Genomic DNA, 57671 nt, shown 5'->3' on the forward strand with positions numbered 1-57671 from the left:
GAAGCTCGATCCAACCTTCATAAACTTTACCAGGAGCAACAGTCATGTTATCCGGGAATGTAATGGTCCCACTGGTTGCTTCAATCGTATTCCAGAAACCGACTTCAGAACTCGCTTGAGGTTTAGGAAGTAACGCCTGTACTTGAGCCGTTTCCAAAGCACTCAAATCAAGCGTCGCAATGTATGCGTTCAAAGACACAGGTGCAGGTGAAACGGCGATTTCAGGGTACAGCTTAACCTGTGTTGCAAACGCTGACTGAAGCGACTCTACGGCTGACTGTTGGTTTACAGTTAACTCAGCATCTGCATCAATACCATTATCAGTACGGTACTGAGCTTCAATCGTATCGTCAAAGCTTGAAGCAAATACACCAGCAACCACACCCGGAATTGCATTATCTAGTGCAACATTCGGAATGGTCATACCTAGAAGAACATCATCCACACCACCTGTAGTGAAGGTATAAGACAGGATAATGTCGGATTCTAGTTGAGCCGTTGCTTCATCAGAAAGATTTTTAGTTGCTGAAGCAAACCCAGCCGTAATATCTTCCAAGTTATTTACTAGAGTTTGTAGGCCTCGTAATTCAGGTAGATCGTATGGGTCAGTTGCAGGGTTCTTTTTAAAACCACTATAGCTTGAACTTGCTAAGACAGCCTCACCTGAAGAATCTTTAACACCGTTTTCTCCACCAACCACAGCTACGACATACTTAGTTTTAGGATCTAAAGGCTTAACTGGCGTAATGCGAAGCGTATTGTTACTGGTACCATCTTGAGTAATAACTTCTGCGCGATAATCACCATCATATAGGGTTGCAGCAGTACCAGTGATTGCTACTGAATCGTCAGCTTCAAGATTAAACTCGTCAACAAGAAAATCATAAAGCCCTGCACCATCATCAGTCATACCATTGTTGTCGACGTTATACTGAGCAAAGGCAAAACCTACACCAGATGACAAGATGGTTTCACCATTTAGCGTGCCGTCTGTGGTAATAGAGTCGAATACTGCTTTAAAAGTTGTGTACGATCCATTTAAAGGACCACCAGTATTAATAGCAGCTAAGTTAGTCAAAATAGTTGTTTTAAGATCAACCAAAAAGTCACTATCTGACACAGCAAACGGTGGGATTTGAACAGAAGACGAAGCAGCTGTTGCCTGGGCAGTCGCAATCGCTGTTGCAGCGTCAGCTCCACCTGCTAGGGCTTGAAGATAAGCTGCCGTAGCTGCATAAGCCTTAAAAATAAGCGTCTGACGCTCAGCTTTGGCAGCAATCTGGGTGATATCCAAAGACTGAACAGCAGAGTCAGTTGCTAATTTAATTAGGAAAACATTCTGTGTCGAAGAAGCAGGATCGGTATCCAAAGATTCAGAATCAATTGAACCGTCAAATGCGATATCAATCTGGCTAACCGTTGACCAACCATCAAGATCATTGATTGCTGTTGTCACTGGAGGAGTTGTATCGTCTGTATTTGCCGTGCCATCTGTAGAGGCAGCATCAACGAACAATAAATCGCTCTGCAAAGGTAATAACCCTTGTTCAGGACTATAGATTACCTTGGTATTACCATCGCCACCAACAGGAATAACACCACCGTTTGGACCTGTAGTCCCGGTGCTATCGGTACCAGAACAACCAGCGAGTCCCATGCCTGCGGCAATGGAAAGACTCAGAAGAGATTTCTTCAACATATGCAACCTTGTCTGACTTTTTGTTTATCTTTATTAAGTAGCGGTATTTGTTAGGTGGAGAATTCCTAACCCTATCAATCCACTATGCGAATAACATCACAATATAGCGGAGGAGTTCCCCGCATGAGATCACCCTAAAGGATGATTCACCATGATTTCTTTGTCACTCCGTCCAAATAGCAACAAGAACGCCATAGAAATTTACATTCTGTTACAAGATAGTAGGTAATCCCTATTGTTCAAGCAGGGCAATTAGGATTCCACCCGCTTCTAGCTTATAATCACGCGCACTTTTTATTCTCTATCTGTAAAAGCTCATTACAGAGAAGATTACACTTCACACTCAAGAAGCGTAGCCAGCGACGTTTAGGCAAGCCAAGTACAGATGAAAGAACTGAGCTTACAAATTTGTAAGCGAGCAATTAAGTCTGATGTAAATACAGCGTAAACCAGCATAGCTGCTTCATTACCAGGAGAGAAACATGTCCAAAGACTCTGTTGTAATCGTATCCGGCGCCCGTACCCCTATGGGTGGTCTTTCAGGTGCTCTAAGCGCACTTCCAGCCACTGACCTTGGTGCTGTTGCTATCGAAGAAGCAGTAAAACGTGCAGGCATCGATGCCAATGACGTACAAGAAGTTATCATGGGTAACGTTCTTCCAGCTGGCTTAAAACAAGGCCCAGCTCGTCAAGCAATGCGTAAAGCAGGTCTTACAGACAACACTGGTGCGGTTACCATTAATAAGCTGTGTGGTTCTGGCATGAAAGCAACCATGATGGCGCACGATTCGATTAAAGCAGGTACTAACGAAGTAGTGGTTGCTGGCGGTATGGAAAGCATGTCGAACGCACCTTACATCCTTGAGAAAGCTCGCTCTGGCTATCGCCTTGGCCACGGTGATCAATTAAAAGATCATATGTTCCTGGACGGTCTTGAAGATGCAGAAACCGGTAAGTTGATGGGTCAGTTCGCGCAAGGTACTGCTGACGACAAGGGTTATACTCGTGAAGAAATGGACGAGTATGCAATTAACTCTCTAAAACGTGCTAAAAAAGCCATTGATGAAGGCTTGATCAAAGATGAGATCGTTCCTGTGACAGTAAAAACTCGTCGCGGTGAAACGGTTGTTTCTGACGATGAACAGCCACACAATGCAAACATTGAGAAAATCCCTACACTTCGCCCGGCATTCGCTAAAGACGGTACGATTACAGCTGCAAACGCCTCTTCTATCTCTGACGGTGCTTCTGCACTTGTTCTAATGAGCGAAGCTGAAGCAGAAAAACGCGGCCTTAAGCCAATGGCTCGTATCGTTGCTCACTCAACTCAATCACAGCACCCTTCTGAATTTACCATTGCTCCTGTGGGCGCGATTGAGAAAGTATTGGAAAAAGCTGAGTGGACGAAAGAAGACGTTGATTTGTTTGAAATTAACGAAGCGTTCGCAATGGTTGCTATGATGCCAATCAAAGAACTTGGTCTTGATCCTGAGAAAGTAAACGTTCACGGCGGTGCTTGTGCTCAAGGTCACCCTGTTGGCTCTACTGGTTCTCGTCTACTGGTAACTCTTATGTACGCACTTGAGCGTTACGGTAAGAAGAAAGGTGTTGCAGCACTTTGTATCGGTGGCGGTGAAGCAACTGCAATGGCGATTGAATTGATCTAAGCCAGATTATGTATTGATTTGATCGTTTCGATCACATCGATCTAAAAGCCCTGCTTCAAACGCAGGGCTTTTTTATCGATTGCCATTAAGAAGTCTAAAACACCATCTCAAAATTATGTGCGTCCACTGAGTTATCCAGTGCTTCTAAGATCATTACTTCAGTAAGATCCACTTCCACCGCACCTTGCGCAGCCTCAACAACAATCAACTCTCTATCACCCTTGCGGACAATGTCTTTTGCAATGCCTAACACTGTTTGGTGATCCACCAAGGTTAACTGCACTTTAGAATGCCTCATGCATACAATTTCAAAATAATCGTGTGCCTCACAAGAGATAGGTTTGGTCATGTCATTTCCCCAAAAAAGAAAAAGCCCTGATAACACTATAATTATCAGGGCTTGGTTCTGCCAACTCTCAGCATCTACTTGATGCTTTAAGAAACCTTACATTTCGATTAACTGATCAACGAAGGTAAAGAAGTCATCCTTAGAGGTTAGCGCCTTATTGTTCACTCGTCTCGCCCCTTCAATAATCAACGTCGGCGTACCAGAAATTTCATAATGCTTAGACAGCTCAATGGAATTACGCAACTTGTCTTCTAACTCTTTACTCTCCACACGCGCTTTGACAGCCGCCACATCTACGCTCTTTTCTTCTAGCATGGCGTAAATCTTGTCTAACTGTTCGCCCAGGCTCTTTTCATGGCCAAAGGTTTCGAATAGCTTAAACATTTCATGGTGAACTTCATCGAAGTTGTTAAGCGGCTCGATGGCGTAATATACACGTGCATAAAGACCGGTCGTTTGATTCCAGACAACAGGCACATAGCTGACTTTCTTCGATGGGTTCTGCTTGTTCCAGTCTTTCAACTCTGGCGCAAACTCCTGACAGTGGTGACAGCCATAGCTAAAAAACTCAACCACATCAGCCTGTGCAAGATTTGCATCTTGATTCGCCATGATGTTGTCGTATTTGAAGTAATGCGTACCTTCTTGTAACTGACCTGAAGCCATCGTCATGATAGGCTCATTAGACTCTGAAACCTTGGATACAGGCTCTTGTTCATTACCGCACCCAGTCACTGCCGCAGCTATACCAACCGACATCATGACCGCCATTAAACGCTTACCCATATCCAACACTTCCTCTTTTAAATTTTGACATCAAAGCTAACACAAAAAAGCCGCGATTCGAATGAATCACGGCTTTTAGTTGCTATTTCAAGCACAAAGTTCCCATCTGGAGGTAGCGGTTACGCTTTATGCTCTCTGGCTAAGTAATCATGTGACTGCATTTCCAACAAACGGCTGGTCGTTCGCTGGAATTCAAACTCAAGTTTCCCTGTGGAATAAATATCAGGAATGGCGTTCTCACCTGACATAATCAACTTAACGCCACGATCATAAAACTCATCCACCATATTAATAAAGCGACGAGCTAAATCATCGGTTTTCGCGCCCAATTCCGGCACATCACTGACCAACACCGCGTGATACAGCCGGCCCAACTCAATGTAATCGTTTTGAGAACGCGGGCCATCACACAAGGCTTTGAAATCAAACCAGGCCACATCATCACAAATCGCCTTCGCTTGAATCTCTCGACCCAAGACTTCGACCGGCACATCCTTCTCGATATGCTGAACATCCGGAATCAAACTATCAAAGCTCTTTTGCAAACTTTTCTCTGCACCGTCATCAAGCGGAAAGTGATATAACTCTGCCTGCTCTAACGCACGTAAACGGTAATCAACACCACTGTCGACATTCACCACTTCGGTGTATTGATTAAGTAACTTGATTGCCGGGATGAAACGGTCTCGTTGCAAGCCATCTTTATAGAGACCATCCGGCACAATGTTAGAAGTCGCTACCAGGGTTACCCCACGATCGAACAACATCTGCAGCAATGAGCCCAAAATCATCGCATCGCCAATATCTGATACAAAGAACTCATCAAAACAAATTACCACACCGTCTTTTGCAATGCGATCCGCAACGGTTTCAAGGGGGTCTTTTTGACCTTTAAGATCTGTTAATTCAGTATGAACCCGCTGCATAAAACGGTGAAAGTGAGTACGAATTTTACGCTCGAATGGCAGGGCATCATAAAAGGTATCAACTAAGTAAGTCTTACCACGACCAACACCACCCCAGAAGTACAACCCCTGCAGTGGCTCTTTCTTTTTCTTGCGCTTAATTACTTTAGAGAAGGAAGCCACTTTGCTTCGAGACTTTGCTTTGTCGTATTCAGCAACTAAATCTTCATACAATCTTTGAAGGTGTTTTACTGCCATTTCCTGTGCAGAATCGTATGAAAAGTCGTCACGTTCCAGGTCTTTCTTATAAAGCTCTAAAGGAGTTGTCATAAGCGCTCAACAATACTGTTTATATCGTAGTCAATCAGAGGTAGCGCACTTTACCTCGGACGCCTTGAATGTTCAACTCAACGGCAAGTTTATGACTGATGAAAGACACCAAAAATAGTTGCCAATCTGCACTGCTCAAGGCACTCTAATTAAGTTAGCCTTTAATCCTATTTTATTTATTTGATCAACCTGCGAGACACTTCTATGGAAAGCACTTCTATTGATTGGTTATCTTACGGCCTTACGTTTATCTTAGGATCAGCCATTGGTGCACTACTCACCTTCTGGCTTCAGCCATCCAATCAAAAAAGCCGTCAATTAGAAAAGCAATTATCAGAAACGGAACAACACCAGGCAGAATATCAGGATAAAGTGACAGAGCACTTTGCGGAAACAGCTGAGCTCTTTACCGAACTGACCACCCAATACAAAAAGGTGTATGACCATCTTTCAAAAAGCTCACAAGAACTTTGCAACAACGACGTCATTACAGACCAATTAAAGCTAGGCGAATTGACTGAACAACCAGCGGTCTCCGATCAAACTGAAAAGGATACCGCGGACGAGACCATGAGCTTTGAAATGCCAAAGGATTACGCACACAGTTCCGATAAAAATCAACAAGGCGGGACATTATCGGAAGATTTCGGACTTCAGAAAAAGCGCGATAGCCCAATAGACTCTTAACCGAATTAATTGAGATGAATTAGTTCAGATGTAGTAATTCAGACTATATCTGACAAATACTGACGACAGAGAACACCTACAACGTAGGTTCTGTCGCCCTTATCTGAAACTCTCACGCTCTACACTGGATTATCAACATCCACAAAGTGATGCTGAATACCGAACGTCTCAGCCAAATGCTCACCCAATGCTTTCACTCCATAACGCTCGGTTGCGTGATGGCCGGCGGAATAAAAATGAATCCCCTCTTCCCGAGCCGTATGAACCGTTGGCTCAGAGATTTCCCCAGTCACAAAGGCATCCACTTCTGCAACAATAGCCTTATAAATATAAGACTGTGCAGCTCCAGTACACCATGCAACCCTATGAATCTGTTCCTTTTCTCTATCAGGCGCGATATGCAATGGCTCACGCCCCAATACACTCGCCAAACGCTCAGAGAATGCCTGCGCTGTAATAGGCTCTGACAGCTCGCCAACCGACCCCACACTCAGCGGGTTGCCCTCTTCCAAGCCTTCAGTCACTGTTAAGCCCAACAGTTTTGCTAGCTGCGTATTATTTCCATACTCCGCATGTACGTCCAAAGGCAAGTGGTAGGCGATCAAATTGATATCATTCTTGATCAAGGTACGAATACGACGGCCTTTCATTCCCACCAAGCTTTGAGGCTCACCTTTCCAGAAATAACCATGATGTACAAGAATCGCATCAGCATTTAATTCCACAGCACGATCCAGTAACGCCTGGCACGCCGTGACGCCAGATACGAGTGTGCCAATCTGATCAACCCCCTCAACCTGAAGGCCGTTTTCACAGTAATCTTTAAAGCTTGCCGGAGATAGCAGGCCAGTCAGGTAGTTCATTAACTCATTTCGCGAAACGGTCGACATTTCTTTTCTCTCTCAACAATTATGATCACTTCAATACGCTTCACTAAAGCCACAATGATCGGTCTAAACCCCTAGTTCTATATAGAACCTTTTGTAAATGACATACTTATCAATAAATTAACTAATCTTGATTATCATTTAGCAGTTACCAATAGTAAAATAATCTGTGCCGAGCTCAAGACCACATTTTAAATAGCCAGAGATAGAGATAAGACAGACCGCATGTTCAATCGATTGATAGTGCCCGCCTTACTAGGTGCCTGTATCGGCCTAACCGTTCTTTTGTTCAATCAAGAAAGGAACGTTATTACATCCTTTTTCACACCAGATTCATCCCAACACACTACAACTTCCGCGTCTCACTCATCAGATCAACCAACTCAAGAAGCACACGTAAACAGCACACGGGGAAGCACACCTCAACCATCACACCCCTTGGCTGCGCCCTCTTATGCCGATGCGGTAGAAGCATCCTCCCCTGCGGTGGTAAATATCTACGCTAGTCGCACAGTCACCCAGAGTACGCACCCTCTGCTATCAGACCCTAAGTTCCGACAGTTCTTAGGACGCTTTACACTTCCTCAGCAACAGGAAAAAATGCAGAACAGCTTAGGTTCTGGTGTTTTTATTGGCAAAGACGGCTATATTCTGACCAATCGTCACGTAATCCAAGGAGCCGAACAAATAGCTGTAGCATTAAGCGACGGTCGAAAATCACCAGCACGAGTAATTGGTACCGATCCAGCAACGGATCTTGCTGTTTTGAAGGTCGATCTTGATCAACTGCCCGAAGTGCCTTTGCCACTATCCAATAACGACTTACGTGTGGGCGACATCGTATTAGCCATTGGTAACCCATTTGGCTTTAATCAATCGGTATCAATAGGCATCATCAGTGCGCTTGGCAGAAGCAACCTTGGTATTACCACGTATGAGAACTTCATCCAAACGGACGCGGCGATTAACCCTGGCAATTCGGGCGGCGCCTTAATCAATGCCAACGGTGAGCTTATTGGAATTAATACCGCAGTATTTAATAAGGGCGGTGAAGCTCAGGGGATTGGCTTTGCCATTCCAGTAGAAGTCGCATTATTAGTAATGTCGGATCTTATCGAATATGGGCGTGTAAACCGAGGCTGGTTAGGTGTCGAAACCATAGACTTAACGCCCGCCTTATCAGCAAGATTCGACATCCCTTATCATGCAGGTATTTTGATCACTAAAATATTCAAAGACAGCCCTGCTCATAAAGCAGGCCTACTGCCCGGTGATATCATCACCAAAATCAATGGCGCAACCATCGCCAGCTTCCGCTCGGCCAGTCGACAAGTGGCCATGGTTCGACCGGCCGATAACGTTGAAATTGAGCTTATTCGGATCAATAACGAACTTAAAACGACAGTGACGGCTTCCGAGCATCCAAACCTCACAAAGCAATAAGCACTTCCCACTAAATTACAAACTATACAAACACAAAAAAGGCCTCTTGCGAGGCCTTTTTTTATTAAACTTAAGGATCAATCCTTGATTCGATATTCCGCTGAACGTGCGTGAGCGGTCAGACTCTCACCTCTTGCCAATACCGAAGCAACTTTCCCCATTTCAGACGCACCATCCGCAGAGAAGTGAATAATCGAGGACTTCTTCTGGAAATCATACACACCCAGAGGTGAAGAAAAGCGTGCTGTACCCGAAGTAGGCAGAACATGGTTTGGCCCTGCACAATAGTCACCCAACGCCTCAGCAGTATAACGCCCCATAAAGATCGCACCTGCGTGGCGAATCTTAGGTAATAATGCTTCAGGATCTTCAACTGACAATTCAAGATGCTCAGGAGCAATTTTATTCACTACGTCACAAGCATCATCAAGATCTGTAACTAAAACAAACGCACCTCGCTCTACCAAGGAAGTACGAATAATTTCTTGACGCTCCATAGTAGGCAGCAGTTTTTCAATCGACGCTTGAACCTGTGACAAGTACTCTTCACTGGTCGCAATCAGAATCGACTGAGCATCTTCATCGTGCTCCGCCTGCGAGAACAAATCCATTGCAATCCAATCTGGATCGGTCTGGCCGTCACACACCACAAGAATCTCAGATGGCCCTGCGATCATATCAATACCCACAGTACCAAATACCATACGCTTAGCCGTCGCTACATAGATATTGCCCGGCCCAACGATCTTATCAACTTTAGGTACAGACTCAGTGCCATACGCCAATGCAGCCACCGCCTGAGCGCCGCCCAAACGGAAAACGCGATCAACACCCGCAACTTCTGCAGCTGCAAGCACTAATGGATTTATCTCATCGTCCGGCGTTGGCACAACCATGATCAACTCTTGAACACCAGCCACTTTTGCTGGCATCGCATTCATCAATACAGATGACGGATAAGACGCTTTGCCACCAGGCACATACAAGCCGACTTTATCCATTGGCGTCACTTTCTGACCAAGCACCGTACCGTCTGTTTCGGTGTAATCCCAAGAGGTTTGTAATTGCTTTTCATGGTATGAACGCACCCGATCCGCAGCGGTTTGCAAAGCAACACGCTCTTTCTCAGGTAAACCATCCAAAGCAGCTTTCAGCTCCTCTTTCGACACTTCCAATTGAGACGAATCTGTTAAGTTGAGACGGTCGAATCGATTGGTAAACTCAATCAACGCCTGATCACCGTTGGCTCGTACAGAATGAACAATATCATGAACTCGCTGATTCACTTCAGCATCGGATACACCTTCCCATGCCGTCAGTTTCGCCAGTTGAGTATCAAAATCACTGTCACTGCTTGCCAATCGTTTAATGTTAATCATACGCGTACTTTTACCTTTCTTTTCAACGTCCTGAAGAGACGTACACAACATATCGAACGCTTACAAGCTTCTAAAACTAAAGCGTCCAATCAACTTCAAATTAAGCCATTTCAACGACTTTCGCCGCTTCAATCGCCTTACTCAATTTTTCAATAATCGGTTGAATCATGTGGTGCTTATTTTTATAAGCCGATTTACCCGCCACCAAACGACTGCTGATATATGCAATCTCTTCAAGTGGCTGCAGACCATTTGCTCTCAACGTATTGCCGGTATCAACAATATCAACGATGCGATCCGCCAAACCCATGATAGGCGCCAATTCCATCGCACCGTACAGTTTGATGATATCAACCTGGCGACCTTGTTCTGCATAATAACGCTTAGTTACATTAACGAATTTAGTCGCAACACGAAGGCGACCTTCCGGCTCTTTCGGATCTTTACCAGCCGTCATCAATTTACAACGAGCGATATCCAGATCCAGCAATTCGTACATGCCGTCTCCACCGTGCTCCATAAGAACGTCTTTACCAGAAACGCCCAAATCAGCTGCGCCTAACTCCACATACGCAGGAACATCCGTTGCACGAATAATGACTAAATTCACACCTGGTATATTGGTTTCAAAAATCAGCTTCCGACTCTTAAAAATGTCTTCTGCTGGCTCGATACCCGCTGCTTTCAGCAAAGGTAATGTGTCTTTTAGAATACGCCCTTTAGATAGAGCAATCGTAAGTGTCTGATCCATTACTGATCAATCCAATCCTATTCTGGTAAACGTCTAATGTCTGCACCTAATAATTGCAGCTTCTCTTCGATACACTCATAACCACGATCAATATGATAAATACGGTCAATTACCGTTTCACCTTGAGCAACCAAACCTGCAATCACCAAGCTTGCCGAAGCACGTAAGTCGGTTGCCATCACTGGAGCCGAATGCAGTTCCGATAGACCTTTAATTACCGCCGTGTTGCCTTCAACAGTAATATCTGCCCCCATGCGGGTCATTTCCTGAACGTGCATAAAGCGGTTTTCGAAGATGGTTTCCACTACGGTTCCGGTACCTTCAGCAACCGCATTCATCGCTACAAACTGAGCTTGCATATCCGTTGGAAATGCTGGATACGGCGCAGTTTTCAGTGACACGGCTTTAGGACGACGCCCTTCCATGTCAAGAGAAATCCAATTCTCGCCGGTTTCAATCTTGGCGCCAGCTTCTTCAAGCTTAACCAACACCGCATCAAGGATATCAGGGCGAGTGTCTTTAACTTTCACTTTACCCCCGGTAGCGGCTGCAGCAACCAAGTAGGTTCCCGTTTCGATACGATCAGGAACAACCGAATAATCACACCCATGTAATTTTTCTACACCCGTGACCCTAATGATGTCCGTGCCGTGACCTTCGATTTGTGCACCCATGGCAATCAAGCACTCAGCCAGATCAACCACTTCTGGTTCGCGTGCAGCATTTTCGATGGTGGTAACACCGTCCGCCAACGTTGCCGCCATCAGAATATTTTCAGTACCAGTTACAGTCACTGTGTCAAAGAACACATTCGCGCCCTTTAGACGGCCATCGGTTTTTGCCTTGATGTAACCGTCTTCTACAACCACCTCGGCACCCATGGCTTCTAAACCTCGGATATGAAGATCAACCGGACGGCTTCCGATAGCACAACCACCGGGTAAAGACACTTCAGCATAACCATTTTTTGCAACTAAAGGCCCCAATACCAAGATGGAGGCACGCATGGTTTTTACCAGCTCATACGGTGCGACCACGGATTTAATCTGGTTGCTGTCCAGCTCAATACTAAGGTCTTCATTAACGACAGGCTCAACACCCATAGTTCCAAGCAAGTTCAACATGGTTGTGATGTCTTGCAGATGCGGAAGATTTCGAATGATGACATTCTCGCTGGAAAGCAATGCAGCTGAGATGATAGGTAGTGCAGAGTTTTTAGCACCTGACGCGCGAATCTCACCAGATAAAGGCTTACCACCGCGAATGACTAATTTGTCCATTTAATATTTCACCAATTACTAACGAATATTCAAAAATCAAGCTTAGGCTTCAGAAGGAGTTAATGCTTTGATCTGCACAGCATGGATCGTTCCATCCTGAATCTGAGCATTTAAAGCCTTATATACTGCCTGCTGACGCTTTACAGCATTCAAACCTTCGAATGCGTCAGTAATTACAGTCACCTGATAATGATAGCCATCGGTTGATGCATCGATTTCTGCATTAGGAAATTCAGCTTTCAGTAACGCTTTAACGTCTTCTACGTCCATCTCGACCTCAAATTCAATTCTTCTTTAACAACAAAACCCGATCTCATAAAAATCGGGTATCAATTCTTTAACTGGAAGTTAACTTACGGAAAACTTAAGACTATTCGCCCGGTGTTTTAATTTGTCCGTCTTCCACCTCTACATCCAACTTAGAAGACCACTGATTAACAACCAATCCCAAGTCTCCATTGGCCTCGACAACCTTGCGAGCAAACTGCTGTCTGTACAGCAAACCAACATTAATACCGGCAACGGTTACATTTTGAACCTTCCACTGGCCAGCTTTAGTTTTATACATGCTGTACTTCAACGGTACCTGACTGCCACTGGATGTTGTAATCACTATATCAACCACTGCAGTTCGATCACCGTCAGGAACTGGCTCCCCCGGCAGGATATCAATGGTATAACCTTCGTATTCAATCAAACCACCGGAATAAGTCTCTACCAAACTACGTTCAAAAGATTGAGAAAATTTCTTTCTCTGTTCCTTATTGGCTTTTTTGTAGTACGGCCCCATCACCATCGCAGCAATGCGTTTAAAACCAACAACAGGTTGCAATGCTTCAGCTACTCGTGTGTAAAACTTTTCAGGGTTTTCGGTGAAACTAGTTCGCTCATCTTCGATAATAGAAAGCAAGGTTTGGGTCGTATTCCAAACCGCCTGTTCAGGACCAGATAGCTTATCAATATCAACCACACCATTATCTGGTTCAGTAGGAGTTACTGACGCCTCAGCACTCTCCGCACGCAATTCCATCGACAGCATTACAATCAAGCTTGCCAACAACACTCGAAATACTTTCATCATTCTCATCAATTCCACCCAATTATTCTTCCATGACGGTAATGTCGTTTAATGCTTCTAATCCTTAATAAAACATCAAACCAGTTCGGTTTCTTTCACGCGAGACTGCATTCATTAGTTATCCCTAACCAGTACCTAACTAATAAAAGTGCGCTATTGTAGCACCGATAATGGTTTCTATGAACAACTCTAAGGAGCCTCGCATCAGATCTAAGTCATTAGCGTATCGATCGAGGTAAAAGTTCGCTTAATCCCATCTAAATCTATACAATCAGCGCCACATTCAGTATGTTTCAAACGCTCGATTAAGACAGAAACCTCAGGAACTCCAGCTCTATGCTTCTCTATCATTCGCTAGCTATCATTTTAGGACTCATTACACTGGTCTGGAGTTCAGATCAATTTGTAAATTCAGCAGCTTCTGTTGCAAAACTTCTAGGAATGTCGACCTTAATGATAGGTCTGACTGTCGTCAGCTTCGGAACATCTGCACCAGAAATCATGGTCGCGCTCAACTCAGCCTTTAATAACTCACCAGGAATTGCCGTTGGTAACGCAGTAGGCTCGAACATAGCGAACATAGGCTTAGTACTGGGCGTAACCGCTCTCGTGAGCGCACTTCCAATTCGATCAGGTCTGATTCGACGAGAAATCCCACTGCTTCTACTGGTAACAGGTGTATCCGGCGTCCTAATGTGGGATTTATCACTTGATCTATTGGACGGTTTGATCTTATTAGCGTTATTGCCATTAACCTTATTTATCTTTCATAAATTCTCCCACACTGCTCAAGAAGGCGATAATCACGATGCCGCCGAAGACGAACTACTGGAAGAAGTGGCAGACTTGCCTGAAATGTCTACAGGTAAAGCCTGGGTGCTATTAACAGTAAGCCTTGCCGTATTAATCGGAAGCGCTCACATTTTGGTTTGGGGTGCATCCGGTGTTGCAAGAGAGTTGGGCGTCAGCGAACTGGTAATAGGTTTGACCATTGTTGCAATCGGCACCAGCCTACCTGAGTTAGCGGCATCAGTAGCAAGCGCTCTTAAAGGCCATCATGATCTAGCCATCGGAAATGTGATCGGCTCCAACCTATTTAATCTAATGACCGTGCTTTCCGTGCCAGGCATTATCGTCACTACCAGCATCGAACCACTGGGCTTTTCGAGAGACTACTTTGTCATGCTTGGTTTAACGCTGGCCCTGTCTTTCTTTATTCTAGTAAAATCTCGCACCTCAACGTCGGCCTCATCCGGTACCAATATGCAAGTTGGCGGTAAACTGACTAAGCTGCATGGTTTACTTTTCTTAGGCGTTTATACTGCTTATATGGTTCAACTGTACTTACACAGTACCGCCGGTTAATGGCATAGATTTAACTTGTATTACCAGACTAATTTGTTTTACCAGACGTGTTGATGTTAGGACACCTTATGACAGACTTTGATTACATTGCTACAGCCCAAAGAACCTTAACCATTGAGGCTGAAGCCGTCACTGAACTGAAAAATCGTCTCGGCGAAGAATTCGTTACTGCGTGTGAATTGATTATTCACTGCAAAGGCCGAGTGGTAGTTACTGGGATGGGGAAATCAGGCCACATAGGTAAAAAAATGGCCGCAACCCTTGCTAGTACCGGCACCCCGTCTTTCTTTGTGCACCCAGGGGAAGCCAGTCACGGCGACTTAGGGATGATTACCCCTAACGACGTTGTAATTGCCATCTCCAACTCGGGCAACACCAGTGAAGTCGTTACCATTTTGCCTCTGATCAAACGCATGCAAACACCTATGATCAGCATTACCGGCAATCCACAATCCACTATGGCCAAAGCCGCGGTAGTTAACCTCGACATTTCAGTAAAAGAAGAAGCCTGTCCACTAGGTTTAGCGCCAACAGCCAGTACCACTGCGACATTGGCAATGGGTGATGCACTTGCAGTTGCGCTACTTGAAGCCAAAGGCTTTACTGCGGAAGACTTTGCTTTTTCCCATCCCGGTGGCGCACTAGGCCGTCGTTTGCTACTTAAAGTCGAAGACCTGATGCATAAGGGTGCAGATATCCCTTCTGTAACCCCAACCACCTTGGTTAAAGATGCACTACTGGAAGTGACTCGTAAAAAGCTAGGCATGACTGCCATTGTCGATGAACAAAAAGGTCTAATCGGTGTCTTTACCGATGGTGACTTACGTCGTGTTCTTGATAACGAAACCGATTTCCATGCAACCGCCATCAAAGATGTAATGACGTCTCCTGGCGTTCGTTGTCAGCAAGGTATTCTGGCGGCGGAAGCACTGAATATCATGGAAACCAAGTCTATTAACGGTTTATTCGTTGTTGACGAAAACGATCAAGTGGTCGGTGCGTTAAATATGCACGACCTACTTAAAGCCGGCATCATGTAACAACAGATATGTAAGTAGAGAATTACGATGACAGATGTAATTGAACGCGCCAAAAAGATTAAACTACTTTCTTGTGATGTTGATGGCGTTATGACCGATGGCGCGCTTTTGTTTACTTCCGAAGGTCAGGAAATCAAAGCCTTTAATATTCTTGATGGTCAAGGCATTAAGATGCTTCAGAACAGTGGCGTCAAAGTGTGTATTATCACTGGTCGTACTTCAGCCATGGTTCAAAATCGTGCTAAGAACTTAGGCATCGAAATTCTACATCAAGGCCGTGAAGATAAAATTGATGCCATTCAGGAAATTGCTCAGGACTTAAATATCACACTCGATCAAGTGGCGCATATTGGTGATGACCTACCGGATCTTCCTGTCATTCGAAAAGTTGGCCTAGGTGTTACCGTTCCTAACGGTGCAGATTTAATGAAAGAACACGCTCACCACTGTACAACTCGCTCGGGTGGTAAAGGTGCAGTTCGAGAGCTCTGTGAATTGATCATGAAGGCTCAAGACACTCTAGCCGATGCCCACGCGTTCTACCTCAAATAACTCCCATCAGGTAAGAACGCATGATCACCAAAGCCAAAATCAAGCAAATACTAAAAAGCAGCCCTTTACTACTGGCGGCCGTTGCTTTGCTGTTTTGGCTTAGTTTTCAAGAAGAAGGCAATAATATACAACCCGCCCCACCAACGGACGATTCAGCCCCAGATCTGATTCTCATAAATTCAGTATCAACACATTACGATGAGACGGGCCAACAACAGTATCAACTGACCGCAACTAAAATTGATCATTTCCAAGAAAGCCATATTGCTCTCCTAGAAAAGCCTTACTTGATCAACCAAGCAGAAGATGCTCAATGGCAGGCGAATGCTTTATCAGGTCGCGCTGATTTAAATTCAGACACCCTATTCCTTAAAGACCAAGTCAAAATTGACAAGGTCACTGCAACACAAACTGTTTCACTGCGAACTTCCGAGCTTACAATAGACACCCAAAAGAATACAGCTGAAAATGACGTCTTAACCGTTATTCATTCCGGACCGAGTTTTATCGAAAGTCGTGGATTTTTTACTGACTTCAATACCAGTGAAACCCTATTGAAATCGAATGTAAGAGGAACGCATGACGTTCAAAAGTAAATTACTCACACCACTGTTTCTATTAACTCTATTCAGTGCCAGCACAGCTATAGCACTGCCTGAAGACAGGAACCAACCGATTGAGCTGGAAGCCAATCAAGCCAAACTCAATAATGAAACTGGTATTGCGGAATACACGGGCAATGTCATCATTACCCAGGGCACAGCAAAACTAAAGGCGGATCGAGTCATTCTGTATTCCGTTAACAATGAAGTGACCCGTATGAAAGCCTTTGGTGAGCCTGCCAAGTACCAACAAATTCTTAAGCTCGGTGAACAGCCTACCCATATTGAAGGCAAGACACTGGATCTTAAGGTCGCCGAAGAAATTGCTGAAGTCACCGGAAATGGCGTTGTCTATAAAGACAAAGATCGACTCTCAGCAGAGAAAATTATCTACTCTTTAAAAACGGGCGAGCTTAATGCGAAGAAAAACCAAAATGGATCACAAGATACAACTGATAGACCTATAAAAATGATCTTCTATCCCCCTAAGAAAGAAGAGACTCCGCAACAGGAATCGAACAAGTAAGAGCATAGAGCTTTTCTGTAGCCTACCAATTAATATCGAGATAGATACATGAGTTGTCTAAAAGCCGCGCACCTCGCTAAAAGCTATAATAAACGCAAAATCATTAAAGACGTTTCTCTGTCGGTAAGCAGTGGCGAGGTCGTAGGGTTACTAGGGCCTAATGGCGCAGGTAAAACCACCTGTTTCTATATGATTGTGGGCTTGGTACAAGCGGATCAAGGAAAGGTCACCATAGATGATAAAGACATCACGCATTACCCAATGCATGGTCGAGCACAAGTCGGCTTAGGGTATCTACCTCAAGAAGCGTCCATCTTTAGAAAGCTCACCGTTGCTGAAAACATTTACGGTATTTTAGAGCTTAGAAAAGACCTGACCGAAGAACAGAAAAAAGAGAAGCTTGAGTATCTTCTGCAAGAATTCCACATCACTCACATACGCGATTCATTAGGGATGAGTTTATCCGGTGGTGAACGCAGACGTGCAGAAATCGCACGAGCATTAGCCACGGATCCTAAGTTTATTCTATTAGATGAACCTTTTGCCGGAGTCGACCCAATATCGGTGAACGATATTCAGGGCATTATCAATCATTTGAAAGGGTTGGGCATTGGCGTACTGATTACAGACCACAATGTTCGAGAGACGTTGGGAATCTGTGACAAAGCGTACATTGTTGGTGAAGGTCATATCATTGCCGAAGGACAAAGTGATGACGTCCTGAATAATCAAAAAGTAAAAGACATCTATCTCGGAGAGAACTTCAACATTTAATTCAGGCCATACTGTTTTGAGTTTTCCAGATACACAAATCAACACTTTTGAACTTATTTTGGTTTATACTTGATTGCCAATGGCAAATAATTTGCTTGTGCGGTTTTCACAACATCATTTCTTCAGATTACAACCGCACACGCTGAGTGAAAGCATAAGGATACGTTGTAATTTATGAAGACATCGCTTCAGCTCAAGATGGGGCAGTCATTAACCATGACACCTCAGTTGCAACAGGCCATTCGACTGTTACAACTTTCAACCCTGGATTTACAACAAGAAATTCAGCAAGCCTTGGAAAATAATCCAATGCTAGAAGTGGAAGAGGATTTTGAACAAGCCTCACAACCTTCCATTGAAGATCAAATGGCAGAAAAGCCGCTTGATTCCGATCCAGGCGAAACACCATCAAACTCAGAAGATACCGATTTTCTCGCGGGCGATCATAGCGACAGCGGCGACGATTTCAGTCGTGATGATTTTCAAACATCATCGCAAGAAGCCACTGAAACTGACAGTGAGTGGAACAACGACATCCCTGAAGACCTCACCATAGATACCGGTTGGGATGACATTTATCAACACACTCCAACTCAAGCTTCAGCGCCGTCAGACGATGATGACTATGATTTTGAATCCCGTAATACCGTCACCGAAACACTTCAAGATCACTTAAGCTGGCAATTGAATTTAACGCCAATGAGCGACACGGATCGTATCATTGCAGAAAATATTCTCGACGGCATTGATGATGATGGTTACCTGCAAACATCGGTTGAAGACATTTGTATCAGCGCCAACTCAGAACTCGACCTCTCTGAAGATGACGAGAATCGCGTCGACATTGAGGAAGTTGAAGCGGTTCTGCATTTGATTCAACGTTTTGATCCAGTCGGTTCTGGCGCGCGAAATTTACAGGAGTGTCTTCAGGTTCAGCTTAATCAGATGCCACCTGAAACACCGTTTTTATCAGAAGCAAAAATCGTCGTATTGCGCCATTTAGAGCTGCTTGGCAACAAAGACTTTGCCGGCATTATGCGCAAAGGACGCATCAAAGAAGATGTACTAAAAGAAATCATCAGCCTGATTCAAACACTGCATCCTCGTCCTGGCGAACAGATCAATCAACAGACGCCCGACTATGTGGTGCCTGACGTAGTTGTTCAGAAAACCAATGGCCGTTGGCGTGTCGATTTAAATCCGGAAATCACACCTAAGATTCGCATCAATCCAAGTTATGCCTCGTTGATTCGACGTGCGGATTCCAGTGCTGACAATACCTTCCTGAAGGATCACATGCAGGAAGCAAAATGGTTTCTGAAGAGTCTTCAAAGTCGGAATGAAACGCTGCTAAAAGTCGCCACTAAAATTATGGAGCACCAACGCGGCTTCCTGGATTATGGCGATGAAGCCATGAAACCTCTGGTTCTGCACGACATTGCTGAAGCCGTTGAAATGCACGAATCAACCATTTCCCGTGTCACTACGCAGAAATACATACACACGCCTCGTGGCATCTTCGAGTTGAAATACTTCTTTTCGAGCCACGTCAGCACCTCTTCTGGTGGCGAATGCTCTTCGACCGCAATCCGCGCCATTATCAAGAAACTTGTCGCCGCAGAGAATCCTAAAAAGCCGCTCAGTGATAACAAAATTGCCACTTTACTGGGTGAGCAAGGGATTAAAGTTGCAAGACGAACCATCGCCAAGTATCGGGAGGCGATGAACATCCCACCTTCGAATGAACGTAAGCGCTTGGTTTAAAGGAATTTTTAATCTGAGGTAGCTAATTGATACAGGTCATTGTATTCATTGCATGCTAGGACTATATTAAAGATGAAGGAGGCACAGACCTCCTCCAGCTTCACCTTATAAGCTGGATTCTTTTGGACCACAGCATACTAAATTAAGGAGTCCTATATGCAAGTAAACATCAGTGGCCACCACCTCGATATTACTACCAACATTCGCGATTATGTTACTTCCAAATTGGATCGACTTGAGCGACACTATGACCAAATAACAAATGTTCAAGTTACACTGAGTATTGAAAAACAAAGACAACTGGCAGAAGCCAAGTTACATGTAACCGGTGGTGAAGTGTTTGCTAATGCAGAGCATGATGATCTTTATGCTGCAATTGACGCACTAACAGATAAATTAGATCGTCAATTAATTAAACACAAAGAAAAATCTTTGGCTCGTTAACCCCAGTAAACAAATCAACCCATATAACATGTAGCTGCGACATGAGAAAAATTAACGAGCAGCCTTAATGGATTTATCAAGCATACTATCCAAACAGCGCACCTTATGGTGCGCTTCCTGTCAGAGTAAAAAACGCACCATCGAAGAAATCTCCCAGATCCTCGCTGAACACATTTCAGGGCCTTCCGCACACGAAATTTTTGATGCGCTCATCGAACGCGAACGTCTCGGCAGTACTGGCCTGGGGGATGGTATTGGTATTCCTCACTGTCGCTTACCTTCCTGCGAGAAACCAATCGGTGTATTACTGATGCTGGAAACGCCTATCGACTTTGATTCGTTGGACAAACAAAAAGTCGATATTATTTTCGCACTGGTGGTACCACAAGAAGCCAATGATGATCATTTAGATATTCTGGCAACCATCGCAGGAAAGTTTAGTCATGCTGATTTCAGGGACTCTTTGCGAGCGACCCAATCAGACGATGAACTTTTTTACGTAATAACCAGCTAAACTTAATAGCCATAATTTGAAGGAACCGAGGAGTCACCAATGAAATTAATCTTTGTCAGTGGCCGTTCTGGTTCCGGAAAAAGCTCTGCGTTACACGCCTTAGAAGACTGTGGTTTCTATTGCATCGACAATCTTCCTGAACCCCTTCTGCTTAATTTACTTGATGCTATTTCCAACTCCAGTGCTTATGAAAACACAGCCATCAGTGTCGATATCAGAAACTTCGACGGCAGTCATGAACAGTTAAACAAAACATTTGAAGCGCTAAAGAAAAAGACGATCGAATATCAGGTAATCTTCTTGGACAGCGATGAAGATATTATCGTTAAGCGCTACAACGCATCACGAAGAAAACACCCCTTAAGCTCAGACTCGTGCTCCCTGAGAGAAGCCATTCAATTAGAGCGAAAAATTCTCGGTCCTCTACTGAACAATGCGGACCTGGTCGTCGATACATCGACCATGTCTGTTCATGAACTTCGTAGTTTAATGCGTAATCGTGTCGCCACCCATAAAACCAATGAAGTATCGTTGCTGATTCAATCTTTTGGATTCAAGTACGGCGTGCCCAGCGACAGCGATTTAATGTTCGATGTTCGATGCCTACCAAACCCCTACTGGGAACCAACGCTCAGAAACTTTACCGGCAGAGATCAAGAAGTCGTGGACTTTCTTAGTGCCCAACAAACTACAAAAGACATGTTAGATGACATTACACGTTTCATTGAAACCTGGACACCTCATTATCAAAAATCCGGGCGTGCCTACATAACGGTTTCAATAGGCTGTACCGGTGGTTGCCATAGATCTGTCTATATTGCAGAACAACTTAAACAGCACTTCTCTGCTAAGTATTCTGAAGTTCATCTAAAACACACCCAACTCTAACCCCTTGATCCTTCATATAAAAAGAAACAAAATAATTTCCATCTATTAGCAAAAATGAATTATTATTTTGCTCTATCGTCTTTCACGAATCTCGATAAGGATGTCCCCCCCAATGCAGCAAATAGAAGTCACCCTGATTAATAAACTCGGTCTTCACGCTCGCGCTGCAGCTAAATTGGTTAATACAGCCACCAGTTTTTCATCCAACATCACCATCAATAAAGACAGTCAGTCAGCGAATGGCAAAAGTATTATGGCCGTTATGATGCTAGCGGCATCATGCGGAACCCAACTTACCATTTCCGCCGAAGGCCAAGATGAGGAAAACGCGCTCAAAGCAATTGAGCAACTTATCTCTGATCGCTTCGATGAACCTGAGTAGTAGATTTTTAACAAAATCAACACTCTGAGTGTGTATAATTACCCACTATTATCGGTGCTAATCTCTTATTTAACAGATACAGTACTTAATCACGAATTCTAGGTATAAATATGGCAAGTGCTTTGAGCAGTGCAAATAGCTCATCTCGCATGAGAGCATTAAACCGGGCGTTAGAGTCCGGGGCATTGTCGCAAGTAAGCAGAATGCTTAACCATACCTTATCCAGTGCTGAACTCGGTCATCTTCTTGAGTCCTCACCTCCTCATACCCGAAAAGTTCTTTGGGAATTGCTGGAAAAGAAAAAGCAAAGCACCATTCTTCCGTTCTTAGGTGACGAACTGGTTGCAGATGTACTTCGGGAAATGAGTGCCGAAGAAGTTGCTGATGTCACCACAGACGAAGACATTGACATCGATGACGTTGTCGACATCCTGCAAGTATTACCAGAACGCGTTACACAAGACGTTCTGAATGTGATGGACGATCAAAACCGCCTGCGCGTAGAAGCCATCCTTTCGTATCCAGAGGATACGGCTGGCGGTCTGATGAACACAGACACCATCACCATCCGTCCGGACATTTCATTGGACGTGGTACTTCGTTACCTTCGACGCCATGAAAGCATTCCCGCAACTACCGATACTCTCATCGTGGTGAACCGAAAAGATGAATTAATTGGCCTATTACCCATTTCAAAGCTTTTGGTGACAGATCCGTCGATTACCGTGCGAGAAATCATGGAAACCGATTTTCCGCGAATCACAGCGGATACTCCGGACGATCAGGTCGCTCAACTGTTCGAGCGAGAAGACTTAGTGTCAGCACCTGTTGTCGATAAAAACGGTCACCTGCTAGGACGTATCACCATTGATGACGTAGTTGACGTTATTCGTGAAGACGCGGATCACTCATTAATGAGTATGGCCGGTCTGGATGAAGAGGATGACATCTTTGCGCCTGTAATGAAAACCAGTCGACGCAGAGCAATTTGGCTAGGCATCAATCTTCTAACCGCATTCATCGCTTCAGCCGTGATTGGCATCTTTGAAGATACGCTCGATAAAGTAGTGGCTCTGGCCATTTTGATGCCTATCGTTGCCAGTATGGGCGGCATCGCAGGTAGCCAAACCCTCACCCTTGTGATTCGTGGTATTGCAACCGGGCATATTCGAAAGAACAACTTAAAGTGGTTACTCAGCCGTGAAGTCATGGTAGGACTACTTAATGGGCTCCTTTGGGGAGGCGCTGTTGCTGTAGCCGCAGCCCTCTGGTTCTCCGACCCCAAAATAGGCCTAATCATTGGCACAGCCCTGATTATCAACTTAGTAGTAGCCGTCTTTTCAGGCAGTATGCTGCCATCCTTGTTAAAATCTATAAATATCGACCCTGCATTAGCCGGAAGCGTACTACTTACCACCATCACTGATGTGGTTGGTTATTTCGTATTCTTAGGGTTAGCTACCGCTTTTTATAGCTTCGCCTAATGCACGCCCAAACATATTCTTAAGGTAATCTATTCTATGGCTCGAAAAAGACCTAATGAAACCGAAGAGTTCGAAGACGACATTGAGTTAATCAGCAAGAGCGAACTTAAACGTGAAGCGACACGCCTACAAAACATAGGCAAAGAACTGATTGAGCAAAAACAATCCATTCTGGATCAGCTGGAATTAACACCGGATCTGATGACGGCGATTCAAGAGCATAAACGACTCAAGCAACGAGAAGCCAAACGCCGACACCTTCAATACATCGGTAAACTGATGCGAGAAGTGGATGCTGATACAATCGAACAAGCTCTGGAAAAGCAAAGAGCAGGAAGCGATCAGCAGATCAAACACCTACACAGTGTTGAGCGTTGGAGAGATCGCCTGATCGAGAGCGATGACAACCTTACTCTGTTTATCAATGAGTATGACACGGATATACAGCAGCTCAGACAGCTGGTTCGCAACGCCCGAAAAGATCAAAAAGAACAGAAAAACCGAGGTCACAGCAAAAAGCTATTTCAATGGCTTAAAGATGCAATCCCGTTCTGATTTGATTGAGCCCGAACGATTCCACTAATTGTTCGGGCCAACTTTTGAAGTTGCTTCCATCACAGGCTCTTCCCAAGAACCTGAAATTTGATAATTCACCCCAGTAAACTGATCAACTACACCGCCCCACACGCCTTGCCCCAATAGCATGATACCGCCAATTAAAGGATTGACTCCGGCGACCACAACCGCCCACGGTAATGTTCCACTTACAGGTATAGAAAGACGCATTTGCATATCAAGCGTTTCTTCTTTCATATTGGTAGCACCAATAAGGCTGATGTTTGCACTAGGCCCAGTAATCTCTACGGCTTCATCAATATCCATAACGGGGCCATTAATCGACATCACCCCAGAGATCTCATCAAACGCCAAACCAGAAGAATAGACATCGCTAAAGTCGAGCTTTAATCGTCGGCCCAAAGAACTCAAATTAAATAAGCCTAAAACCTTTAATGGGCTGGCAGTATTGGAAACATTCAGAAACTGCCCATCTTCAATATTGATGTCTATGATGCCTTGCGTCTGTAAATGATCAAATGCCGCAGGACTGCCCTGCCAATAAGCAATGGTATTCAGCTCGACCTTTTTTGCCTCAAACGATGGCTCATAGCCTAGCTTTTTAAAGACGCTACGAATATCTGAAACGGCTAATTTGCTATCAACGTAAGTCGTATGCTTATTATTAATGTAAGTCCAAACAACTTTCCCAGTGGTTGAAATCCCCATCAAGTTGGATTCATCCACACTTAATAACACACCATTTTTTACAGGCTCCAGGCGGGTTCGCCAAAACCCTAATTCTTTATTGCCCTGCTTCAAGCGACTGATTTTAATCGCCGCTTCAGGGAAATCGACTGGATTTAGTTCTTCGAGTGGATCAGCAGCCCGTTTTTCTTCCGTCAGCTTTTCGATGGACTCAGTTTTGGAAGGGGTTGCTTTGTCTGCCGCCGGCAGAATCAGGTAGTCCAAATCAACATCAACAACGCCTTGTGCTCTCGGAAAACGAATCGTCCCGGCAACCTGTCGTGAACGTAAAGCGACACGATGCCCAAGATAAGAAGAACTGCTGCTAATAGAGAGATCATCAAAAAGCATGTCACCTAAGGAGGCCTTTTGAATCATGACATCCGCATAGATGGACGGTGCTTTGCCATCATCCCCGGTTTTAATTCCCTCTAAAGCTTTCGCCCAAGCTTTAAAATCCAACTTAGTCAATCGAGCAAACAAAAATGTCCCTTGGTCAGGTACTCGGGATTCTTTGGGAAGCTTTCCAAAAGACACAACCGTTCGTTCTTTACCCGTGTTAGGCTGAGACTCGTAATCAATATTCAGTGCTCCAACATCAACCGAATGACTTTGTTCACCTTTATTAGATTTAGCTTGATAAACAAAGATCGTTGACTGATCCTCATCATCTTTGGTCAAAGGGTAAGGCAAAGACGACGTAACGCCTTTTAGATTAGAGTGGAGATTAAACGTGTAATTGTCGTCTTCACCAATAACACCATTAAAGTAGTAATCAACGGTACCAGACAAGTAATCATTTAAATGCTTCGGCAATGACTGCCAAGCCAACAATGAAGGAACCTCAGCCGTTCCCCGTCCTTTCAAGTGGTACGTATCAGACTGTGATTCCAGAGTGAAATACACCGGCCCATTCAACGATCTACCTGAGAGATCTTTAACACGAAGTTGCTGATCATCACTGTATGAAATTTCTCCCTGTACCTGATCCACTCTGGGTAAATCAGGTAACTGAACACTTGCTTTCTGCGGGAAGACTTCAAAATTAATTTTCTTCACATCATTACTGGATAAATCGAAACGAAATTCACCCAATACAACCGCTTCCCCTTCGATTGACCAGTCACTCAACGCTTTACCAACCGTAGACTTGAGTGGGCTTTGCTCGACAAAGCGCATATAGCGAGACAATAACGATCGTGAACTCAGTGCAACATCAATATCATAAGCGTCTTTAGTCCACATGTTAGGATACACAACACTTAAGTCTTCAATGGGATTTCCTAATGAGTAACCTGAAACATTCGCAATTAAGTCCTGATTATTAATTTCAAAATGGCCTGAAAAATTATCAACACTCGGCCATTCTTTATCAAAAACTAACCGATCCCCTCTGGCCTGTGTAGCCACTTGCAGGGTATCAGTAACAGGTCCCGCTGGATCAATGGTCATCGTCAATAGAACACGCCCATCAGAGACCTCTGTATCTGTTAACGCACTTCCCATCCACCCCAAAAGTTCTTTATCCAGATCGATAGGAAGAAAGTTAATCAATTCCCCTTTTTCAACCTTCGATGCAGCAATATCCAACGCTAACCGCGCCTCATCAGAGACAAATTCCCATTCAAACGCAAAACCAAGCGAAACATCAACAAGCTCAGAGTTAATCGCCAAGGCAGGGCTGTATACTCGAAGATTATCCTGATCAAGCCACCAATCCACTCGACCTTCGACAGAATTGAACGCATGGTTTTTAGCAAAAATATCTGGGTAAACCATCACTGTATCAGTAGCAGAAAAATCAAAGTAACCCTGACTCTCTTCCACGACTAAACGTCCATTCAACCCATCCATTCCTGGGACACCTTCCCACGGCTGGACTGAAATATCCTTCAACTTGCTTTCAAACCGAATGTCACCATTGGTGTTGAACCACAGCACCGGATAAGACATCAGCCCAGTAGGCGCCAACGTGCTAAGATTTTCTTTCAGTTTTTCAAATGAATTGGGAAGCCAAGTTAACATACTGTTAACTTTTTCAAGATCAACACTCGGGGTGGTCCACCACCAGTTTCCTAAGTAGTCGCATAACAGGCGATGAGGACTGGTTGTATAGTCCTCTCCATTAAATCGAGTTTTCGCGGAAGGAAGATTGATAGAGCAATAGCTGTCTGAGAATTCACCGCTCACATAGAAGCGCTGAGTCTCAATATCCAAAGCGCGTTGATCGTCTTGTTTAAACAAGGACAAATCAGAAACTTCAGACTCGACAACAAAGTTCGCGCCTTGGTAGTTCCAATTCAGCCATACTTGAAACGAGGTCGCTAACCGATCCAATCGATAGGCTTCAGTCAATTGAAAACTCTGAGCCCAATCTAAGGAGTCCAAGTCTTCAACATCGACAAATATGTCGAAATTGAATGAAGGTTCGCCCGGCAGTTGAAACGCCTCACCTCGAAACGAAAGATCTATAGGGTTACGCTCGCCTTGAATCTCCCCTTCCATCTGAGTGTAATCGCCACGCTTTGAGACCAAGACATCGAGTTTCAAGGGGCGATCAAAGGCTTCATCAGCCTGATAAAGGTGAATGACCGCATCTCTCAGATCAATATTGCCCTGATAGAAGAGAATATCGACCCACCGATTAAGGGCCAAAGTATCATCACTGCTGATCTGAGAGTTATCTTTGTAGAGACCGTCTAATGACCATGACAAGTCATCTTGTTGTCGAACCGTCATTTCCAGTGAATCAATGACAAACTCATCAAACACTGGCCGGAAGTAAAATAACGACTTTAAGGTATTAAGTTCAATTAATAGATTTTTGACTTCAGCCAGAGGCTTATCTGATTCCGTATTAATGACCTTTAAATCAGAAAACGACAACAGAGGATTCAACCCGGACATCTGATTATGAGAACTGGAAAACACCAAGTCATAACCGGATTGGGTTTCCAACCAAAACTCGATGTCTTTGCTGTAATGGTTGTATCCCCAGAGCATGACCTGCGCTAGCGACCAGGTCACCATGAAAACAATTGCGCACACAAAAAACAGCCGCCAAAGCCAAAGCTCTATTTTGCGAAGCAGGGTCGATAATGGAAGCGCCATAATGCGTTAACCTAACAGCACCACATCAAACTGTTCTTGTGAGTAACCAGGTTCCACTTGAAACTGTATCGGCGTCCCAATGAACTCCTCAAGGTCAGCAACACTGGCCGACTCCTCATCCAATAGCATATCCACGACAGGCTGTGATGCCAGCACCATATAGCCGGTACTTCCATAAGCTCTAGATTCCCGCATGATCTCTCGAAATATTTCATAGCACACGGTTTCAGCCGTTTTCAAGGTGCCTCGTCCGTCACAAGAAGAACAAGACTCGGTTAACAACTGCCCTAGACTTTCTCGCGTTCGTTTGCGAGTCAACTCCACCAAACCAAGCTCAGAAACACCACTGATCTTAGTTTTCGCATGATCCTTCTCAAGCTGTTTTTCTAACATACGAAGGACTTGGCGTTGGTGTTCAGTGTCTTCCATATCAATAAAATCAAGAATAACGATACCACCAAGATTCCTGAGTCGGAGCTGACGACCAATCGCTGTTGCGGCTTCAAGATTGGTTTTAAAAATGGTTTCTTCGAGATTACGATGTCCTACAAAACCACCGGTATTTACATCAACCGTGGTCATCGCTTCTGTTTGATCAATGATGATATAACCACCGGATTTCAGCGGTACTTTTCGAGTCAAGGCACGCTGCAACTCATCTTCAACACCATAGAGATCGAAAATCGGCCTTTCTCCAGGATAGTACTCCAACTGGCTTACTACCTCAGGAACATACTTTTCTGAAAACTGAATGGACTTTTGGTACGTCTCATTTGAGTCAATACGAATCTTTTCAATGTTCGGTCGCACCAGATCACGTAACGCACGCTTATACAAAGGCAGATCTTCAAAAATCAAAGCCGGTGCCTTCACATTGGTCATGCTTGCACCAATGTACCCCCACAAGCGACGAAGAAAGTTTACGTCGGTCAGAATGTCTTCTTCTGGCACCCCATCCGCCGCCGTTCGAAGAATAAAACCATCCGGGTTTGCCGTTCCGTCCGCCACATCTTCTTCAATGGCGTCACTCACAATTGCTCTTAAGCGATCCCGTTCTTCTTCATCTTCAATTCTCTGGGATATCCCCACATGTTCGTTTTCCGGCATATACACCAAATATCGGGACGGAATAGATATGCGAGTCGTTAGGCGAGCACCTTTGGTGCCAATCGGGTCTTTGGTGACCTGAACAACAATTTCTTCACCTTCATTCAATAAAGCACTGATGTGATCCGGATTTTGCTTAGCAAATTCTGAATTTTTGGGAGGCAAATTAACGTCCGCTGCATGAATAAACGCCGCACGCTCCAAACCTATATCAACAAAAGCGGCCTGCATACCGGGCAACACGCGAACAACCTTCCCTTTGTAGATGTTGCCAACAATGCCTCGAGTATTGCTCCGTTCAATGTAAACTTCCTGGAGCATACCGTTTTCAACCACAGCAACTCGAGTTTCCACAGGTGTTACGTTCACCAAAATTTCGCCGTTCTTTATTCCTGCGGCCATGACCACCATCCTTTTATTCCAATATCCATAAGCAAGTCTGCAGTTTCAGCAAGCGGTAATCCCACCACAGAACTGTAGCTGCCGGTAATTGAGCGTACCAACATTCCGCCCAATCCTTGAATGCCATAGGCTCCCGCCTTATCCGCTGGCTCCTGAGTATGCCAATAGGCCTCTGCCATTTGCTGAGATATTTCACGGAAAGACACTTGCGTTTTAACCAAACAATGACGTGAATGTTGATTTGACTCATCCACAGCCACTAACGCAACCGCGGTTAATACCTCATGCGTTCTATTCGACAACGAAAGAAGCATGTCGGTGCCATGCTCTTTTGATTCAGGTTTACCCAAGATCTGTCCATCCACGATGACACTGGTATCCGAGCCCAACACCCAAGAGCTAGGGTTCACAGCAGCAACCACTTGAGCTTTCTCCATCGCCATACGAATTACATAGGCATCCGGGAATTCATTATTCAGAGGAGTTTCATCAATATCAGCAGGACAGCATTCAAAGGAAACGCCTAACTGCCCGAGTAACTCTCTTCGGCGTGGCGATTGTGAAGCCAGTATTAATTTCATCAAGATGATCCACTAACGCATTACTGGATGTGCCATCTGAGATTCAAACGGCGAATCATATGGTACATGGAAGGCCACAAAAGTGCGCTGACCAACGAAGGCAACAAAAACCATAAGACATCAGAGACTGAACCTACACGCTCTTGCCACCAATAGCTCATTAATTTCGTTAGCCCCAGCATCAAAAACACCATCATCGATTGCTGGAACAGATTGAACATTCGCATGCGCTGATACAACACCAAACATAAGTAGGCAATCACAGCGTATTTAATGGCGTTTAATCCTAAATAATCCCCTTTAAAGATATCCACGACCAAACCTGCAACCCAGCAGCTAACAATGCCGACTTTATAGGGGAGGAATAACACCCAGAAAATTAAGATCAACGCCATCCACTCGGGTCTGGCCACAGCCAACCAGTCAGGTAACGGCCACAACTCCAACAACAAAGCGCAAAAAATGCCTAGATAAAACGGCCAATGCCAATTCTTTGGGACACTGTCATTCATGGTGTCTCCTCAGACGCCTCGCGTGCCATCTGAATATCTTCCAAAGGCTTAATTTTCGGAGTTTTTAGAAGCAACCATTGACGGCTTCTATCTAATTCCGACACAGGCAATGCTTTTACTAACGCATAAGGCCTTCCCGGATCATGATAAACCGAAGACACTCTGGCCACCGGATAGCCTTGCGGAAACTTACCACCCAGCCCGGATGTAATGAGTAGATCACCTTCGACCACATCCGCGGTATCGGCCACATAAATCAGCTTTAATTCCGTAATATCACCGGTACCAACGGCAATTGCTCGCGTGCCGTTTCGAATAACTTCCACAGGGACAGCATGAGTACTGTCGGTAATCAACAACACACGCGAATAGTTATAACCCACTTCAACCACCTGACCGATCAATCCTTTTGCATCAATGACCGGCCAGCCCTCTTGTACGCCTTGATTCAAGCCTACGTCAACGACCGTCCGGTGAACAAAAGGATCAGGATCAACACTCACCACCTCAGTCAGCATATGATCAACGTCTACTCGTTTAGAGCCTCCCAACGTTTCCCTTAGGCGAATATTTTCTGCTGTCAAAGCCGCCATACGCTGCATATTCTTTTTAAGAATAACGTTTTCTGACATCAGCTTGCGATTCATCTCGATGAGATCCGCACGACTGGTCAGCATGTCATCCACCACTTCAGCGGTTTCATAAGGAATGTCTAAAAGATGATAGAAAGGAATGGTGGTCAACCCAATCACTCGCTTTGCCGGGTCTAACCAATTAGTCGTCTTATCGATCAAAATCAGGACAGCAGACAAGAGCGCGACTATGACAAGTCGCATATACACAGACGAACCCGAACTAAAAATCGATTTCATGAAGCCATAAAGTCCCGTGGAAATTCTGCTAAATAATACTAATTAGCATAGCCAGCTACCATACCAATTAATATTTAACGCTGGCTAGCCTGCATGAAAAAGCCAGACAACCGCATTTGCAGATCCATTTCCTATAAGTGATAAAACAGCAAAGCCGTTTACAGTAAACTGCAAACGGCTTTTAATCTTTGTAGCGGTCTAAATCGCCACTACAGAACAATCACCAGCCTGTCGTCTAGTAGCTATTCACCCGCTAAAAGAGAAAACGACTGTTTGTCCATCATTTCCAATGCCATACCGCCACCACGAGCCACACAGGTCAGAGGATCTTCAGCAACGATCACTGGTAGGCCTGTTTCATGCGTAATCAACTTATCCAGATCACGCAACATAGCACCACCACCAGTCAACACAATACCGCGATCAGCGATATCTGAAGCCAATTCAGGCGGACACTGTTCAAGCGCACTCTTCACCGCTTGAACGATTTGAGATAAAGCTTCTTGTAGAGCTTCTAGAATTTCATCACTGTTCAACGTAAAGCTGCGAGGAACACCTTCAGCCAAGTTGCGACCGCGTACATCGATCTCACGTACCACACCGCCAGGGAAAGCAGAACCGATTTCCTGTTTGATGCGTTCAGCCGTTGAATCACCGATCAAAGAACCATAGTTACGACGAACATAAGTCACTATTGCATCATCAAAACGGTCACCACCAACTTTGACGGAATCCGCATACACTATACCGTTCAACGAAATGATCGCGATTTCAGTGGTACCACCACCGATATCAACCACCATCGAACCGTTCGCTTCCTCCACCGGAAGACCTGCACCAATAGCAGCCGCCATTGGCTCATCAATCAAATAAACCTCACGAGCACCAGCGCCCTGAACTGACTCTTTAATCGCCTTACGCTCTACCTGAGTCGCTTTGCATGGCACACAAACCAGCACTCGTGGGCTTGGGCTAATCATGCTGTTTTCATGAACTTTATTAATGAAGAACTGAAGCATACGCTCAGTCACATGAAAGTCCGCAATGACGCCATCTTTCATCGGACGAATTGCAGTGATATTTTCGGGTGTGCGCCCCAGCATGCGTTTTGCGTCGGTACCGACTGCTGCGACTGTTTTCTTACCGTTGTGATTTCGAATCGCCACAACCGACGGTTCATCTAGAATAACACCCTGACCACGTACATAAATCAAAGTGTTTGCTGTTCCTAAATCAATGGAGAGATCGCTGGAAAACATCCCGCGGATTTTCTTAAAAAGACTCATATTCGCCTTAACGCTCTTATGCCATAAAGTGAGATTATCGATAACGTCCGATGCTACCAAATAAGGATGGAATGACGCCCACTATATATCGAAAAAAATTGAAACAAACTGTATCAACCAGCTAACGCCAGAGCAAGCCATAATAAAGCTAAAACAGCATCTTTTGTTGTTGTTTTAATTAATATTCCTTGCAGCTATGTATTTTGTAGTCGAATTTCACCTAGAATACCAAGTTTATTTGCAAAGCACAGACCCCTCGCACTTTCTCTGGATACATCATATAGTTTGCTGACATGAGTATTCAGGCAAAGCTGCAACGCTTGAAGTGCCTAAAACAACCTATATACACAACACTCATCGGCTAAAGGCAAGTTTTCTTAAGACTGACCTTGTTTCCTGTCTATTCTGGCCTTAAATATCAGACACTCAATACGAGTCGGGCCGGTATAACAACCGATGACCGTTGAATACATTCATCCATAGGAGCAAGAGATGAGCATTGACCACGATCAGGTGGCAAAGATTGCAGAGCTGGCACGTTTAAAAATAGAACCAGCTCAGATGGATCAATATGCGGAAAACCTCTCCAGCATTCTTGATTTAGTTGACCAACTGCAAGCCGCAGATACAGACGGTGTTGAGCCACTGGCGAACCCTCTGGATGCAACCCAGCGTCTTAGACCCGATCAGGTAACCGAAACTAACCAACGCGAGCATTTCCAAAAGAACGCCCCAAGTGCGGATCAAGGCTTGTTCCTGGTACCAAAAGTTATCGAATAATGTAAACCAAGAACCAAACAAGACTTCGCATCGATACAACGGATGCGCAATTTTTTTACGTTTGATTGGAAACAATGTATGCATAACAAAACGCTTGCCGAGTTAGCTCAAGGCCTTGAATCTGGGGACTTCTCCAGTGTTGAGCTAACCACTCACTACCTAAACAGAATTAAATCTTTGGATGATAAAACCAACGCATTTATCACCACCACAGAAGAACAGGCTTTAGCTCAAGCCAAACAAGCCGATCAACTTCGTTCGGCAGGCAACGCCAGCCAGCTGACCGGCATTCCGATTGCTCATAAAGACATCTTCTGTACGGAAGGCGTTAAAACCAGCTGCGGTTCTAAAATGCTGGATAACTTCATTGCGCCGTATGAATCTACCGTAACTCAAAAATGTAACGACGCCGGTTTGGTGATGCTGGGCAAAACCAACATGGACGAATTTGCCATGGGTTCAACCAACGAATCCAGCTTTTATGGGGCATGTCATAACCCTTGGGATCTAGAGAAAATTCCGGGTGGCTCATCGGGTGGTTCGGCCGCTGCCGTCGCAGCACGTCTTGCGCCGATTGCAACAGGTACCGACACTGGCGGTTCTATTCGCCAGCCCGCTTCAATGTGTAACATCACAGGCCTTAAACCAACTTACGGTCGAGTTAGCCGTTGGGGCATGATCGCCTTCGCATCAAGCTTGGACCAAGCAGGCCCAATGGCACAAACTGCAGAAGACGCAGCCATGCTGTTGAACACCATGGCCGGACTGGACCTGAAAGATTCCACCTCCATGGATCAACCGGTAGAAGACTACACTGCAGGTCTAAATAACGGTCTTGAAGGCCTAAAAATTGGTCTACCGAAAGAGTACTTCGCTGAAGGTCTTAACGATTCGGTGAAAGCGGCCATCGAAGCTTCCATCAAAGAACTGGAAAAGCAAGGCGCGATTCTGAAAGAAATCAGCCTATCTACAGCAAATCTTTCCGTGCCTGCTTATTACGTGATTGCACCGGCCGAAGCCTCTGCGAACTTATCGCGTTTTGATGGTGTTCGTTACGGCTATCGCTGTGAAGACCCGGAAAATCTGGAAGATCTCTACAAGCGCTCCCGTGGTGAAGGCTTCGGAGATGAAGTTAAGCGCCGCATTATGATTGGTGCTTATGCTTTGTCTGCTGGCTACTATGACGCTTACTACAAGAAAGCACAGCAAGTTCGTCGTCTGATCAAAAACGACTTTGCCAATGCCTTCAACGAAGTCGATGTTATTGCTGGTCCAACGGCACCAACCACCGCATTTAAGTTGGGCGAAATGACCAATGACCCTGTGACCATGTATCTGGAAGACATCTTTACTCTGTCTGTGAACCTTGCGGGCCTACCTGCACTGACCGTTCCGGCTGGCTTCGCCGACGGCATGCCAACAGGCCTGCAGCTGATTGGTAACTACTTCCAGGAAGCAAAACTATTGAACATTGGTCACAAGTATCAGTTAGCCACCGATTGGCACAAGAAAACACCTGAGCAGTTTGCATAACAGCTCGAACCAGAATGTCACGTCACCGCGTGACTTAACTGACATTGCAAATTGCTCAACGTAAGAGGAAGACATTATGGAATGGGAAACGGTTATTGGACTGGAGATCCACGTTCAACTTGCTACCGAGTCCAAAATATTCTCCGGTGCCAGCACAACCTTTGGCGCCGAACCAAACACTCAAGCCTGTGCCGTTGATTTGGGCTTGCCTGGTGTTTTGCCGGTGGTTAACGAAAAGGCCATCGAATTAGGCGTTCGTTTTGGTCTCGCCATTGATGCCGAGATCGGCATGAAGTCGGCTTTCGATCGTAAAAACTACTTCTACCCGGATCTACCTAAGGGCTATCAAACCACTCAGATGGACTACCCGATTGTGGGTATAGGCCACGTAGACATTGAGTTAGAAGACGGCACTACAAAACGCATTGGCGTGACCCGTGCTCACCTTGAAGAAGACGCAGGTAAATCGCTGCACGAAGATTTCGACGGTCAGTCAGGCATCGACCTGAACCGTGCCGGTACACCGCTGCTAGAAATCGTATCTGAGCCAGACATTCGCTCTGCTAAAGAAGCGGTCGCTTACGTTAAAAAGATCCATTCTTTGGTTCAATATTTGGATGTGTCTGACGGCAACATGTCGCAAGGCTCTATGCGTGCTGACTGTAACGTATCGATCCGACCAAAAGGTCAGGAAGAGTTCGGTACCCGTACTGAGATCAAAAACGTAAACTCGTTCAAGTTCATCGAAAAAGCCATTAATGCGGAAATCGAACGTCAGATTGATCTGATTGAAGACGGTGGCAAAGTGGTACAAGAAACCCGCCTTTACGATGCTAATAAGAACGAAACCCGCTCTATGCGCAGTAAGGAAGTAGCCAATGACTATCGCTATTTCCCTTGCCCGGATCTGCTGCCTATCCACATTACCGAAGACTATGTGGAATCAATTCGTGCAAAGCTGCCAGAGCTGCCAGATCAGAAATGTGAGCGCTTCCAGAATGAGCTGGGCTTGAGTCATTACGACGCCTCTGTTATCTCTGCCAGTCGCGCGATGGCCGACTACTTTGAAACAGTACACGTTAAGATCAATGACGCGAAGCTTGCGGCTAACTGGGTAATGGGCGAACTGTCTCGCTTATTGAATCAGGATGACAAAGACATCACGGAAAGCCCAGTCTCTGCAGAACAACTGGCAGACATGCTGTCACGTCTGAAAGACAACACCATCTCCAGTAAAGCAGCAAAGACCGTGATTGAAGCCCTTTGGAATGGCGAAGGCTCTGTTGATGACATCATCGACGCTAAAGGTCTGAAACAAGTGTCTGACACCGGTGCCATTGAAGCCATCGTAGATGAAGTGATCAGCAACTGCCCTCAACAAGTGGAGCAGTACGTCAACGCCGAGCCGGACAAACGCGGTAAAATGGTTGGCTTCTTCGTAGGTCAGGTAATGAAAGCCTCGAAAGGTGCCGCTAACCCAGGGCAGGTAAACCAGGTTCTAAAACAGAAACTGGATGCACTTTGTTAAACACTAAGTGAGCATTGCCTGCACCTGAACTAAGCCGGGATATTTCCCGGCTTTTTTACGCCCCTATTTCTCCAAATACACGCCCCTCTTCTTCCAATAAATCCTCCTTGTCATCAAATGCTCAATTTTTGTTCAACAATTTGAAACACAGTGTTGGCATTCTAGTTGCAATAATCTTGATGTTCTTAAGGAAACTCAAAACTATAAACGGGAAACAAGGGAGACTGCAGGATGGGCGCAGCAGAAGAACTTTATATCGAAGAATACAACACCAAATCAGACGACACTAAAGAGAAAGGGCGCAGGGGCCGCAAGAACACAGCAGCGAAGCGGTTAGCAGCACGAAGAAATATCGAAGCCTATCAAGAGGAAAAGCAATTAACCAAAGATCTTGAAGAATTTTGGTTCGACGAACTCTAATTTCATCCAAATTATCAGAAACCATAGGTAACACCCTGTTACCTATGGCCACACTCTCAAAGCCAATAACTCACCAAATAACAGACCAATCGGTCAAAAATCATTGCAAAAATGCACCAATAAAGAGCAGAACAGCCTTTTCATAAAAAATTCATAGAGTCGTCTAAGAGAAACTTCTGACATCCATTAAGAATCTGTCATTAGTCCTTATGCGCTGTTACATAGCCCCATTTAGGCACCATTAGCTGATCAATGGCCAGTTGATCCAGAATACGAGCTACTACAAAGTCCACCATATCCTGAATCGAATTAGGTTGATGATAAAAGCCCGGAGCCGCCGGCATGATTACCGCTCCCATGCGACTCAACTTCAGCATATTCTCCAAATGAATATCCGACAGTGGCATCTCCCGAACTAACATGATGAGTTTTTTTCGTTCCTTAAGAACAACGTCAGCTGCTCGTTCGATTAGGTTATTACTGGCACCGCATGCAACCGCTGATAAAGTGCCCGTACTGCACGGACAAATCACCATCTGACCAGGACCACTGGAACCGGAGGCCACAGGAGACAACCAGTCCTCCCGCCCAAACACCTCAAGCAAAGCACCGTCTATTTTGTATTTTTCAACCAAGTGCTGTTTTAAAGCTTCTGGGTTTGCAGGCCACTTCTCATCGGTTTCAGTCGTGATCACCATTTGTGCCGCTTTGGATACCATCAAAAAAACAGGCACCTCTGCGGCAAATAAACATTCAATAAGGCGTATACCGTACTGAACCCCGGATGCTCCGGTGATTGCAACAGTGACAGGAGGTTTGCTCTTAGGCTGTAATTGAGATTGCATTTCAACTTCTTCGTTATATCTCAAAAGAGACGAGTGATAATTTTATGACTGGAGACGTTCCAGTTGATCTAATAACTTCTGATGAACCCCATCAAAACTGCCGTTACTCATACAAACGATGTGCGTTCCCGGCTTAGCCGCCGCACACACTTGCAACACCAAATCGTCCAAGTCTTTGGTGACGATATTATGGGGCTTCTCACCTAAGAAGTCCGACAATTGATATTTGAGGTTATCTGCTTGATACCAATAGCTGCGATCTGCGGATCTGACACAGGATTCCAATAACTCGTTATGAACCCCCATCTTCATAGTGTTCGATCTCGGTTCCAACACAGCAATGATTGGCTGCTCACCAACACGACTGCGAACCCCTTCAAGGGTTAACTGAATTGCGGTTGGATGATGGGCAAAATCATCGTACACCGTCACACCATTCACCTGCCCTCGGATTTCCAAGCGGCGTTTAACATTCTTAAAACTGGCGAGTGCGTCCGCCACTACGTCCGGCAGAATACCTATGCTACGAGCCGCCGCGAATACACCCAGCGCATTCGACACGTTATGCATGCCCAACAAGCCCCACTCGACTCGTGCCACTGTCTCACCTTGGAACAATACGTCGAAGGCAGAACCATCAGGATTCACTAATAGCGTTTGCCAATCCGCCGACTGCCCATCAATAGCAATCGTATTCTGATCACTCCAGCATCCTCGCGACAACACATCCAAAACATTCGCTTCAGACGCTTGCGAGATCACCATGCCATTCGAAGGCACAGTTCTGACCGCATGATGAAACTGCGTCTTAACCGCTTCCAAATCACGGAAGATGTCCGCGTGATCAAATTCGATGTTATTAATCAGTAGAGTGTTTGAATGGTAATGAACAAACTTGGAGCGCTTATCAAAAAACGCACTGTCGTATTCATCCGCTTCGATCACGAAGAAATCGCTCTTACCTACCCGAGCCGATATACCAAAATTTTGAGGAACACCACCAATTAAAAAACCAGGCTCAAAACCCGCACATTCCAACACCCAAGTAAGCATACTCGAAGTGGTAGTTTTGCCATGCGTTCCTGCTACGGACAAGACCCACTTGTCTCGTAACAGGTGATCGCCTAGCCATTGCGGGCCGGAGGTATAGGGAATGTTTTCATTCAGAATGCGTTCAACACACGGATTACCGCGACTCATGGCATTACCAATCACCACCAAATCCGGTTTGCTGTCCAATTGCGACGCATCAAAGCCTTCAATTAATTCAATTCCTGCCGCAATCAACTGATCACTCATCGGTGGATACACATTAGCATCCGAACCTGTCACTTTATGCCCAAGCTGTTTAGCAATCTGAGCTAAGCCGCCCATAAAAGTGCCACAAATTCCTAAAATGTGTATGTGCATATTGGAAACATCCTTTTGTTTAGCCCTTTTAGCGTATGGGTTAGTACGATCACGAATAGTTAATCTGTTTCTGCTCTGAGCTTAGTTTCTCAACAGCTGCAGCGATTTGAAGACAACCGCTTGTCGATAGCAACAGAACAAGCAGCATCAATACAGCATAACCTTTGCCTTTTCTCGTCGCAAAAAAAACCTTTTTTAGATAGAATTAGCGGCAATTTTTTATGGTTAATCGTTTGGAGCATAGCTAATGACCGCAATTAAAGACGCCTTAACGCAGCAAGGGTGTGACGCCTCACTTATTGACGTAATTCAACGAATTCTGTCAGCGAGTAAGGAAATTTCTTTCAGACTGCAGCAAGGTGCTTTAGCTGGCATACTGGGTTCCACCGACCACGAAAACGTTCAAGGCGAGACTCAAAAGAAATTGGACGTAATCTCTAACGACCTACTGAAAGATGCCTTGAAACAATCTCCTCATGTGTTTGGTATCGCCTCAGAAGAAGAAGATTTCGCAGTACAAGGCAATGACGAAGGTGAATACTTGGTGACCTTCGACCCGCTTGATGGTTCATCGAACATCGATATCAACGTTTCCGTTGGCACCATCTTCTCCATCATGAAAACCACGGGCAAATCCGACCTAAACGAAGATTTCCTACAAGCCGGTTCTCAACAAATTGCCGCAGGTTATGTACTTTACGGGCCATCCAGCATTTTGGTGATGACCACAGGCCAAGGCGTATCCATGTGGACCTTGGACAACACAGTCGGTGAATACCTACTCACCACTCCGGACGTAAAAATTCCAGAACAAACCAAAGAATTCGCCATTAATATGTCAAACCAACGTTTCTGGGCGGAACCAGTACAGAATTACGTTGCAGATTTATTGGCCGGTGAGGAAGGTCCAATTGGCAAGCGTTTCAACATGCGCTGGGTAGCAGCTATGGTGGCGGAAGTTCATCGCATTCTGACTCGCGGCGGTATCTTCATGTACCCATGGGACAGCCGTGAACCAAATAAAGCAGGTAAATTGCGTTTGATGTACGAAGGCAACCCAATGGCGTTCTTGGTAGAACAAGCCGGTGGTCTTTGTCGTACCGATAAAGAGCGTATGCTAGACGTTCAACCCTCAGAAATTCACCAGCGAGTTCCTGTCTTCCTTGGTTCGAAAGAGGAAGTGGAGCGCGCAATGGCTTATCACAAGTAAGCTGTTAATTTCTGAAATAGTAAGAAACTCAATGCAGTATTGATTAGAACACACCTTCAAATCAGTACTGCTTATCTACCCACTCTATCGAATGACCAGAACTCACAATGCACTTTCAGAATGAATTTCAGGAAGCGCATATACAATACAAAGCATGCATGAGTTCTGGCTTGATTCGACGCTGAGGTTCTGCTCAGCCTAATCACTTGAGGATGACATTGTGGCAAACTTTTTAAAGCAATTATTCAAACCAAAATGGCAACATAAGTCTGAAGACGTTAGAAATAACGCCGTTGCACAACTATCAGATCAAAGCCCTGAGCAAAAGGACATCCTGCTTCAAGTCCTAACAACCGATAGCTCCGCTACTGTAAAGCGCACCGCCATCAACCAGTTCTCTTCGTTAGAGTATTTGATTGAATTAAGTCACAGCAATGTCAAAGAAGTTCAAACACTCGCTCAAGAACGTCTTAGCCAAGAACTCTCTGCAGACAACAAACAAAACTGGCCCAAAGATCCGCAACAGATTACCGAACTGGTGGTGACTTTACCGAACTTACCGTCAATCACCGAACTCGTAGCCCAAGTGCAAGATCAGCAACTGCTTGCCAGAATCACTGAACAGGCTCGAGTTGCGGGGGTTCGTCAACAAGCTGCGTCAGCCATTACCGATGAAAAAATTCTCGAGACTCTGGAAAAAGCCATCAAAGGTAAAGACAAAGGCTGTCAGAAAATCATTCGTGAAAAGCTAAACGTACTTCATCAAGAACGAGAGAAACAACAGCAAGCGACTGCGGAAATTATGCAGGCGATTGAAGCCGCAGAACTGCAAGCCAAGTTACCTTTTCAGCCATTATGCGAAGCAAAGTTAGATACGCTTCATACTCGTTGGAACAAAATCAAAGTCAACGCCACACCAGAACAACACACCCAGTTCGAAAATGCGATCAATCAGTGCAAGCAAATCATTGCTGATCATTATCAAGCAGAAAGCGAAAAACAGGCGCAAGCAGAAGCTCACAAAGACGCCAAAGAAGAGCAAGAAGCGACCGTTACACTGCTTGAAACAGAACAAGATGGCATCATCGAGCAAGGTGACTTTAACAGCCCTGCATTGAACGCACTGCTAAAAACGCAAGCAAACCGCTGGCAAGATAGCTGTGAAACTACTAAACCGTCTAAATCTCTAGAAAACCGCTACTCGCGTGTTTGTAAGTCGCTTGAGCAGTTCATCCAAGCCAAAGAAGCACTGGAAGAACAGAAAACCGTTTTAGAAGCGCTATTAGCCGAAGAAACACCTGACCTTGGTAAGCTGAAAACACTGCTCGGAACACTCAACTGGCCTTCAGAATTACAAGAACCGGAATTGCTCACCCAAGCACACAATGCACTAGGTGATGCTCAAAAAGAACAGCGTCGCGTTCGCAGCAACCTGAAACAAGATTGCAAACAGGCCGATGAGTTGCTTTCGAAAGCCGAAGACATGATTGCCCAGGGTACGTTAAAAGGCATTTACCAAAATTTGCGTCAGGCTCAAGAGCTCATGCACAGCTGGCCAAACGAGCGCAAAGTCAACAAGCGCCTTCGTCAGCTGCAGTATAAGTTTAAAGAAATGAAGGATTGGCAGGACTATGCGGTTCTTCCTAAGCTGGAAGAACTGTGTGAGCGCATGGAATCCCTAGTCGAAGCTGAGCTTCCTTTAGAAACACTGGCAAACCAACTAAAACAAGCGCGAGAAGACTGGCGAGGTCTTGGTTATGGCGACAATAACTACGGTCAAGCACTGTGGCACCGATTCAAAGACGCATCAGAGAAGGTCAATGAGCGCTGTAAGCCTTACTTCGAATCAATTGCTCAATTGCGCGAAAACAACCTAGAAGCGCGTAAAGCCATCATTACACAATTAACCGAGTTTGTTGAAAAAGTGAACTGGGAAAAAGCCGATTGGAAAGTGATTGATAAGCTTTACAAGCAATCCATTGAAGAATGGAAACAAGCGACACCGGTTGATCGTTCCGAAGTGAAGAAGATCCAAGACAGTTTCGATCAGCCGCTGCATCTTCTGAAAGACCGCATTAAAGCAGAACGTGACGCTAACACTGAGATCAAGCAAGAACTTCTGGAAGAAGCCAAGCAATTACTGTCGGAAGAGAATCTCAAACAAGCCACAGGCAAAGCCAAAGCGCTTCAGAAAAAATGGCAACAGGTTGGCATCTGCCACCGTCGTCAAGAACAGCACCTTTGGAAAGAGTTCCGCGCCGTCTGCGATCAACTCTTTGGCAAACGTTCTGAACAATGGCAAGAACAGCAAGATCAACGCTCATCTAACATGCAAGAAGCAACCAATGTTATTGAGCAAATCAAGCAACTGGCCTCATCTGACGCAAGCGAAGCGAAAGAACTGGCCGCTCAATTACGAGATCTGCAAGGCGCTTATGGCAACCTCGGTAGTCTGCCAAAGGATCACTACGAAAGCCTGGAACAAAACTACCGTGAAGCCTGTAATCAGGTGAAAGTACGTATGTCTGAACTGAAACGTGCCCAAAAAGCACAACAAGGTGAGGCATTAATTGAGAAGTTGAAAATTTATCAGGCCACCAGCGCCAATGAATTATCTCAAGAGGACGCCTCACAGCAATGGCAAGCCATTGGCATCAAGGACGATAAATTGGGCAATGTACTTGAAAGTGCTTGGAAAAACTTACTTTCTGGTAAGTCCAGCTTACAACCAACCAGCGAAGAGAAGCTTCGTGAGCTGTGTATCCGCAGTGAAATCATTGCTGACAAACCGTCTCCAGAAGCCGATCAAAGCTTGCGTATGTCGCTTCAGGTTGAGCGCCTGTCACGAGGCATGAATTCAGGGGATAACACCAAAGAAACAACCACGTCACTGCTTGCAGAGTGGTTAAGCCTGGACGTTCCTACTCAGAATTTTGAAGAGTATTTGAATCGTCTTTTGGTTGCTCTTGAATACAAATAACGCTGAATACAGATAATCGTTAATCGCACATTCCAGCATTCAGCGACCCCTCATCAAGTCACTCTTGATGGGGGTTTTCTTTTATTGGCGCTCCACCGCAAGCCGGTCATAAAAGTCTTTAACCCATAAATCAAATTCACCAGATTCACGCGCCTTTTTCATCGCCGCATTAAACTGCTGGACGATTTTTTCACCGTCCTTACGTTGTTTTGAAACAATGAAATACAACCCCGCTTTAAATACCGAGTTCTTAAACACTTTGATCTTCAGTCCACTAAGATGATTAAACAAGGTAAATTCACCCGTAGATTTTTCGATAGGAACAATGTCCATACGCCCAGTTCCTAACAAACGAAAGCAATCCGGTAAATCAGATGGCGAATAGACGGTAAAATCCATTAAAGATAACAGCGGCTCTTTTAATTCTTCAATCGAGTATCCATTAGGTCGACAAATTCGCGTCCAGTTCTTTTCTTTTAACAGTTCGATCGACCATTCATCTTCATTGACTTCATCGCGAACAAATAAATAGCTACCTATATCAAACACAGGGTCAGAATAATAAAAGTGTTGATCGCGATCTTTATCCCAGACATAAGGAAAGGTTCCTAAATGAACTCCTTGTTTGGTTTGTTCGTAGCCTCGAACCCAAGGCTCATAGACCATTTCAATGTCGTAATAATCTTCGGTGAGATCAAAAATTTTCTGGATAATCGGCACCATCAACCCATTTTCAGGCAAGCTACGATCAACGTAAGGCGGATAAAGATCACCCGTTGAGACCGTTTCTGTCGCATGAGCATAAAGAGGCAGAGTTAAACTAAGCCAAATACCAACACAACAACGAAGAAAAAAACGGGGAGTTGTCACCCCAAATACAATATTCATTTTTGCTTCCCAGTTAACATCTTTATATGATGAACCGAACTTAAAATACTGAAAAAAATAATAACTACTTAAGGATAGAATATGCGCGCGTTTCAGGCTGCGTTTGCAGCACTTTTTTTATTGATTTCTTCTCTGAGTCTTGCTGACTTTCAAATTGATTCCATCGGTGCCGGTTATTGGGTGGAAGAAAACCCGTACATTGAAGTCTATCAAGAAACAGAACACGGCCTTCATCCTCAAGTCTTCTTAGGCTATGAAGTTTTGGGCGTAAGCGTCAAAACTGACCCGGTTTACGAAAAGTACGGTATAGGTATTGCGCCTTATTTTGGTTTGGGCGCTGCCGACAGCGAGGTCGAAGGCCTGCTTGGAGTCGAGTTTGATAAGAGCTTTAATGTTTCCAATCATCGACTAGACAGCTATTTCCGATTAAATATCGACCTGGACAACACCGAATTCATGCTTGGGGCACGTTACTTCTTTGATAGCAGCGATTCAAAATAACGGTAAGATATCGAAAAATAACAGAGGCACTCTAATGTTCTTGAGAATGTGCGCTTATCTCAGCCTGATCCTTTCTTTTGTTATCCCAATACAAAGTTACGCAGGTGGGAAACACTCCCCATTGCTAGTGCTGATCAGTAATAAGCTGAAAATTGAAAAGCTGGTAACGGCTGCAGAAGAGAACACTGAAGTCTGTAAGACCAATACAGATCAGGCTTGGCAATTATTAAAACCAAGCCTGCATATGTTGAGAGAATACAGCCAAGAAAAAGAAGGCAATTACCTTAATCAGGAAACCTACGCCAATAGCTTGGAGCAGCGAGCGAAAATGCTGCATAACTTCTCAGAGCTAATGGACCGAGTCTTTCACTTGAAAGAGACCTGCTAACCTTCCCCGGTTTAGAGCTTCAGAAAACCCTACGAGCTAGGGTTTTCCATATCCACCGATACTCCTGTGGTATCGACTGAGGCACCGTCTCCTTCAGTGCGGCGAATAACAAACTTAATCACATCCCGCCAGGTTAAGATGCCCTTCAGGTTCATTTCATCATCCACCACCGGCAAACAAGACACCGACTGATCAATAATGGTTCGCAAAGCACGGGCGGCACTGGTGTTTGGGTAAACCGTCAAAGGGCCACGACTCATAAATTGATGAGCAGGTTTACGCAACACTTCAAGTTCAGCCACGGTGGCATTTCCCGATTCCACTCGCGGTGAAATATGATAGAGAATATCGCGATCAGAAATCATCCCAACTAACTTATTGTTATCATCCACCACAGGTAGATGATGAAATCGATGTTGACGGAAAATTTTCCAGATATCCGACAATATCGTGTCCATCTTCACCGTTTCGACATTCGGCGTCATTAAATCCGATACTTTCATAATCGCACTCCTGTTTTGCCTACTCCGAGTCTCTGCACCTCATGCCATCCAACTCCGTAGGGTTCCTTACCTATAAGTATAGGGGGTTATCCTGTTACAAAATGCTTAAAAATGTGTCTCTAGGAACTCCGCAACACGATCTTCGATCCAATAACTGCCACCCGCATGAAAAGATACAAAGCCCACATGCCCACCGTGATCAGGGGTTTCCAGATACACATTCTCTAACGATTTAACCAAATCATAAGGGTAAGCGGAATCTGACAAGAAGGGGTCATCCTTCGCATTAATCACTAATGCAGGTACTCTGATGTCGGAGAGATAACCAAGGCAGCTGGACTTTGTCCAATAATCTTTGGCATCAGCGAAACCATGCAATGGCGCAGTATAGAGGTCATCAAAGTCTTGGAAGTTCTTGACGCTATCCAAAGAATCCAGAGGAATATCCGGAAACTGAGCATGCTTAACCCGCATTTTACCGCGTAAATCCTTAAGAAATCGGGTCATATAAATGGCGTTTTGTCGCTTAGCCAGTTCATGCGCACAGCCTTCCAAATCACAAGGAACCGATACGCCTACCACGGCCCGGACTTTATCATTAAGTGTTTCATGCTCCCTTCCCGCATGAAGCAAGCTGAGATTACCACCCATGCTGAAGCCCACCAAAGCAATCGCATCATAACCTGTATGAGCATGATCAATCACATGCGACAAGTCTTCGGTCGCACCACTGTGATAGAAACGTTTCTGGCGATTCATATAAGGCCCACAGGAACGAAAGTTCCACGCTAACGCGTCGTAGCCCAACGCATTCATTTTCCGGCACATAGCCAATACATACGGCCGTTCACTGTGCCCTTCCAAACCGTGAGAAATAATGACGAGCTTTCTGGGGGTCGATACTGAAGTGTGAGACATCGACAATCGATACCAATCAAGACATAGCAAATCCTGATCATCGGTATCAATACTTTCACGCTCACTAAAGGGCAAATTCAGCTTACGAAAGAGAGAGGGATAAATGGTGTTCAGGTGCCCGTTTCGTAACCACCAAGGCGCGCGATAGCTTGATCGCTCAATCAACATAAGCCCTTTATTCTCCATAGCTCGAAATGTTAGCGCTATTAGGCCGAAAACCGAAAGAAAGGTCAAAACTTCCTTGACCCAAGAAATGAATAATGATTCACTCCTTCAAAAAATGAATCAGGATTCATACCATGGTCTATCGAGCCACCGCACACACCCAAGCCAAAAAAGCAGAAAGCCGAGAGCGGCTGCTCAATGCGGGCTTGAACCTCGTACTAGAAGCCGGCTTCTCTCACATAACCATCAATAAGGTGGCACAACACGCCAACGTCGCTACAGGTACGGTCTACCGCTATTTCGCTTCCAAGGGCGAACTCTGTGAAGAGATCTTCTTAAAAGCCACCAAAATTGAATTATCGAAGGTCACGGAAACCTGTAACACACCGAATAAATCGCCACGCGAACGCATGGAAACGACGTTATCTGAGTTCGCCTACCGCGCCATTAAAGGTCGCCGTTTGGCCTATGCCCTAATTGCAGAGCCGGTAGACAGCATGTTGGATGAAACCCGATTGCAGTTTCGTCGTGCCTATGCAGAACAATTCGCGGCATTGATTGAGGAAGGAATTGCGTCTGGCGATTTCCGTAACCAATCCGCCATGATTTCGGCCACCGCCATTGTAGGTGCCATGTCAGAAGCCTTGGTCGGGCCGCTCTCCCCGAATAACTGCGATCGCATTGAAAGTAAGACACTCACCCAAGACATCGTAGATTTTTGTTTGCGAGCACTCTCGGCCTAAGACGACAAGACAGACTCAAATTCGACGAACATTACTATAAAAACAGGAATGAGATATGACCCACCAAGATAAAGATAACAGCCAGGTGCTATCGGAAACTCATGACGTATTTAACCAATTGCACCCATTGGAAAATCAAAACCTATTCACTCAAGACACCGCCTTACAAGAAGCCGTTGAACGCAATGGCGCGGCTTGGGCTAATGAACAGCTTTCAGCTTTTGGCCTGCTGACAGGCTCGTCTAAAGTGATCGAATGGGGCTTTCTGGCCAACAAACATAAACCCAGCTTTAAGACTCATGATCGCTTTGGCCGTCGCGTGGATCAGGTGGACTTTCATCCGTCGTATCACCACCTGATGCAACAAGCCATTGAAAACGGCCTGCATGCCAGCCCATGGACAGATCCAAAAGCCGGAGCGCATGTGGCCCGTGCGGCCAAAACCTACATGCAATCACAAGTCGAAGCTGGCCATGGCTGCCCGATCACTATGACCTTTGCTTGTACGCCGACCTTCTTAAAGCAACCTAACGTTGCCAAAGAGTGGCTACCCAAAATTCACGCCTCCACTTATGACCCAAGCAATAAGCCTTATTTTGAAAAATCAGGCCTGACCATCGGTATGGGCATGACCGAGAAGCAAGGTGGCTCGGATGTACGCGCCAACACCACTCGAGCCATTCCAGTCGGCCAACCTGGACCTGGCGAGTTGTATCAGTTGATCGGTCACAAGTGGTTCCTATCCGCGCCAATGTGCGATGGCTTCTTGGTATTGGCGCAAGCGGAAGGTGGCTTATCTTGTTTCCTGGTTCCGCGCTGGCAACCGGACGGTACACGCAACCCAATGTATGTTCAGCAGTTGAAAGACAAAATGGGTAACGTATCTAACGCCTCCAGTGAAGTGGAGTTCCGTGGTGCCATTGCCTGGTTAATAGGTGAAGAAGGCCGAGGCGTCGCCAATATTCTGGAAATGGTGGCACTGACTCGCTTCGACTGTATGGTCGGTTCTTCTGCAGGAATGCGCCAAGCCGTCAGCCAAATCATTCACCACGCGCAACATCGGAGTGTCTTTGGCAACACCTTGATTGAGCAACCATTGATGCAGAACGTTCTGGCCGATTTAGCCTTAGAAAGTGAAGCCGCTATGTCTCTGTCTTTCCGTATGGCGAAAGCGCTCGACAACATGGCTAATGATGAACACGAAGCTCTGTTACTACGTATTGGCACTGCCGTAGGTAAATACTGGATTTGTAAGCGTACGCCGGCTCATGCCTATGAAGCCATGGAATGCATCGGTGGTGCTGCGGTGATGGAAGATTGCATTATGCCGCGGCTGTATCGTGAAGCACCGATCAACGCGATCTGGGAAGGCAGCGGCAACGTTCAGTGTCTGGATGTTCTACGAGCCATCAATAAGTCACCTAAAACGCTTGATGCCCTGATGAGTGAACTGCACTCCGCCCAAGGTAAAAACTCAGATTACGATGCGGCACTAAAACAAGCTTCGACGTTCATGAAAGATTTGAACAGTTTCGAATCGCAAGGACGGATCATTGTTGAAAAATTAGCCACCTTGTTGCAAGGCAGTATACTCATCAATGCAGGTAATGAGATGGTATCCGACCTCTTCTGTGCAGCCCGTTTACGTTCAGACACAGGAAACATGTTCGGCACAATACCTTCAACAGAAAATACTAATAAATTCAATTTAAAAGACTACATTCTTAGAGCAACACTTTAATTGATAACTTTATAAATAACGACTAAGAAACGGCATTTTTCGTAAAAAACGCGCATTATTTGTCGTTTTTTTGACCATCAAAAAAGCCATGTAACAAAACGTAATCCACAACTTGGAATTTTATAACAAAAACACAACAGACTATTTTTTATACAAGTGTGACAATGGTCACATCCTTTCACAGTATGTGAGCGTTTGAGAGCGTTTTGGATCTTTCATTTTTGTTTTTGGCCGTCTGTTTTGGACGGCTTTTTTATGCCTGCTACTTTTCAAACAATCACTCTTTCAAATAGCGTTTCGGCGGGAGTTTCAAATGGCTACTTCAGTGAGAATATCTGCGGGAAAAACCTTATAAACTATAGGTTCAAATTTTGAACAATCCTTCCCAAAAAGTCTTACAGACCTTTTAGAACTTACTTCATATACTCAGTATTAGATTAACTTTGTAGGTCTTCTTCCTGAATTCGCGCAAGGTTAATGCTTCCTTAAGTGCTAGCTTTTGTTATTTAGGTTCGGTTCTCCCGAACCTTTTTTTTGCCTAAAAAAGCCGAAATCAGGCTAAGTATCTTCTGAAAAACGCTCGGTGGTTGTTGTAAGTAAGTCACTAATCACTTAAAACATAAGTTACTTAAAACGCTTCATTAATAACTCTTTGGCATCCGCCACCAAGCGCGTTAAATAATCACTGCCGCCACGATCCGGATGCACTTTCTGCATCAGTGATTTGTAGGCTTTTAAGACATCCTCTTTCGAACAATCCTTATCCACCCCTAAGATCTCACACGCTTCATCTTGAGTCATGGGGCCAGAATGATGATTGCCATCAAAGTTCGCATGCTGAGATTGCTTGGCATTATGCTCGTTGAGAACATCCGCAAAACTCGCCTGCCACTGAGCCCCATAAGCCTGCTGTAGAAATGCACCCAACAACTGAGCGGACTTCATCTCGTTTTCCAGACAATCGCGTAACAATTGCTTTAACTCCGATTCTGAAAGATCACTTAACTGCCGCCCTTTTAGTTCGCCTTTCATCACTGAACCATCCACCTTCCCAGACATCGGATTGACTTTGAGTTCAAGCCACTCACCAGTCAATTGACCTTGTTGATTTTGGCGTTGTTTCCAGTGCATAGCATAAGGAATCAGTCGTTGAAGGTAAGGAAGTGCCGACTTCATTAAAGGAAGCAAAGCCCCTATCGCTGCAGAAATCCAATGCGCGCGTCCAGTCAGAAACAGCAATATTAATACACCTGCCAGCCCCCAAAGTAAGTAGGTCGCCAATGACTTGTTTCTGTGTTCAGGATCTTGCTGCTTCCACCAGCGCAATCCATACCAAATGATAAAACCCAACGCAATTAACAGCAGTAACCTAGACATTCGGAACCTATACGTAGAAGAACAAATCGTTTCGTAGTTGTTACAAAAATGATAAATAGCGCGCTAAAGAAATTCAGTAAAATGACCAACTGGACATTCCTGAAGCGACGTTACATTAATGCTAATACAGACAGCCCACCATACCATAACTTTGCATGATGACTTTGCCGTAATCGTACCTCATCCTGGTCACGAGCTAACATCAGAGCATTTAAAAGAGTTAGTTACTCACGTTTCTAACTGTGAACAGCTATCGTCCTGTCAAATGCAACAAAGCGTAGAAACCAACAAACCGATTCTATTCTTTCCTCACAATCAGTACTCAGTGAGCTTTTGCGCCATGAAAGAGCTGATCCATGTTCAGGATAAAATTCAGCTGGGTATCGTCTCCGGCTCGGAACGTACACGCATGGTATTCGGTTTTCTAACAGATCTGTGTAAAGGTGTGAATATTCTTTCTGATACCCATGAAATGAATCAATGGCTGGCTACGTCGCTGGAAAAAGTTCGCTTAAACTGAGCATCACTAAGTAGAAGCGATCATAAAACGAACAATTTTTCTTGCAATATATGTCCCTTAATCGCACTATGCTTCGCAAAATAACAAGAGTAATAAGATAAATACGCGTGAGCACGATAACCACAGACAAAATCAAAGCGACTTTGAATCACGGATTTAAACCGCTCACGTTTTCAGATCGCGAATTAGAACTCCAGTATCGCCGCTATTTCTTTGACCACCACTTTCGCGGTGCGCTCTTCCCATTATTAGTCGGACTCTCTGTTTATTTAGGCTTTATATTTGCAGACAGCCTGATTATTCCTCAGTTGCTTGATCAAAGTATTTTACTTCGCTCGATTATCACCGTCCCCGGGCTGTTTTTCCTGATCTTTCTGCGCTGGGGGCCAGCCACGCATTGGCAATACATATTAGCATCTATCACTCTCTGCTTAATTAACTTATCCATCGTATTACTGGGATATTGGGCGGCAAAGCAAGGACAACATTACTATCAAAGTGGCACTTTATTAGCCATCATGCTCGGCTGTACCCTGGCTCGTTTACCGTTTCGTTATGCACTGTCATCAACAGTGGTGATGATCCTCAGTTATGCACTGGTCATTGGTATGACCAAAGCCTCACCAGCCGATATTTTCATGAACAACCTGTTTATCTGTCTCGGCGTCGCCTTCTTTGGTTTGGTCGGTAACTATCAAATCAATCACGGTCTGCGCCAAACGTATTTGCAAAGCTTGTTACTGAATGCTGAAAAAGAAAGCCTCAATCAGGAAAAACAGCGCTTCGAACACATCTCTCATATTGATCAACTGACCGGACTCTATAACCGCCGTTATCTCGATGAGCACTATAAGATACTGTGGCAACAAGCCCATCAAGAGGCAAAAGACATCAGTGTGCTGATGATCGACATTGATCGTTTCAAAGAATTTAATGATCTGGCAGGCCATCACAAGGGAGACGAGATATTGATCGCCGTTGCCCAGACGCTGAAAGAATCGATTCGAGCCAGCAGTGATCTGTTGGCACGCTTTGGCGGCGAAGAGTTTATTATCGTCTGCCCACAGATGAATCAAAGCAATGCGCTTTCGTTGGGGGAAAAGCTGCGGCAACAAGTCTACAGCCTAGCCATTGCGCATCCAGCCGGTGGTGTATTGTCGATCAGTGTTGGGATAGCGAGCAGCATTCCTAAAAGCACCGAGCGACGTGAACAAGAGCACCTTCAAAAAGTCGCTGATCAGGCCTTATACCAAGCCAAACAAAAAGGCAGAAACCGAGTAGAATCCGCTCTGCCTTAATCGTTAAGTGGTATACGTCTAAACGAAGTTATCTTCGCGATAATCTTGCAACGCCTGCTCAACTTCTTCCATGGTGTTCATCACAAAGGGGCCGTACTGTGCCACAGGTTCGTTTAAGGGCTCACCGGATAGCAGTAACAAGCCTGACGTTTCCAGCAAACTTAATTCCAACTGCGAAGTATCTTCCACAATAATCAAATTACCGCGTTCAAAATGCATTCCGTCTAAAACAACGGCCCCCTGATAGACGTAAGCAAAGAACTTCGTATTCTGAGGATGAGATACCGTCAAATGATCACCTTCCTTCCCTGCCACCGTAAACACAGAAGCACGTGTTTTTCCAGAGTCGACTGGCGCTTTAAGGGATTGATCATTGACAATCAAAGTACCGCCAATACCTCGGACAACAAGACCATCTACGGTTTCTTCGAGCCAATCCTGACGCTGAAGATCTTGATAGCGCGCCGGTTTCATTTTGTCTTTCGCCGCTAAGTTGAGCCACAACTGAAAACCATGCAACAAGCCTGCTTCTTGTTCCGGCATTTCCGAATGAATAACCCCACGCCCTGTCATCATCCACTGGCCACCACCGGAACCAATCACTCCATTGTTACCCAAGTGATCACGATGACGCATTTGACCTTTCAGCATTACAGTAACGGTCTCAAAACCTCGGTGTGGGTGCGGTGGAAAGCCTTCAATATAGTCCTCGGCTTGATCCGAATGAATTTCATCCAGCATCAAGAAGGGATCCATAAGCTTCGGGTTGGACATATGAGACACCCGATTGATCTTTACCCCAGCTCCATCGGAGGCTGGTCTGGCCTTAAATACTTGTACCTTGGACATACTCAATACCTCCTAACGGTGAACAGTTTTCAACAGTAACAAACAGTTATATGGCTTCGACGATCGCATCAATATCTTGTTGCGCCTGCTTAACTGCGGACTCTTTTTCACCCATGTTCAAAGCTTCGGCATAAGCAAATTCCACGTTGTTAATCCCTAAGAAACTTAATACGTCTTTTAGATAGCCGGTTTGAGTGTCTTTTGGTGTGCCTTTATACATACCACCACGAGCCGCTGTAATAATGGTCTTCTTAACATTAGTCACTAACCCTTCCGGGCCATTCTCGGTATAGCGGAAAGTCACACCTGCACGCGCCACATAATCAATCCAGGCTTTTAAGGTAGAAGGAATACCGAAGTTATACATAGGTACACCTAGCACCAAGTAATCCACCGACTTTAATTCGTCGATTAACGTATTCGACAAAGCCAACGCCGCTTGTTGATCTTCAGAAAGCTCAGCTGGGTTTTCTGCGAAAAACGCCGCTGTGGTTGCACCACTCAAATGATCAACAGGGTTTGAGCCTAAATCGCGTTCAATAATTTCAATGCCTGGAATTTCCTGTTTCAATGTAGCAATCGCGTGATCAACCAACTTTGAAGACTCACCCTGACCTGAAAAAACTGAACTCTTAATTACTAATGCCTTAGCCATAATTCACCTCATCAAATTTGTTTAACTGACTTACTGTTTGTCGCTATTTTTTGTAGCTGTGTTTGTAAGAGATGAGTTCATTTTATATCGCCCAAACCGATAAAAAAGACAATTGATTTGATACAATCCATCGACTAGACTGATAAAAATTACACGGATGTCGACTTTTACAGTCATTCATCAACAGCAAAGAAGTGAGCTCAAGATGCCAAAAGTCACACTGGATCAATGGAAAATGTTTCATGCCGTCATTGAACACGGTGGTTATGCCCAAGCGGCCGATAAACTCTATAAAAGCCAATCGACCATCACCTACGGCATTCAGAAACTACAAGATCAGCTCGGCATCAAAGTACTGACTATCAAGGGTCGCAAAGCTGTGCTGACGGACGCTGGTGAAGTACTACTGCGACGATCAAAAACACTGTTACGAGAAGCCGATGAACTAGAGCGGGTAGCCTCCAGTTTATCCCAAGGCTGGGAAGCACAGATTAACATTGTGATGGACGCCATCTTCCCTACCTGCATAGTGACAGAAGCATTGAACAAGCTCGCTGAAATCACACCAGACACTCGCATTGAATTTAAAGAAACGGTGTTGTCGGGCACCAATGAGGCGCTGTTTGATGGTACCGCCGATCTCGCCATTACCGGTACTGTGCCGCAAGGCTTTTTAGGTGAGCCGCTATTGAATGTAGAATTCCAGCCCGTCGCCTCGCCGGGTCATCCTCTGCACCAATCCGGTCAGCCCATTTCCTTACAAGATCTTAAACGTGAGCGCCAACTGGTGACCATGGATTCCGGCCGTAAACGTGTCGATTCCGGGTGGTTAGGTGCTGAGCAACGTTGGTCAGTCAACCAGATGAGCATTGCCATTGATCAGGTAAGCCAAGGCTTGGGCTTTGCGTGGTTGCCAGTGACGCGAATTCGAAATCAACTGGAACAAGGGGTTCTGAAACCTCTCGTCCTTAAAGACGGCGGCGTCAGATTCGTTCAAAGTTATTTGGTGTTTAAAGACCCGGATCAAGCTGGCCCAGGGACATTGAAGTTGGCAGAGTTACTCACCAACATCTGTAATGAACCCGCTTGTCAGAAAGAAAATCATCAAGCTTAATCTTGCAACATCAAGCCGATGACATAAGTGGGATACGGAGCTAAAAACCACCAGTACCAATACGCAGAAAAGTCGAACAAGTAAAAAACCCAGGCAAAGGCAATCGTCCATAAAGGCGCTAAGCAGGCGACGATAAAGATAGTATTTGAAAGATAGAAAGGAAGGAGAAATTTTTTCTCAGGTGAATTGCCTTGCCTGCTCATCCCAATGCCTGCCGCCGCAAGCCCAATCATAGGAATAGACAAGGTAAAGACAACAAACGTGATTATTGATCCTACGATCGTCCATGTTAGGGTCATAATTATCCTTAATTATTTTTATCCGTTCGCTATGAACTTCAGGCCAATCGCTTCTTCATGTGATACAGCAAGGTACCTTTAGGTCGATCTTCCAGAACACCATACACTTCATAGCCCAGCTTCTCATAGAAGTCCTTTGCATCCACCGTTTTTAGAAAGGCAATCCCTGCGTTGTGTTGTAACGCAAAGGCTTCCGCTTGCTGAACCAACTCAATGCCTAATCCCTTACCACGCTGAGATTCTGCAACCCACAAAGTGTCTATTTCTAAAGCGTCCCAATAACAGTTAGCATAGATGCCGCCAATGAAACCTTGTGACTCATCTTTCATCCGAATCATAAAAATCTTATCTTCTGATTCCGGCGGGAGGCCAGGAGTAAAGCTTTTGGCATAGAGAAAGAAATTATCCGTCAGTTCGTTCACTTGTTCTGCCGAAGGGGCATCAATCAGTTCAAAGGTTACGTCGGAGGTGCTCATAATGTATGTTCCTTTAAGTACTCATCCAGTCTGCAGATAAAATCAGAGGTTTTACCCTGAAACACCTTACCCTCTAATTCTGGCAGCGTAGACTCCACCACAATATATGCCATGCGTGTGACATAACGCCCTGATCCTGAAACTGTTTCATAACATCGATCAACCTTGCCTGTCATGTTCACCAGAAAACCCGTTTCTTCATTGCCTAAGCTGAGCGAACAACTGGCTTTATCAAACTCCCACGTCCCCGCATATTCAAATCCGGAGACTCGCCGATAGCCGGGAATGAACTGCGTTGGGTTCTTCTTAAATTCCTCACTGTCAGCAAATGCCGAGTACTCTTTGGTCAGCGTAAAATCCCGACCCGTTGGATACTCAGGCCGCGACCCATTGCGGTAGTCGTAATCAAAAACGAAGCCAATGTTGTATTTCACCGCCTCGCCTTCAGTATTCAAACTGCCATAATGGGTGTCAGACACTCGTTGTCCCGGTGTTTCAGGGGAACGGTAATTAGGTGAATGATAATAAACACAACCAGAAAGAAAGCTGCTTAAAAGACAAAGACCCGTCAGTTTCTTCATATAACCAAACACTCTCTTCATAAGATAAGGGGGCTCTTCATAAAAGACACCATAAAGTATGCAGAATAATCATACCTTAATAACACAAAACCCCCGGCCATTACATAATTGCAATGACCGGGGGTTTTGATATCAAGTACTAATCAATCGTAATTGATCAATACATTGATTAATCGAGCTTAGATACTTGCCAGCTCTTCAGAAGTTGCTCATAAGGTACAGTTTCACCTTGAGGTTTCTCGTTAGCCAATTTCGCTTTCGGAGAACCTTCTTTCGACAACCAGTATTCGGCATCACGCTTAGGATTCAGCTTAGGACCACACTCGCCCTGTACTTTTGAACGCTCTAGACGTTTAAGTACTTTGTCTTGTGCTTTCGCCAAACCATCCAAGGCTTCTTGCGGTGTAGATTCACCACTTGCGGCCTCTGCAATGTACTGCCACCACAGCTGAGCCAGCTTCGGATAATCCGGTACGTTAGTACCTGTTGGCGTCCACTGCTTACGCGCAGGGCTACGGTAGAACTCAACCAAACCGCCCAGCTTAGGCGCTGCATCGGTCATTGCCTGAGAATTGATGTCAGACTCACGAATTGGCGTTAAACCAACCAGAGTTTTCTTAAGAGATACGGTTTTAGACACAGTGAACTGAGCATACAACCACGCCGCTAGACGGTTTTTCTCAGGTGTGGAGTTTAGGAAGGTCCAAGCACCGGCATCCTGATAACCCAGCTTCATGCCTTCTTCCCAGTACGGCCCTTTCGGTGAAGGTGCCATACGCCACTTTGGAGTGCCATCTTCGTTTACTACCGGCAAGCCTTCTTTGGTCATGCTGGACGTAAATGCCGTATACCAGAAGATCTGCTGAGCAATACCGCCTTGTGCCGGAACCGGACCAGCTTCAGAGAAGGTCATACCTTGTGCTTCTGGCGGCGCATACTGACGCAACCAATCAACGTATTTGGTTGTTGCATACACAGCCGCAGGGCCGTTAGTCGCACCACCACGCTCAACACTTGAACCAACAGGCTGACAGCCTTCTACACGAATACCCCACTCATCCACAGGGAAACCGTTTGGTAGATTTTTGTCGCCCGCACCTGCCATAGAGAACCAGGCATCGGTGAAACGCCAACCCAACGATGGATCTTTCTTACCGTAGTCCATGTGGCCATAAACCGGCTGACCATCGATTTCTTTCA

Annotated in this window: 57 protein-coding genes (2 of these 57 running past the window's edge); 29 read left to right on the top strand and 28 right to left on the bottom strand. The window is 45.1% G+C overall.

Annotated elements, in window-relative coordinates; all coding sequences use genetic code 11:
* Positions 1-1699, bottom strand: partial view of a hypothetical protein gene (locus ACFOEK_RS06400; protein ID WP_386717833.1) — the 5' end (the start) only. It extends 1937 nt beyond the left edge of the window; 1699 of the gene's 3636 nt are visible here — the first part of the coding sequence; its start codon is at positions 1697-1699; its stop codon lies off the left edge, out of view.
* A gap of 482 nt (positions 1700-2181) precedes the next feature.
* Here ACFOEK_RS06400 and ACFOEK_RS06405 point away from each other — a divergent pair, with 482 nt between their 5' ends.
* Positions 2182-3366, top strand: a complete 1185-nt coding sequence (locus ACFOEK_RS06405) for a thiolase family protein (protein WP_386717836.1) — start codon at positions 2182-2184, stop codon at positions 3364-3366.
* A gap of 94 nt (positions 3367-3460) precedes the next feature.
* On the opposite strand, the gene ACFOEK_RS06410 is transcribed toward ACFOEK_RS06405, so the two are convergent.
* The 3 genes from ACFOEK_RS06410 to zapE all read right to left on the bottom strand — a co-directional run bounded on the left by ACFOEK_RS06410 (position 3461) and on the right by zapE (position 5736).
* Positions 3461-3715 carry a Rho-binding antiterminator gene (locus ACFOEK_RS06410; protein ID WP_386717839.1) on the bottom strand — a complete coding sequence of 85 codons (255 nt, stop codon included), beginning with the start codon at positions 3713-3715 and terminating at the stop codon, positions 3461-3463.
* A gap of 96 nt (positions 3716-3811) precedes the next feature.
* Positions 3812-4501 (bottom strand): DsbA family protein, encoded by a 690-nt coding sequence (locus tag ACFOEK_RS06415; protein WP_386717842.1) that lies wholly within the window; start codon positions 4499-4501, stop codon positions 3812-3814.
* Between the two features lie 119 nt (positions 4502-4620).
* Positions 4621-5736 (bottom strand): cell division protein ZapE, encoded by a 1116-nt coding sequence (zapE, locus tag ACFOEK_RS06420; protein WP_386717845.1) that lies wholly within the window; start codon positions 5734-5736, stop codon positions 4621-4623.
* Between the two features lie 204 nt (positions 5737-5940).
* On the opposite strand from zapE, the gene ACFOEK_RS06425 reads away from it, so the two are divergent.
* Positions 5941-6423: a YhcB family protein gene (locus tag ACFOEK_RS06425; protein ID WP_386717848.1), complete on the top strand. Its 483-nt coding sequence runs from the start codon at positions 5941-5943 to the stop codon at positions 6421-6423.
* Between the two features lie 119 nt (positions 6424-6542).
* On the opposite strand, the gene ACFOEK_RS06430 is transcribed toward ACFOEK_RS06425, so the two are convergent.
* Positions 6543-7313: a Nif3-like dinuclear metal center hexameric protein gene (locus ACFOEK_RS06430; RefSeq protein ID WP_386717851.1), complete on the bottom strand. Its 771-nt coding sequence runs from the start codon at positions 7311-7313 to the stop codon at positions 6543-6545.
* A gap of 222 nt (positions 7314-7535) precedes the next feature.
* Here ACFOEK_RS06430 and ACFOEK_RS06435 point away from each other — a divergent pair, with 222 nt between their 5' ends.
* Positions 7536-8753 carry a trypsin-like peptidase domain-containing protein gene (locus tag ACFOEK_RS06435; protein WP_386717854.1) on the top strand — a complete coding sequence of 406 codons (1218 nt, stop codon included), beginning with the start codon at positions 7536-7538 and terminating at the stop codon, positions 8751-8753.
* Between the two features lie 77 nt (positions 8754-8830).
* On the opposite strand, the gene hisD is transcribed toward ACFOEK_RS06435, so the two are convergent.
* From hisD to ACFOEK_RS06460, 5 genes are all read right to left on the bottom strand, one after another.
* Entirely contained in the window at positions 8831-10132 is a 1302-nt protein-coding gene (hisD, locus tag ACFOEK_RS06440) for a histidinol dehydrogenase (RefSeq protein WP_386717857.1), read from the bottom strand.
* Between the two features lie 100 nt (positions 10133-10232).
* Positions 10233-10883, bottom strand: a complete 651-nt coding sequence (gene hisG / locus ACFOEK_RS06445) for an ATP phosphoribosyltransferase (RefSeq protein ID WP_386717860.1) — start codon at positions 10881-10883, stop codon at positions 10233-10235.
* Between the two features lie 17 nt (positions 10884-10900).
* The gene (gene murA, locus ACFOEK_RS06450; RefSeq protein ID WP_386717863.1) at positions 10901-12163 is read right to left on the bottom strand and encodes a UDP-N-acetylglucosamine 1-carboxyvinyltransferase; all 1263 of its coding nucleotides are present in this window, start codon (positions 12161-12163) and stop codon (positions 10901-10903) included.
* A gap of 42 nt (positions 12164-12205) precedes the next feature.
* Entirely contained in the window at positions 12206-12433 is a 228-nt protein-coding gene (locus ACFOEK_RS06455; RefSeq protein WP_386717865.1) for a BolA family protein, read from the bottom strand.
* Between the two features lie 100 nt (positions 12434-12533).
* Positions 12534-13244, bottom strand: a complete 711-nt coding sequence (locus ACFOEK_RS06460; protein ID WP_386717868.1) for an MlaC/ttg2D family ABC transporter substrate-binding protein — start codon at positions 13242-13244, stop codon at positions 12534-12536.
* Between the two features lie 333 nt (positions 13245-13577).
* Here ACFOEK_RS06460 and ACFOEK_RS06465 point away from each other — a divergent pair, with 333 nt between their 5' ends.
* The 13 genes from ACFOEK_RS06465 (at position 13578) to yjgA (ending at position 24131) form a co-directional block, all read left to right on the top strand.
* Complete coding sequence (locus ACFOEK_RS06465; protein WP_386717871.1) at positions 13578-14606, top strand: calcium/sodium antiporter; 1029 nt, start codon at positions 13578-13580, stop codon at positions 14604-14606.
* A gap of 68 nt (positions 14607-14674) precedes the next feature.
* Complete coding sequence (locus ACFOEK_RS06470) at positions 14675-15646, top strand: KpsF/GutQ family sugar-phosphate isomerase (RefSeq protein WP_386717874.1); 972 nt, start codon at positions 14675-14677, stop codon at positions 15644-15646.
* A 27-nt stretch (positions 15647-15673) separates the two neighbouring features.
* Positions 15674-16198, top strand: coding sequence for a KdsC family phosphatase (locus ACFOEK_RS06475; protein ID WP_386717877.1), 525 nt, complete (start codon positions 15674-15676; stop codon positions 16196-16198).
* Positions 16199-16218: 20 nt separating this feature from the next.
* Complete coding sequence (gene lptC / locus ACFOEK_RS06480) at positions 16219-16794, top strand: LPS export ABC transporter periplasmic protein LptC (RefSeq protein WP_386717880.1); 576 nt, start codon at positions 16219-16221, stop codon at positions 16792-16794.
* A complete protein-coding gene (gene lptA, locus ACFOEK_RS06485) occupies positions 16778-17326 on the top strand; it encodes a lipopolysaccharide transport periplasmic protein LptA (RefSeq protein WP_386717883.1) in 549 nt (182 codons plus the stop codon). The genes lptC and lptA overlap by 17 nt, the downstream gene beginning before the upstream one ends.
* A gap of 48 nt (positions 17327-17374) precedes the next feature.
* Positions 17375-18100, top strand: coding sequence for an LPS export ABC transporter ATP-binding protein (lptB, locus tag ACFOEK_RS06490; protein ID WP_386717886.1), 726 nt, complete (start codon positions 17375-17377; stop codon positions 18098-18100).
* Between the two features lie 174 nt (positions 18101-18274).
* The gene (locus tag ACFOEK_RS06495; RefSeq protein WP_386717889.1) at positions 18275-19864 is read left to right on the top strand and encodes an RNA polymerase factor sigma-54; all 1590 of its coding nucleotides are present in this window, start codon (positions 18275-18277) and stop codon (positions 19862-19864) included.
* 156 nt (positions 19865-20020) lie between these two features.
* Positions 20021-20308, top strand: a complete 288-nt coding sequence (gene hpf / locus ACFOEK_RS06500; protein ID WP_386717892.1) for a ribosome hibernation-promoting factor, HPF/YfiA family — start codon at positions 20021-20023, stop codon at positions 20306-20308.
* 67 nt (positions 20309-20375) lie between these two features.
* Positions 20376-20822 (top strand): PTS IIA-like nitrogen regulatory protein PtsN, encoded by a 447-nt coding sequence (gene ptsN, locus ACFOEK_RS06505; protein WP_386717895.1) that lies wholly within the window; start codon positions 20376-20378, stop codon positions 20820-20822.
* Positions 20823-20861: 39 nt separating this feature from the next.
* A complete protein-coding gene (gene rapZ, locus ACFOEK_RS06510) occupies positions 20862-21710 on the top strand; it encodes an RNase adapter RapZ (RefSeq protein WP_386717898.1) in 849 nt (282 codons plus the stop codon).
* Positions 21711-21822: 112 nt separating this feature from the next.
* Positions 21823-22092, top strand: coding sequence for an HPr family phosphocarrier protein (locus tag ACFOEK_RS06515; protein ID WP_386717901.1), 270 nt, complete (start codon positions 21823-21825; stop codon positions 22090-22092).
* A gap of 110 nt (positions 22093-22202) precedes the next feature.
* Positions 22203-23576: a magnesium transporter gene (gene mgtE / locus ACFOEK_RS06520; RefSeq protein ID WP_386717904.1), complete on the top strand. Its 1374-nt coding sequence runs from the start codon at positions 22203-22205 to the stop codon at positions 23574-23576.
* 36 nt (positions 23577-23612) lie between these two features.
* Positions 23613-24131 carry a ribosome biogenesis factor YjgA gene (yjgA, locus tag ACFOEK_RS06525; RefSeq protein ID WP_386717907.1) on the top strand — a complete coding sequence of 173 codons (519 nt, stop codon included), beginning with the start codon at positions 23613-23615 and terminating at the stop codon, positions 24129-24131.
* A 24-nt stretch (positions 24132-24155) separates the two neighbouring features.
* Here yjgA and ACFOEK_RS06530 read toward each other — a convergent pair whose 3' ends face one another.
* The 6 genes from ACFOEK_RS06530 to ACFOEK_RS06555 form a co-directional block, all read right to left on the bottom strand.
* The gene (locus ACFOEK_RS06530) at positions 24156-27989 is read right to left on the bottom strand and encodes a YhdP family phospholipid transporter (RefSeq protein WP_386717910.1); all 3834 of its coding nucleotides are present in this window, start codon (positions 27987-27989) and stop codon (positions 24156-24158) included.
* A 6-nt stretch (positions 27990-27995) separates the two neighbouring features.
* Complete coding sequence (rng, locus tag ACFOEK_RS06535; RefSeq protein ID WP_386717913.1) at positions 27996-29498, bottom strand: ribonuclease G; 1503 nt, start codon at positions 29496-29498, stop codon at positions 27996-27998.
* On the bottom strand, positions 29483-30079 hold the full coding sequence (locus ACFOEK_RS06540; RefSeq protein WP_386717917.1) for a Maf family protein: 597 nt from the start codon (positions 30077-30079) through the stop codon (positions 29483-29485). Before ACFOEK_RS06540 ends, rng begins: the two co-directional genes overlap by 16 nt.
* A 20-nt stretch (positions 30080-30099) precedes the next feature.
* Positions 30100-30591, bottom strand: a complete 492-nt coding sequence (gene mreD, locus ACFOEK_RS06545; protein WP_386717920.1) for a rod shape-determining protein MreD — start codon at positions 30589-30591, stop codon at positions 30100-30102.
* Positions 30588-31463, bottom strand: a complete 876-nt coding sequence (mreC, locus tag ACFOEK_RS06550) for a rod shape-determining protein MreC (protein ID WP_386717923.1) — start codon at positions 31461-31463, stop codon at positions 30588-30590. Before mreC ends, mreD begins: the two co-directional genes overlap by 4 nt.
* 242 nt (positions 31464-31705) lie before the next feature.
* A complete protein-coding gene (locus tag ACFOEK_RS06555; RefSeq protein WP_284380879.1) occupies positions 31706-32749 on the bottom strand; it encodes a rod shape-determining protein in 1044 nt (347 codons plus the stop codon).
* A gap of 492 nt (positions 32750-33241) precedes the next feature.
* On the opposite strand from ACFOEK_RS06555, the gene gatC reads away from it, so the two are divergent.
* The 4 genes from gatC to ACFOEK_RS06575 all read left to right on the top strand — a co-directional run bounded on the left by gatC (position 33242) and on the right by ACFOEK_RS06575 (position 37010).
* Positions 33242-33529, top strand: coding sequence for an Asp-tRNA(Asn)/Glu-tRNA(Gln) amidotransferase subunit GatC (gene gatC, locus ACFOEK_RS06560; RefSeq protein ID WP_386717927.1), 288 nt, complete (start codon positions 33242-33244; stop codon positions 33527-33529).
* Positions 33530-33607: 78 nt separating this feature from the next.
* Positions 33608-35062: an Asp-tRNA(Asn)/Glu-tRNA(Gln) amidotransferase subunit GatA gene (gene gatA, locus ACFOEK_RS06565; RefSeq protein ID WP_386717930.1), complete on the top strand. Its 1455-nt coding sequence runs from the start codon at positions 33608-33610 to the stop codon at positions 35060-35062.
* Positions 35063-35138: 76 nt separating this feature from the next.
* Positions 35139-36590, top strand: a complete 1452-nt coding sequence (gatB, locus tag ACFOEK_RS06570; RefSeq protein ID WP_386717933.1) for an Asp-tRNA(Asn)/Glu-tRNA(Gln) amidotransferase subunit GatB — start codon at positions 35139-35141, stop codon at positions 36588-36590.
* 231 nt (positions 36591-36821) lie between these two features.
* Positions 36822-37010, top strand: a complete 189-nt coding sequence (locus ACFOEK_RS06575; RefSeq protein WP_386717936.1) for a PA3496 family putative envelope integrity protein — start codon at positions 36822-36824, stop codon at positions 37008-37010.
* 200 nt (positions 37011-37210) lie between these two features.
* Here ACFOEK_RS06575 and ACFOEK_RS06580 read toward each other — a convergent pair whose 3' ends face one another.
* Both ACFOEK_RS06580 and mpl read right to left on the bottom strand, forming a co-directional pair.
* A complete protein-coding gene (locus ACFOEK_RS06580) occupies positions 37211-37855 on the bottom strand; it encodes a flavin prenyltransferase UbiX (protein ID WP_386717939.1) in 645 nt (214 codons plus the stop codon).
* A 42-nt stretch (positions 37856-37897) separates the two neighbouring features.
* Positions 37898-39265, bottom strand: a complete 1368-nt coding sequence (gene mpl / locus ACFOEK_RS06585; RefSeq protein WP_386717942.1) for a UDP-N-acetylmuramate:L-alanyl-gamma-D-glutamyl-meso-diaminopimelate ligase — start codon at positions 39263-39265, stop codon at positions 37898-37900.
* 247 nt (positions 39266-39512) lie between these two features.
* Here mpl and ACFOEK_RS06590 point away from each other — a divergent pair, with 247 nt between their 5' ends.
* Positions 39513-40475, top strand: a complete 963-nt coding sequence (locus ACFOEK_RS06590) for a class 1 fructose-bisphosphatase (protein WP_386717945.1) — start codon at positions 39513-39515, stop codon at positions 40473-40475.
* A gap of 220 nt (positions 40476-40695) precedes the next feature.
* The gene (locus tag ACFOEK_RS06595; protein WP_386717948.1) at positions 40696-43455 is read left to right on the top strand and encodes a DUF349 domain-containing protein; all 2760 of its coding nucleotides are present in this window, start codon (positions 40696-40698) and stop codon (positions 43453-43455) included.
* 81 nt (positions 43456-43536) lie between these two features.
* Here the strand turns inward: ACFOEK_RS06595 and ACFOEK_RS06600 are convergent, their stop codons facing one another.
* Positions 43537-44343, bottom strand: a complete 807-nt coding sequence (locus ACFOEK_RS06600; RefSeq protein ID WP_386717951.1) for a substrate-binding periplasmic protein — start codon at positions 44341-44343, stop codon at positions 43537-43539.
* Positions 44344-44424: 81 nt separating this feature from the next.
* On the opposite strand from ACFOEK_RS06600, the gene ACFOEK_RS06605 reads away from it, so the two are divergent.
* Entirely contained in the window at positions 44425-44844 is a 420-nt protein-coding gene (locus tag ACFOEK_RS06605) for a hypothetical protein (protein WP_386717954.1), read from the top strand.
* Positions 44845-44878: 34 nt separating this feature from the next.
* On the top strand, positions 44879-45232 hold the full coding sequence (locus ACFOEK_RS06610) for a hypothetical protein (protein WP_386717957.1): 354 nt from the start codon (positions 44879-44881) through the stop codon (positions 45230-45232).
* A gap of 29 nt (positions 45233-45261) precedes the next feature.
* On the opposite strand, the gene ACFOEK_RS06615 is transcribed toward ACFOEK_RS06610, so the two are convergent.
* Positions 45262-45735, bottom strand: a complete 474-nt coding sequence (locus ACFOEK_RS06615) for a CBS domain-containing protein (RefSeq protein ID WP_386717960.1) — start codon at positions 45733-45735, stop codon at positions 45262-45264.
* A gap of 105 nt (positions 45736-45840) precedes the next feature.
* Entirely contained in the window at positions 45841-46821 is a 981-nt protein-coding gene (locus ACFOEK_RS06620) for a YheT family hydrolase (protein WP_386717963.1), read from the bottom strand.
* Positions 46822-46952: 131 nt separating this feature from the next.
* Between ACFOEK_RS06620 and ACFOEK_RS06625 the strand changes: the two genes are divergently transcribed.
* Both ACFOEK_RS06625 and ACFOEK_RS06630 read left to right on the top strand, forming a co-directional pair.
* Entirely contained in the window at positions 46953-47561 is a 609-nt protein-coding gene (locus ACFOEK_RS06625) for a TetR/AcrR family transcriptional regulator (RefSeq protein WP_386717966.1), read from the top strand.
* Positions 47562-47616: 55 nt separating this feature from the next.
* Positions 47617-49302 (top strand): isovaleryl-CoA dehydrogenase, encoded by a 1686-nt coding sequence (locus tag ACFOEK_RS06630; protein ID WP_386717969.1) that lies wholly within the window; start codon positions 47617-47619, stop codon positions 49300-49302.
* A 624-nt stretch (positions 49303-49926) separates the two neighbouring features.
* On the opposite strand, the gene ACFOEK_RS06635 is transcribed toward ACFOEK_RS06630, so the two are convergent.
* A complete protein-coding gene (locus tag ACFOEK_RS06635) occupies positions 49927-50679 on the bottom strand; it encodes a DnaJ domain-containing protein (RefSeq protein WP_386717972.1) in 753 nt (250 codons plus the stop codon).
* A gap of 118 nt (positions 50680-50797) precedes the next feature.
* Between ACFOEK_RS06635 and ACFOEK_RS06640 the strand changes: the two genes are divergently transcribed.
* The gene (locus ACFOEK_RS06640; protein WP_386717975.1) at positions 50798-51199 is read left to right on the top strand and encodes a hypothetical protein; all 402 of its coding nucleotides are present in this window, start codon (positions 50798-50800) and stop codon (positions 51197-51199) included.
* Between the two features lie 107 nt (positions 51200-51306).
* A complete protein-coding gene (locus ACFOEK_RS06645) occupies positions 51307-52497 on the top strand; it encodes a GGDEF domain-containing protein (RefSeq protein WP_386717978.1) in 1191 nt (396 codons plus the stop codon).
* A gap of 18 nt (positions 52498-52515) precedes the next feature.
* Here the strand turns inward: ACFOEK_RS06645 and ACFOEK_RS06650 are convergent, their stop codons facing one another.
* A complete protein-coding gene (locus ACFOEK_RS06650; protein WP_386717981.1) occupies positions 52516-53346 on the bottom strand; it encodes a pirin family protein in 831 nt (276 codons plus the stop codon).
* 46 nt (positions 53347-53392) lie between these two features.
* Positions 53393-54001, bottom strand: a complete 609-nt coding sequence (locus ACFOEK_RS06655; protein WP_386717984.1) for an FMN-dependent NADH-azoreductase — start codon at positions 53999-54001, stop codon at positions 53393-53395.
* Between the two features lie 157 nt (positions 54002-54158).
* Here ACFOEK_RS06655 and ACFOEK_RS06660 point away from each other — a divergent pair, with 157 nt between their 5' ends.
* A complete protein-coding gene (locus tag ACFOEK_RS06660) occupies positions 54159-55115 on the top strand; it encodes a LysR family transcriptional regulator (RefSeq protein ID WP_386717986.1) in 957 nt (318 codons plus the stop codon).
* On the opposite strand, the gene ACFOEK_RS06665 is transcribed toward ACFOEK_RS06660, so the two are convergent.
* The 4 genes from ACFOEK_RS06665 to ACFOEK_RS06680 all read right to left on the bottom strand — a co-directional run.
* The gene (locus ACFOEK_RS06665; protein WP_386717988.1) at positions 55112-55414 is read right to left on the bottom strand and encodes a hypothetical protein; all 303 of its coding nucleotides are present in this window, start codon (positions 55412-55414) and stop codon (positions 55112-55114) included. The two genes, ACFOEK_RS06660 and ACFOEK_RS06665, sit on opposite strands and share 4 nt — an antisense overlap.
* A gap of 38 nt (positions 55415-55452) precedes the next feature.
* Entirely contained in the window at positions 55453-55890 is a 438-nt protein-coding gene (locus ACFOEK_RS06670; protein ID WP_386717992.1) for a GNAT family N-acetyltransferase, read from the bottom strand.
* Positions 55887-56492, bottom strand: coding sequence for a hypothetical protein (locus tag ACFOEK_RS06675; RefSeq protein WP_386717995.1), 606 nt, complete (start codon positions 56490-56492; stop codon positions 55887-55889). Before ACFOEK_RS06675 ends, ACFOEK_RS06670 begins: the two co-directional genes overlap by 4 nt.
* A gap of 148 nt (positions 56493-56640) precedes the next feature.
* A protein-coding gene (locus ACFOEK_RS06680; protein ID WP_386718582.1) for an ABC transporter substrate-binding protein crosses the window boundary here: on the bottom strand, positions 56641-57671 show its 3' portion. The gene runs 649 nt beyond the window's last position; the window shows 1031 of its 1680 coding nt (coding positions 650-1680); the start codon falls outside the window, past its right edge — the gene reads right to left on this strand; it ends in the stop codon at positions 56641-56643.

The organism is Litoribrevibacter euphylliae (assembly GCF_042646085.1).
GTDB lineage: Bacteria > Pseudomonadota > Gammaproteobacteria > Pseudomonadales > Litoribrevibacteraceae > Litoribrevibacter > Litoribrevibacter euphylliae.

Bases quoted from the DNA above. Each gene is read 5' to 3' on its own strand.
- ACFOEK_RS06455 (WP_386717865.1), bottom strand. From the start codon at position 12,433: ATGGACGTAGAAGACGTTAAAGCGTTACTGAAAGCTGAATTTCCTAAT.
- yjgA (WP_386717907.1), top strand. From the start codon at position 23,613: ATGGCTCGAAAAAGACCTAATGAAACCGAAGAGTTCGAAGACGACATT.
- gatB (WP_386717933.1), top strand. From the start codon at position 35,139: ATGGAATGGGAAACGGTTATTGGACTGGAGATCCACGTTCAACTTGCT.
- ACFOEK_RS06615 (WP_386717960.1), bottom strand. From the start codon at position 45,735: ATGAAAGTATCGGATTTAATGACGCCGAATGTCGAAACGGTGAAGATG.
- lptA (WP_386717883.1), top strand. From the start codon at position 16,778: ATGACGTTCAAAAGTAAATTACTCACACCACTGTTTCTATTAACTCTA.
- ptsN (WP_386717895.1), top strand. From the start codon at position 20,376: ATGGATTTATCAAGCATACTATCCAAACAGCGCACCTTATGGTGCGCT.
- ACFOEK_RS06410 (WP_386717839.1), bottom strand. From the start codon at position 3,715: ATGACCAAACCTATCTCTTGTGAGGCACACGATTATTTTGAAATTGTA.
- ACFOEK_RS06555 (WP_284380879.1), bottom strand. From the start codon at position 32,749: ATGAGTCTTTTTAAGAAAATCCGCGGGATGTTTTCCAGCGATCTCTCC.
- ACFOEK_RS06530 (WP_386717910.1), bottom strand. From the start codon at position 27,989: ATGGCGCTTCCATTATCGACCCTGCTTCGCAAAATAGAGCTTTGGCTT.
- murA (WP_386717863.1), bottom strand. From the start codon at position 12,163: ATGGACAAATTAGTCATTCGCGGTGGTAAGCCTTTATCTGGTGAGATT.
- ACFOEK_RS06460 (WP_386717868.1), bottom strand. From the start codon at position 13,244: ATGATGAAAGTATTTCGAGTGTTGTTGGCAAGCTTGATTGTAATGCTG.
- ACFOEK_RS06435 (WP_386717854.1), top strand. From the start codon at position 7,536: ATGTTCAATCGATTGATAGTGCCCGCCTTACTAGGTGCCTGTATCGGC.
- gatA (WP_386717930.1), top strand. From the start codon at position 33,608: ATGCATAACAAAACGCTTGCCGAGTTAGCTCAAGGCCTTGAATCTGGG.
- ACFOEK_RS06475 (WP_386717877.1), top strand. From the start codon at position 15,674: ATGACAGATGTAATTGAACGCGCCAAAAAGATTAAACTACTTTCTTGT.
- ACFOEK_RS06605 (WP_386717954.1), top strand. From the start codon at position 44,425: ATGCGCGCGTTTCAGGCTGCGTTTGCAGCACTTTTTTTATTGATTTCT.
- ACFOEK_RS06620 (WP_386717963.1), bottom strand. From the start codon at position 46,821: ATGTTGATTGAGCGATCAAGCTATCGCGCGCCTTGGTGGTTACGAAAC.
- mpl (WP_386717942.1), bottom strand. From the start codon at position 39,265: ATGCACATACACATTTTAGGAATTTGTGGCACTTTTATGGGCGGCTTA.
- ACFOEK_RS06630 (WP_386717969.1), top strand. From the start codon at position 47,617: ATGACCCACCAAGATAAAGATAACAGCCAGGTGCTATCGGAAACTCAT.
- ACFOEK_RS06625 (WP_386717966.1), top strand. From the start codon at position 46,953: ATGGTCTATCGAGCCACCGCACACACCCAAGCCAAAAAAGCAGAAAGC.
- ACFOEK_RS06675 (WP_386717995.1), bottom strand. From the start codon at position 56,492: ATGAAGAGAGTGTTTGGTTATATGAAGAAACTGACGGGTCTTTGTCTT.
- hpf (WP_386717892.1), top strand. From the start codon at position 20,021: ATGCAAGTAAACATCAGTGGCCACCACCTCGATATTACTACCAACATT.
- ACFOEK_RS06665 (WP_386717988.1), bottom strand. From the start codon at position 55,414: ATGACCCTAACATGGACGATCGTAGGATCAATAATCACGTTTGTTGTC.
- gatC (WP_386717927.1), top strand. From the start codon at position 33,242: ATGAGCATTGACCACGATCAGGTGGCAAAGATTGCAGAGCTGGCACGT.
- ACFOEK_RS06405 (WP_386717836.1), top strand. From the start codon at position 2,182: ATGTCCAAAGACTCTGTTGTAATCGTATCCGGCGCCCGTACCCCTATG.
- ACFOEK_RS06425 (WP_386717848.1), top strand. From the start codon at position 5,941: ATGGAAAGCACTTCTATTGATTGGTTATCTTACGGCCTTACGTTTATC.
- ACFOEK_RS06660 (WP_386717986.1), top strand. From the start codon at position 54,159: ATGTCGACTTTTACAGTCATTCATCAACAGCAAAGAAGTGAGCTCAAG.
- ACFOEK_RS06575 (WP_386717936.1), top strand. From the start codon at position 36,822: ATGGGCGCAGCAGAAGAACTTTATATCGAAGAATACAACACCAAATCA.
- lptC (WP_386717880.1), top strand. From the start codon at position 16,219: ATGATCACCAAAGCCAAAATCAAGCAAATACTAAAAAGCAGCCCTTTA.
- ACFOEK_RS06430 (WP_386717851.1), bottom strand. From the start codon at position 7,313: ATGTCGACCGTTTCGCGAAATGAGTTAATGAACTACCTGACTGGCCTG.
- ACFOEK_RS06590 (WP_386717945.1), top strand. From the start codon at position 39,513: ATGACCGCAATTAAAGACGCCTTAACGCAGCAAGGGTGTGACGCCTCA.
- ACFOEK_RS06540 (WP_386717917.1), bottom strand. From the start codon at position 30,079: ATGAAATTAATACTGGCTTCACAATCGCCACGCCGAAGAGAGTTACTC.
- ACFOEK_RS06495 (WP_386717889.1), top strand. From the start codon at position 18,275: ATGAAGACATCGCTTCAGCTCAAGATGGGGCAGTCATTAACCATGACA.
- ACFOEK_RS06670 (WP_386717992.1), bottom strand. From the start codon at position 55,890: ATGAGCACCTCCGACGTAACCTTTGAACTGATTGATGCCCCTTCGGCA.
- ACFOEK_RS06640 (WP_386717975.1), top strand. From the start codon at position 50,798: ATGCTAATACAGACAGCCCACCATACCATAACTTTGCATGATGACTTT.
- ACFOEK_RS06610 (WP_386717957.1), top strand. From the start codon at position 44,879: ATGTTCTTGAGAATGTGCGCTTATCTCAGCCTGATCCTTTCTTTTGTT.
- rng (WP_386717913.1), bottom strand. From the start codon at position 29,498: ATGGCCGCAGGAATAAAGAACGGCGAAATTTTGGTGAACGTAACACCT.
- ACFOEK_RS06465 (WP_386717871.1), top strand. From the start codon at position 13,578: ATGCTTCTCTATCATTCGCTAGCTATCATTTTAGGACTCATTACACTG.
- lptB (WP_386717886.1), top strand. From the start codon at position 17,375: ATGAGTTGTCTAAAAGCCGCGCACCTCGCTAAAAGCTATAATAAACGC.
- hisD (WP_386717857.1), bottom strand. From the start codon at position 10,132: ATGATTAACATTAAACGATTGGCAAGCAGTGACAGTGATTTTGATACT.
- ACFOEK_RS06650 (WP_386717981.1), bottom strand. From the start codon at position 53,346: ATGTCCAAGGTACAAGTATTTAAGGCCAGACCAGCCTCCGATGGAGCT.
- ACFOEK_RS06580 (WP_386717939.1), bottom strand. From the start codon at position 37,855: ATGCAATCTCAATTACAGCCTAAGAGCAAACCTCCTGTCACTGTTGCA.
- zapE (WP_386717845.1), bottom strand. From the start codon at position 5,736: ATGACAACTCCTTTAGAGCTTTATAAGAAAGACCTGGAACGTGACGAC.
- mreD (WP_386717920.1), bottom strand. From the start codon at position 30,591: ATGAATGACAGTGTCCCAAAGAATTGGCATTGGCCGTTTTATCTAGGC.
- rapZ (WP_386717898.1), top strand. From the start codon at position 20,862: ATGAAATTAATCTTTGTCAGTGGCCGTTCTGGTTCCGGAAAAAGCTCT.
- ACFOEK_RS06415 (WP_386717842.1), bottom strand. From the start codon at position 4,501: ATGGGTAAGCGTTTAATGGCGGTCATGATGTCGGTTGGTATAGCTGCG.
- hisG (WP_386717860.1), bottom strand. From the start codon at position 10,883: ATGGATCAGACACTTACGATTGCTCTATCTAAAGGGCGTATTCTAAAA.
- ACFOEK_RS06470 (WP_386717874.1), top strand. From the start codon at position 14,675: ATGACAGACTTTGATTACATTGCTACAGCCCAAAGAACCTTAACCATT.
- ACFOEK_RS06655 (WP_386717984.1), bottom strand. From the start codon at position 54,001: ATGGCTAAGGCATTAGTAATTAAGAGTTCAGTTTTTTCAGGTCAGGGT.
- mgtE (WP_386717904.1), top strand. From the start codon at position 22,203: ATGGCAAGTGCTTTGAGCAGTGCAAATAGCTCATCTCGCATGAGAGCA.
- mreC (WP_386717923.1), bottom strand. From the start codon at position 31,463: ATGAAATCGATTTTTAGTTCGGGTTCGTCTGTGTATATGCGACTTGTC.
- ACFOEK_RS06600 (WP_386717951.1), bottom strand. From the start codon at position 44,343: ATGAATATTGTATTTGGGGTGACAACTCCCCGTTTTTTTCTTCGTTGT.
- ACFOEK_RS06515 (WP_386717901.1), top strand. From the start codon at position 21,823: ATGCAGCAAATAGAAGTCACCCTGATTAATAAACTCGGTCTTCACGCT.
- ACFOEK_RS06635 (WP_386717972.1), bottom strand. From the start codon at position 50,679: ATGTCTAGGTTACTGCTGTTAATTGCGTTGGGTTTTATCATTTGGTAT.